This is a genomic window from Polaromonas sp. (assembly GCF_030680935.1).
Lineage (GTDB): Bacteria > Pseudomonadota > Gammaproteobacteria > Burkholderiales > Burkholderiaceae_C > Polaromonas.
In genome coordinates this window covers 1-56,736 of record NZ_JAUXUP010000025.1, presented here as the reverse complement: position 1 = coordinate 56,736, position 56,736 = coordinate 1, and the positions used below count along the sequence as shown (strand labels likewise).

53 protein-coding genes (1 of these 53 only partly in view) are annotated in these 56,736 nt (G+C 62.2%); 28 read left to right on the top strand and 25 right to left on the bottom strand.

What is annotated here, in order from left to right:
* Positions 1-215: the beginning of a glutathione S-transferase family protein gene (locus Q8L50_RS06880; protein ID WP_305347920.1), read on the bottom strand. Its footprint begins 421 nt before the window's first position; only the first 215 of its 636 coding nucleotides appear in the window; it begins with the start codon at positions 213-215; its stop codon lies beyond the left edge, outside the window.
* Between the two features lie 92 nt (positions 216-307).
* Between Q8L50_RS06880 and Q8L50_RS06875 the strand changes: the two genes are divergently transcribed.
* Complete coding sequence (locus Q8L50_RS06875) at positions 308-1,852, top strand: glycine betaine ABC transporter substrate-binding protein (protein WP_305347919.1); 1,545 nt, start codon at positions 308-310, stop codon at positions 1,850-1,852.
* Between the two features lie 105 nt (positions 1,853-1,957).
* Here Q8L50_RS06875 and Q8L50_RS06870 read toward each other — a convergent pair whose 3' ends face one another.
* From Q8L50_RS06870 to Q8L50_RS06810, 13 genes are all read right to left on the bottom strand, one after another.
* Positions 1,958-2,830, bottom strand: coding sequence for a nucleotidyl transferase AbiEii/AbiGii toxin family protein (locus Q8L50_RS06870; protein ID WP_305347918.1), 873 nt, complete (start codon positions 2,828-2,830; stop codon positions 1,958-1,960).
* Positions 2,827-3,432, bottom strand: coding sequence for an AbiEi antitoxin N-terminal domain-containing protein (locus Q8L50_RS06865; protein WP_305347932.1), 606 nt, complete (start codon positions 3,430-3,432; stop codon positions 2,827-2,829). The genes Q8L50_RS06870 and Q8L50_RS06865 overlap by 4 nt, the downstream gene beginning before the upstream one ends.
* 191 nt (positions 3,433-3,623) lie before the next feature.
* The gene (locus tag Q8L50_RS06860; protein WP_305347917.1) at positions 3,624-4,601 is read right to left on the bottom strand and encodes a tripartite tricarboxylate transporter substrate binding protein; all 978 of its coding nucleotides are present in this window, start codon (positions 4,599-4,601) and stop codon (positions 3,624-3,626) included.
* 37 nt (positions 4,602-4,638) lie between these two features.
* Positions 4,639-5,526, bottom strand: a complete 888-nt coding sequence (gene glxR / locus Q8L50_RS06855) for a 2-hydroxy-3-oxopropionate reductase (protein WP_305347916.1) — start codon at positions 5,524-5,526, stop codon at positions 4,639-4,641.
* Between the two features lie 38 nt (positions 5,527-5,564).
* On the bottom strand, positions 5,565-6,347 hold the full coding sequence (garL, locus tag Q8L50_RS06850; protein ID WP_305347915.1) for a 2-dehydro-3-deoxyglucarate aldolase: 783 nt from the start codon (positions 6,345-6,347) through the stop codon (positions 5,565-5,567).
* An 18-nt stretch (positions 6,348-6,365) separates the two neighbouring features.
* Positions 6,366-7,934, bottom strand: a complete 1,569-nt coding sequence (gene garD / locus Q8L50_RS06845) for a galactarate dehydratase (RefSeq protein ID WP_305347914.1) — start codon at positions 7,932-7,934, stop codon at positions 6,366-6,368.
* Positions 7,924-8,742 (bottom strand): amidohydrolase family protein, encoded by an 819-nt coding sequence (locus Q8L50_RS06840; RefSeq protein WP_305347913.1) that lies wholly within the window; start codon positions 8,740-8,742, stop codon positions 7,924-7,926. Before Q8L50_RS06840 ends, garD begins: the two co-directional genes overlap by 11 nt.
* Before the next feature lie 4 nt (positions 8,743-8,746).
* Positions 8,747-9,742: an NAD(P)-dependent oxidoreductase gene (locus tag Q8L50_RS06835; RefSeq protein WP_370869761.1), complete on the bottom strand. Its 996-nt coding sequence runs from the start codon at positions 9,740-9,742 to the stop codon at positions 8,747-8,749.
* Positions 9,743-9,777: 35 nt separating this feature from the next.
* Entirely contained in the window at positions 9,778-11,061 is a 1,284-nt protein-coding gene (locus Q8L50_RS06830) for a TRAP transporter large permease (protein ID WP_305347911.1), read from the bottom strand.
* Between the two features lies 1 nt (position 11,062).
* Positions 11,063-11,596, bottom strand: a complete 534-nt coding sequence (locus Q8L50_RS06825) for a TRAP transporter small permease (protein WP_305347910.1) — start codon at positions 11,594-11,596, stop codon at positions 11,063-11,065.
* Positions 11,597-11,623: 27 nt separating this feature from the next.
* Entirely contained in the window at positions 11,624-12,613 is a 990-nt protein-coding gene (locus Q8L50_RS06820; protein ID WP_305347909.1) for a TRAP transporter substrate-binding protein, read from the bottom strand.
* Between the two features lie 51 nt (positions 12,614-12,664).
* Positions 12,665-13,564, bottom strand: a complete 900-nt coding sequence (locus tag Q8L50_RS06815; RefSeq protein WP_305347908.1) for an SMP-30/gluconolactonase/LRE family protein — start codon at positions 13,562-13,564, stop codon at positions 12,665-12,667.
* A gap of 4 nt (positions 13,565-13,568) precedes the next feature.
* Positions 13,569-14,378, bottom strand: a complete 810-nt coding sequence (locus Q8L50_RS06810) for an NAD(P)-dependent oxidoreductase (RefSeq protein WP_305347907.1) — start codon at positions 14,376-14,378, stop codon at positions 13,569-13,571.
* 192 nt (positions 14,379-14,570) lie between these two features.
* On the opposite strand from Q8L50_RS06810, the gene Q8L50_RS06805 reads away from it, so the two are divergent.
* From Q8L50_RS06805 to Q8L50_RS06795, 3 genes are all read left to right on the top strand, one after another.
* Positions 14,571-15,353 carry a FadR/GntR family transcriptional regulator gene (locus Q8L50_RS06805; protein ID WP_305347906.1) on the top strand — a complete coding sequence of 261 codons (783 nt, stop codon included), beginning with the start codon at positions 14,571-14,573 and terminating at the stop codon, positions 15,351-15,353.
* A gap of 75 nt (positions 15,354-15,428) precedes the next feature.
* Positions 15,429-16,469: a Gfo/Idh/MocA family protein gene (locus Q8L50_RS06800; RefSeq protein WP_305347905.1), complete on the top strand. Its 1,041-nt coding sequence runs from the start codon at positions 15,429-15,431 to the stop codon at positions 16,467-16,469.
* Positions 16,470-16,498: 29 nt separating this feature from the next.
* Positions 16,499-17,116, top strand: a complete 618-nt coding sequence (locus Q8L50_RS06795; RefSeq protein WP_305347904.1) for a 2-hydroxychromene-2-carboxylate isomerase — start codon at positions 16,499-16,501, stop codon at positions 17,114-17,116.
* Positions 17,117-17,120: 4 nt separating this feature from the next.
* Here the strand turns inward: Q8L50_RS06795 and Q8L50_RS06790 are convergent, their stop codons facing one another.
* Positions 17,121-18,962 (bottom strand): AMP-binding protein, encoded by a 1,842-nt coding sequence (locus Q8L50_RS06790; RefSeq protein ID WP_305347903.1) that lies wholly within the window; start codon positions 18,960-18,962, stop codon positions 17,121-17,123.
* The gene (locus Q8L50_RS06785; RefSeq protein ID WP_305347902.1) at positions 18,959-19,837 is read right to left on the bottom strand and encodes an amidohydrolase family protein; all 879 of its coding nucleotides are present in this window, start codon (positions 19,835-19,837) and stop codon (positions 18,959-18,961) included. Before Q8L50_RS06785 ends, Q8L50_RS06790 begins: the two co-directional genes overlap by 4 nt.
* Before the next feature lie 125 nt (positions 19,838-19,962).
* Between Q8L50_RS06785 and Q8L50_RS06780 the strand changes: the two genes are divergently transcribed.
* The 18 genes from Q8L50_RS06780 to Q8L50_RS06695 all read left to right on the top strand — a co-directional run bounded on the left by Q8L50_RS06780 (position 19,963) and on the right by Q8L50_RS06695 (position 40,052).
* Positions 19,963-20,757, top strand: a complete 795-nt coding sequence (locus Q8L50_RS06780) for a crotonase/enoyl-CoA hydratase family protein (RefSeq protein WP_305347901.1) — start codon at positions 19,963-19,965, stop codon at positions 20,755-20,757.
* A gap of 22 nt (positions 20,758-20,779) precedes the next feature.
* Positions 20,780-22,654 (top strand): feruloyl-CoA synthase, encoded by a 1,875-nt coding sequence (locus Q8L50_RS06775; protein ID WP_305347900.1) that lies wholly within the window; start codon positions 20,780-20,782, stop codon positions 22,652-22,654.
* Positions 22,651-23,415 (top strand): SDR family NAD(P)-dependent oxidoreductase, encoded by a 765-nt coding sequence (locus tag Q8L50_RS06770; RefSeq protein ID WP_305347899.1) that lies wholly within the window; start codon positions 22,651-22,653, stop codon positions 23,413-23,415. The genes Q8L50_RS06775 and Q8L50_RS06770 overlap by 4 nt, the downstream gene beginning before the upstream one ends.
* 69 nt (positions 23,416-23,484) lie before the next feature.
* Positions 23,485-24,471, top strand: coding sequence for a Bug family tripartite tricarboxylate transporter substrate binding protein (locus tag Q8L50_RS06765; protein WP_305347898.1), 987 nt, complete (start codon positions 23,485-23,487; stop codon positions 24,469-24,471).
* A 40-nt stretch (positions 24,472-24,511) separates the two neighbouring features.
* Entirely contained in the window at positions 24,512-25,504 is a 993-nt protein-coding gene (locus Q8L50_RS06760; protein WP_305347897.1) for a Bug family tripartite tricarboxylate transporter substrate binding protein, read from the top strand.
* Between the two features lie 13 nt (positions 25,505-25,517).
* Positions 25,518-27,236 carry a tannase/feruloyl esterase family alpha/beta hydrolase gene (locus Q8L50_RS06755; protein ID WP_305347896.1) on the top strand — a complete coding sequence of 573 codons (1,719 nt, stop codon included), beginning with the start codon at positions 25,518-25,520 and terminating at the stop codon, positions 27,234-27,236.
* A 203-nt stretch (positions 27,237-27,439) separates the two neighbouring features.
* On the top strand, positions 27,440-27,880 hold the full coding sequence (locus tag Q8L50_RS06750) for a MarR family winged helix-turn-helix transcriptional regulator (protein ID WP_305347895.1): 441 nt from the start codon (positions 27,440-27,442) through the stop codon (positions 27,878-27,880).
* 183 nt (positions 27,881-28,063) lie between these two features.
* On the top strand, positions 28,064-28,387 hold the full coding sequence (locus Q8L50_RS06745; protein WP_305347894.1) for a helix-turn-helix domain-containing protein: 324 nt from the start codon (positions 28,064-28,066) through the stop codon (positions 28,385-28,387).
* A 263-nt stretch (positions 28,388-28,650) separates the two neighbouring features.
* On the top strand, positions 28,651-29,211 hold the full coding sequence (grpE, locus tag Q8L50_RS06740; RefSeq protein ID WP_305347893.1) for a nucleotide exchange factor GrpE: 561 nt from the start codon (positions 28,651-28,653) through the stop codon (positions 29,209-29,211).
* Positions 29,212-29,342: 131 nt separating this feature from the next.
* Positions 29,343-31,283, top strand: a complete 1,941-nt coding sequence (gene dnaK, locus Q8L50_RS06735; protein ID WP_305347892.1) for a molecular chaperone DnaK — start codon at positions 29,343-29,345, stop codon at positions 31,281-31,283.
* 112 nt (positions 31,284-31,395) lie between these two features.
* A complete protein-coding gene (gene dnaJ, locus Q8L50_RS06730) occupies positions 31,396-32,541 on the top strand; it encodes a molecular chaperone DnaJ (RefSeq protein WP_305347891.1) in 1,146 nt (381 codons plus the stop codon).
* 184 nt (positions 32,542-32,725) lie between these two features.
* Positions 32,726-33,946: an MFS transporter gene (locus Q8L50_RS06725; protein WP_305347890.1), complete on the top strand. Its 1,221-nt coding sequence runs from the start codon at positions 32,726-32,728 to the stop codon at positions 33,944-33,946.
* Positions 33,947-33,994: 48 nt separating this feature from the next.
* Entirely contained in the window at positions 33,995-35,101 is a 1,107-nt protein-coding gene (locus Q8L50_RS06720; protein WP_305347889.1) for an S-(hydroxymethyl)glutathione dehydrogenase/class III alcohol dehydrogenase, read from the top strand.
* Positions 35,102-35,117: 16 nt separating this feature from the next.
* Complete coding sequence (locus Q8L50_RS06715) at positions 35,118-36,032, top strand: alpha/beta fold hydrolase (protein WP_305347888.1); 915 nt, start codon at positions 35,118-35,120, stop codon at positions 36,030-36,032.
* A complete protein-coding gene (fghA, locus tag Q8L50_RS06710; RefSeq protein ID WP_305347887.1) occupies positions 36,029-36,898 on the top strand; it encodes an S-formylglutathione hydrolase in 870 nt (289 codons plus the stop codon). The genes Q8L50_RS06715 and fghA overlap by 4 nt, the downstream gene beginning before the upstream one ends.
* 235 nt (positions 36,899-37,133) lie before the next feature.
* Entirely contained in the window at positions 37,134-38,129 is a 996-nt protein-coding gene (locus Q8L50_RS06705; protein ID WP_305347886.1) for a TRAP transporter substrate-binding protein, read from the top strand.
* 112 nt (positions 38,130-38,241) lie between these two features.
* Positions 38,242-38,763, top strand: a complete 522-nt coding sequence (locus Q8L50_RS06700) for a TRAP transporter small permease (protein ID WP_305347885.1) — start codon at positions 38,242-38,244, stop codon at positions 38,761-38,763.
* A 5-nt stretch (positions 38,764-38,768) separates the two neighbouring features.
* Complete coding sequence (locus Q8L50_RS06695) at positions 38,769-40,052, top strand: TRAP transporter large permease (RefSeq protein WP_305347884.1); 1,284 nt, start codon at positions 38,769-38,771, stop codon at positions 40,050-40,052.
* 33 nt (positions 40,053-40,085) lie between these two features.
* Here Q8L50_RS06695 and Q8L50_RS06690 read toward each other — a convergent pair whose 3' ends face one another.
* Entirely contained in the window at positions 40,086-41,177 is a 1,092-nt protein-coding gene (locus tag Q8L50_RS06690; RefSeq protein ID WP_305347883.1) for a PA0069 family radical SAM protein, read from the bottom strand.
* Between the two features lie 134 nt (positions 41,178-41,311).
* Here Q8L50_RS06690 and Q8L50_RS06685 point away from each other — a divergent pair, with 134 nt between their 5' ends.
* Positions 41,312-42,343, top strand: a complete 1,032-nt coding sequence (locus Q8L50_RS06685; protein WP_305347882.1) for a hypothetical protein — start codon at positions 41,312-41,314, stop codon at positions 42,341-42,343.
* Positions 42,344-42,500: 157 nt separating this feature from the next.
* Here the strand turns inward: Q8L50_RS06685 and Q8L50_RS06680 are convergent, their stop codons facing one another.
* The 5 genes from Q8L50_RS06680 to Q8L50_RS06660 all read right to left on the bottom strand — a co-directional run bounded on the left by Q8L50_RS06680 (position 42,501) and on the right by Q8L50_RS06660 (position 48,220).
* Positions 42,501-43,547 carry an acyltransferase gene (locus tag Q8L50_RS06680; RefSeq protein ID WP_305347881.1) on the bottom strand — a complete coding sequence of 349 codons (1,047 nt, stop codon included), beginning with the start codon at positions 43,545-43,547 and terminating at the stop codon, positions 42,501-42,503.
* Positions 43,548-43,570: 23 nt separating this feature from the next.
* Positions 43,571-44,533, bottom strand: coding sequence for a nitronate monooxygenase family protein (locus Q8L50_RS06675; RefSeq protein WP_305347880.1), 963 nt, complete (start codon positions 44,531-44,533; stop codon positions 43,571-43,573).
* A gap of 111 nt (positions 44,534-44,644) precedes the next feature.
* The gene (locus Q8L50_RS06670; protein WP_305347879.1) at positions 44,645-46,435 is read right to left on the bottom strand and encodes an acyl-CoA dehydrogenase; all 1,791 of its coding nucleotides are present in this window, start codon (positions 46,433-46,435) and stop codon (positions 44,645-44,647) included.
* Positions 46,436-46,523: 88 nt separating this feature from the next.
* Positions 46,524-47,456, bottom strand: a complete 933-nt coding sequence (locus tag Q8L50_RS06665; RefSeq protein ID WP_305347878.1) for an electron transfer flavoprotein subunit alpha/FixB family protein — start codon at positions 47,454-47,456, stop codon at positions 46,524-46,526.
* A 14-nt stretch (positions 47,457-47,470) separates the two neighbouring features.
* The gene (locus Q8L50_RS06660) at positions 47,471-48,220 is read right to left on the bottom strand and encodes an electron transfer flavoprotein subunit beta/FixA family protein (RefSeq protein WP_305347877.1); all 750 of its coding nucleotides are present in this window, start codon (positions 48,218-48,220) and stop codon (positions 47,471-47,473) included.
* Between the two features lie 376 nt (positions 48,221-48,596).
* Between Q8L50_RS06660 and Q8L50_RS06655 the strand changes: the two genes are divergently transcribed.
* The 3 genes from Q8L50_RS06655 to Q8L50_RS06645 all read left to right on the top strand — a co-directional run bounded on the left by Q8L50_RS06655 (position 48,597) and on the right by Q8L50_RS06645 (position 51,466).
* Complete coding sequence (locus Q8L50_RS06655; RefSeq protein WP_305347876.1) at positions 48,597-49,607, top strand: TRAP transporter substrate-binding protein; 1,011 nt, start codon at positions 48,597-48,599, stop codon at positions 49,605-49,607.
* Positions 49,608-49,691: 84 nt separating this feature from the next.
* Positions 49,692-50,177 carry a TRAP transporter small permease gene (locus Q8L50_RS06650; RefSeq protein WP_305347875.1) on the top strand — a complete coding sequence of 162 codons (486 nt, stop codon included), beginning with the start codon at positions 49,692-49,694 and terminating at the stop codon, positions 50,175-50,177.
* Complete coding sequence (locus Q8L50_RS06645) at positions 50,174-51,466, top strand: TRAP transporter large permease (protein WP_305347874.1); 1,293 nt, start codon at positions 50,174-50,176, stop codon at positions 51,464-51,466. The genes Q8L50_RS06650 and Q8L50_RS06645 overlap by 4 nt, the downstream gene beginning before the upstream one ends.
* 50 nt (positions 51,467-51,516) lie before the next feature.
* Here the strand turns inward: Q8L50_RS06645 and Q8L50_RS06640 are convergent, their stop codons facing one another.
* From Q8L50_RS06640 to Q8L50_RS06630, 3 genes are read right to left on the bottom strand one after another with little or no spacing between them, the layout of a single operon-like run.
* Positions 51,517-52,833: a mechanosensitive ion channel family protein gene (locus Q8L50_RS06640; RefSeq protein ID WP_305347873.1), complete on the bottom strand. Its 1,317-nt coding sequence runs from the start codon at positions 52,831-52,833 to the stop codon at positions 51,517-51,519.
* Positions 52,818-53,609, bottom strand: a complete 792-nt coding sequence (locus Q8L50_RS06635) for an enoyl-CoA hydratase (protein WP_370869760.1) — start codon at positions 53,607-53,609, stop codon at positions 52,818-52,820. The genes Q8L50_RS06640 and Q8L50_RS06635 overlap by 16 nt, the downstream gene beginning before the upstream one ends.
* 16 nt (positions 53,610-53,625) lie before the next feature.
* Positions 53,626-54,579 (bottom strand): histone deacetylase family protein, encoded by a 954-nt coding sequence (locus Q8L50_RS06630; protein ID WP_305347872.1) that lies wholly within the window; start codon positions 54,577-54,579, stop codon positions 53,626-53,628.
* 29 nt (positions 54,580-54,608) lie between these two features.
* Between Q8L50_RS06630 and Q8L50_RS06625 the strand changes: the two genes are divergently transcribed.
* Together Q8L50_RS06625 and Q8L50_RS06620 are read left to right on the top strand one after the other, a co-directional pair.
* Complete coding sequence (locus Q8L50_RS06625; protein WP_305347871.1) at positions 54,609-55,529, top strand: MoxR family ATPase; 921 nt, start codon at positions 54,609-54,611, stop codon at positions 55,527-55,529.
* Positions 55,526-56,527 (top strand): DUF58 domain-containing protein, encoded by a 1,002-nt coding sequence (locus Q8L50_RS06620; RefSeq protein WP_305347870.1) that lies wholly within the window; start codon positions 55,526-55,528, stop codon positions 56,525-56,527. The genes Q8L50_RS06625 and Q8L50_RS06620 overlap by 4 nt, the downstream gene beginning before the upstream one ends.
* Positions 56,528-56,736 lie beyond the last annotated feature (209 nt).

Sequence of the window (56,736 nt, the reverse complement as noted above, 5' to 3'; positions counted from 1 at the left end):
GACTCGAAGACGCTGATGGGCTGGCCGCCCGGGCCGTCGGGGTCGATGATGGCGGGGATCTTGTTGTTGGGGCTGATCTTCAGGAAGTCGGGCGCGGTCTGCTCGCCCTTGGTGATGTCCACCACGTGCACTTCGTAGGGCAGGCCCATTTCTTCAAGCGCGACGCTGATCTTGCGGCCGTTGGGGGTGTCGAAGGCGTAGAGCTGGATGGTCATGGGGTGTAGGTTGGTTGGTTGGGTGCGTTTGGGTGGAATGCAGTCTGCCACAGGATGTTGGCAGCCGCAGCCGACGCGGCGATACTGGCGGCATGACGCCCCGCCGCCCTGCCCTCACCACCTGCATCGCCCTGCTGCTGGCCCTTGCCAGCAGCCTGGCCTTTGCCGCGCCGCCTGCCAACGACACGTTGCGCATAGGCTCCAAACGCTTCACCGAGTCTTACATCCTGGCGCAGGTGCTGGCGCAGACGGCTGCGCCGCACACACCCACGCCGCCCTCGGTGCTGCAGGGCCTGGGCAACACCGCCATTGTTTATGAGGCGCTGCGCTCGGGCAGCATTGACATCTACCCGGAGTACGTGGGCACCATCAGCCTGGAGATTCTGAAAAGCAAAACGCCGATGACACTGCAGGCGATGAATACCGCGCTGGCGCCGCTGGGCCTGGGTGTGGCGGTGCCGCTGGGGTTTAACGACGGCTACGCGCTAGCCATGCGTGAAGACAATGCGCAGCGCCTGGGCATCACATCACTGAGCGACCTGGCCAAACACCCTGCGCTCAAGCTGGGCCTGTCGAACGAATTCATAGGCCGGGCCGACGGCTGGAAGGGCCTGGCGCAGCAGTACGGCGCGCCGCAAACACCGGTCGCGCTGGACCACGGGCTGGCTTATGACGCGATTGCGCAGAAGCAGGTGGACGTGATCGACATCTACACCACCGACGCCAAGATTGGCCACCTGGGCCTGCGCGTGCTGACCGACGACAAGGCGTACTTTCCGCGGTATGACGCGGTGCTGCTGTACCGGCTGGATGTGCCGCAGCGCTTTCCCAAGGCCTGGGCGGCGCTGCAAAAGCTGGAGGGCAGCATCAATGAGACCGCGATGATTGCCATGAACGCGCGGGCCGAGCTGAAGGGTGTGGCGTTTGATGTGATTGCGCGCGACCATCTCACAGCCAAAGCGGGCGGCGCTTCTGCCGCAGCCAGCACCACACAAGACGCCGGCCAGCGCGGCTTCTGGGCCAAACTCTTCGGGCCCGATCTGGCGCGGTTGACGCGGCAGCACCTGGCGCTGACTTTGATATCGGTCGGCGCCGCAGCGCTGCTGGGTATTCCGCTGGCGGTGTGGGTGTTTCCGCACCCGCGCCTGCGCGCCGTGGTGCTGGGCGCCACCGGCCTGCTGCAAACCGTGCCGTCGCTGGCGCTGCTGGCCATGCTGATTTCTGTACTGGGCCTGATTGGTACCGTGCCGGCGTTGATTGCGCTGATGCTTTACGCGCTGCTGCCCATCATGCGCAACACCGTGACCGGCCTGGGTGAGGTCTCAGCCGGCCTGCGCCTGGCCGGGCAGGCGCTGGGCATGACGGCCGCCCAGCGCATGCGTGAGGTCGAGCTGCCGCTGGCCCTGCCCACCATCATTGCGGGTGTGCGCACCGCCACCTCAATTGCCATAGGCACGGCGACGATTGCCGCTTTTATTGGTGCCGGTGGTTATGGCGAGCGCATAGTGACCGGCCTGGCGCTGAACGATGGCGAGCTGCTGCTGGCCGGCGCCCTGCCCGCCACCTTGCTGGCGCTGCTCAGTGAGGCGCTGTTTGAAGGTGTGGAGCACTGGCTGCGGCGGCGCCGGGGTGTTTAGGCCGCTGCGCACCGCCAGCGCGCGGATTGCATGCCAAATCAGGCTGCAGCCCTTTGGCGACGGGCGTAAGCAGCTCCTGAATCAATAGCGGATTTGCATAAAAACTCAGGCGACCAGAGTCGCCTGTTGCAAGGCGGGCTGTAGCTTGACTCGCAAGGCAGTCACCAGCTCTTGCAGTGGCACGGGCTTCAACTGGTTCTTGTTCAGGAAGGCGCGCCAGAGTGCCTGGCGGGATGCATCGTTGGCAAACTCGTCGCTGAGCCCAATGGGCAGCGCCGCCGGAACGGGCATGGCGCGGCGCCTGAAGGTGGCAGCAATGGCTGTAGCCAGGATGGCCGAGTCCAGCGTCTCTCGCTCCAGCAGCACGGACAGGTCCAGGTAGTCCTTGAGCCGGCTGTTGGTCATGCCCAGCAAAGCGATGGCATGGAGTTTTTCGGCAATGACGGTGTAGACCGGGTAGGTTTGCAGCGTTGGGGCCGGAAAGTCGTCAAGCAGCACCGGATACCTTGCCGGCACCGGGCCGGGCGTGACTGCATCACCAAAGCCAATATCAACCTGCGCCTTCACCCTGGCTCCAGCCAGTTCACCAGAGATGAAAACACGAACTCCGGCGTAGCCGGCTTCTTTTCGAGTCGCTTGTGCAATGACGCTGGCCGGGTCAAAGCGGATACCGTCTTCGACGGCAACCGATGCAATGTCACTGAAAGTCTGCGTGATGGACGCCAGATCGCTGGCGCCAAAGCCCAGCAAGTCAACGTCGCGTGTGGGCCGGTGCGGCATGTCGTACCAGAGCGTGAACAACATGGCGCCTTTGAGCAGGAAGCGCTCGGCGTGGCTGGACTGGCTCAAGCGGTACAGCAGACGCTCCAGTGCGTAACGAACCAACATGCCATTGAAGTCTGACTGTTCAGCCTTTGCCCGGTTCAGCAGGCGCGCACGCACCGAAGCAGCCAGGTTTTGACTGGCGCTCTGGCTCACTCGATGGCCTCCAGGTAAGGCCGCATCACATTGGCCACGCGGCAAATCTTGGCGAAATGCCAGAGTGCGTCGGCAGATGCTTTTTGCTGTGCCCGTGCATCACGCAGGGCCTCAAGCGCCACGTCCAGGCCAATCTTGTTGCGGTGCTTGAAGCAGTCGGCCACGGTTTTCGCCACGCTGTACACCCGCAGCGGAACCCGATCACGCTCAAAGACTTCGATGCCCTCTGAATAGGCGTCGCCGGTGAACTGGACCATCTTCACAGGTGGGTAGTCGATCCTGGGGGCATGGCTACCGCGTGGCATGGCGATCCATACCTGGCGGGGCAGTTGGGTGGTCAGCCCATGAAACTGCAGGGCCGATAGCAGGCAAAACACCGCCTGTGGCACCTTTGCAGCAATCGTGGCAAGGGTTTCATGCTCCGACTTGTTGCTTCCCGGCAGCTGGTAAAGGCCTCGCCCCACCTTTTCAAGCTGGCCACTCGCCATGAGCCGGGTCAGCACCACACGCGCAACGCCGACGTCCCGGAGATCGCCCGGTCGCAGCATGCCCTTCTGGCGAGCCAGATCGAGGATGCGTTGGGTGTGGGTGTCGGCGCGCATGGTGTGCAGTATGTTCCATTTATTCGTCGATTGCAAACATTTGACGAATAAATGGAACATCGCCGTCTCAAATTGGCCGTATGAAATGCAAACTCACTCAATCTTCGGCCAATAGGCGGAGTTTAGAAGCCAAATTGGCCTGCGGCCCTTTAGCGACAGGCGTAAGCAGCTCCTGAATCAATAGCAGATTGTCAGTCCAGCTTGATGCCGGCGGCAGCCACCACAGAGGCCCAGCGCTTGCGCTCGTTGTTGAAAAAGGCGTCCTGCTCGGCCGGTGACATGGTGGACACTTCGGCGCCCTGCCCGCTCAGGCGGGCTCGGATGTCGGGGCTGCGGATGATTTTGATCAGCTCGGTGTTCAGGCGGTTCACGATGGGCTGCGGCGTGCCGGCGGCCACCAGCACACCTTGCCAGGTGCCGGACTCAAAACCGGTGATGCCTTGCTCTTGCAGGGTAGGCACATTGCCGATCAGCGGCATGCGTGTGGCTTTGGACACACCCAGAATCTTCAGCTGGCCGCTTTGCACAAACGGAAGCGTTGCCAGCATGCCGTTCATCAGCACCTGGGTCTGGCCGGCCACGGTGTCGTTGATGGCCTGCGAGCCGCCCTTGTAGGGGATGTACTGCCACTTGGCATTGCTGGCGCGCTCGACGGCCACACCGGCCAGGTGCGGCGCGCTGCCCATGGCGGTCACGGCAAAGTTGAGCGGCTTGGTTTGCGACAGCGCCACCAGCTCTTTGAGGTTGTTGGCGGGCACCGAGGGGTGCACCACCAGCAAGTGCGGCGAATAGGCCAGCATGGTGACGCCGCGCAAGTCTTTGCTCGGGTCAAAGGGCAGCTTGGTGTAGACCGAGGGGCTGATGGCCAGCGCGCCGGTGTCGCACAGCAGCAGGGTGTAGCCGTCGGGTGCGGACTTGGCGACCAGATCGGCGCCGAGGTTGCCGTTGGCACCGGCGCGGTTCTCCACAATCACGGGCTGCTTGAGCGCCTCTGACAGCGCCTGACTGATGGAGCGGCCAATGATGTCGGACGAGCCGCCCGGCGGGTAAGGCACGATCAGGCGGATCGGTTTAGACGGCCAGGCCGCGGGTTGCGCCTGAACGCCGGAAGCAGCGGCCAGGCCCAGGGCCACGGATGATGCGAGAACCTTGCGGCGGTTGATGGTCATGGTTTGTCTCCTGAATTTGTTTTGAAAATGGCTCTGCTTATGCTTTGGCGACTTCGTGACCAGCCATCAGCTCCAGTGCACGCACCAGGGCCGAGTGGTCCAGGTCCTGCATGCCGTTGGCGCTGCAGACCTGCATCAATTGCGCCGCGCTGGCGGTTTGCGGCAAGGCCACGCCCAGGCTGCGCGCGCCGGCCAGGGCCAGGCCCAGGTCTTTCTGGTGCAGGCCGATGCGGAAACCCGGGTTGAAAGTGCGCTTGATCATGCGTTCGCCGTGCACTTCCAGAATGCGCGAAGCGGCAAAACCGCCCATAAGTGCCTGGCGCACCTTGGCCGGGTCGGCGCCGGCCTTGCTGGCGAACAGCAGGGCTTCACCGACGGCGGCGATGTTGAGGGCAACGATGATCTGATTCGCCACCTTGCAGGTCTGGCCGTCGCCGTTGCCGCCGACCAGGGTGATGTTTTTGCCCATCAGCTCAAACAGCGGCTTGACGCGCTCAAACGCGGCATCGGGCCCGCCGATCATGATGGTCAGGCTGGCGGCCTTGGCGCCGACCTCACCGCCGGAGACCGGCGCGTCGAGGTAATCGCAGCCCAGGGCGTTGATCTTTTTGGCAAAGTCCTTGGTGTCCATGGGCGAGATCGAGCTCATGTCGACCACGGTTTTTCCCTTTGACAAACCGGCTGAAACACCTTTGTCGCCAAACAACACCTTGGCCACATCGGGGGTGTCGGGCAGCATCATGAAAATGATGTCGGCCTTTTCAGCCACCTCTTGCGCCGAGGCGCAGGCGACGGCCTTGCCGGTCAGCAGGTCGGCAGGCACCTTGCTGCGGGTGCTCAAGAAAACCTCGTGCCCCGCCTTGATGAGGTGCGCGGCCATGGGTGCACCCATGATGCCCAGACCGATAAAACCCAGCTTGCTCATGTCTTGTCTTTCGTGTTGCTAAAAAATCAGGTGCGGTATCAGTTGCGGTATTTGTCGTGCAAGGCCTGCGTGGCGGCGCGGAAAACGCCCAGGTCACTGCCGACACCGACAAAGGTGGCGCCCATCTCCATGTAGCGGCGCGCGTCGGCTTCTACCGGCGCCAGGATGCCTGTGGGTTTGCCATGCGCTTTGGCATCGGCAAACACGGCGGCAATGGCGGCCTGTACTTCGGGGTGGTTCGCATTGCCCAGATGCCCGAAACCGGCTGCCAGGTCGGACGGGCCGACAAAAATGCAGTCCACACCGTCGAGCGCCGCAATCTCGCGCGCGGCGGCCACACCAGCCCGGCTTTCAATTTGCAGCATCACGCAGATGTGGTCGTTGATGGACTTGAAGTAATCAGGCACCGTGCCATAACGGTTGCTGCGCTGCGACACCGACACGCCGCGTATGCCCAGGGGCGGGTAACGCGTGGCGGCCACGGCGCGTTTGGCTTCTGCCACGCTTTCCACAAAGGGCACGAGAAAGTTGTAAAAACCGGCGTCGAGCAGGCGCTTGATCTCGACCTCGTTGTTGGACGATGGCCGCACCACCGGCGCGCTGGCACTGTCTTTGAGCGCCATCAGCTGAGGGATGAAGGTGGTCACGTCGTTGGGCGAATGTTCACCGTCCAGCAAGATCCAGTCAAAACCGGCGACGCTCAGCACCTCGGTGGTGATGGCGTTGGACAGCGAGGACCAGCAGCCAATCAGCTTTTTGCCGGCCAGCAAATCGCGCTTGAAACTGTTGGGGAAGGATTGGTAAGGGGTGGCGTGGGTCATGGTTGGTCTTCTGAGGCGTCAGGTAATGGGGGCGGGGTTGAACAGCACCAGCGCGTTGTGTATCTTCCAGTGTTCAGCCCAGGTTTTTTTGCGGCCGCTGGCTACTTCGAGCATCAGGTGAAACATCTCCCAGCCCACGTCGGCGATGCTGGCTTCACCATCGGCAATGCGGCCGGCGTTGATGTCCATCAGGTCGTGCCAGCGTGTGGCCAGGTCGGTGCGTGTGGCCACCTTGATGACCGGCACCGCAGCCAGACCATAAGGCGTGCCGCGGCCGGTGGTGAACACGTGCAGATTCATGCCGGCTGCGAGTTGCAGCGTGCCGCAGATGAAGTCGCTGGCCGGCGTGGCCGCGTAGATCAGGCCTTTTTGCTGGAGCTTTTCACCAGGGGCCAACACACCGCTGATGGGCGCGCTGCCCGACTTGACGATGGACCCCATGGCTTTTTCAACAATGTTGGACAAACCGCCCTGCTTGTTGCCGGGCGTGGTGTTGGCGCTGCGGTCCACCAGGCCTTTTTTCAGGTAAGCGTCGTACCAGGCCATCTCGCGGATCATGGCCTCGGCCACCTCGGGCGTGCTCGCGCGTGATGTCAACTGGTCAATGCCGTCACGCACCTCGGTGGTTTCAGAAAACATCACGGTGGCGCCGGCACGTACCAGCAGGTCGGTACAAAAGCCAACGGCAGGGTTGGCGGTGACGCCCGAAAACGCGTCGCTGCCACCGCACTGCACACCGACCACCAGCGCGCTGGCGGGCACTGGCTCGCGGCGCCGGGCATTGAGCCGCTCCAGGTGCGGCAGCGCCGCCTCAAGAATGGAATCAATCATGGACATGAAGCCCACATGTTTGTCTGCCTGCAGGCAGACCACGTCGAGTGCGGCATCGGCGCTCTGGCGCTCATCCACAATCGCAAAACTGCCCGGTGGCAGCAGCCGCTCGGGCTGCAGCTTCTCGCAGCCCAGGCTGACCACCAAAACCTCACCGCCGAAGTTGGGGTTCAGGCTGATGTTGCGCAGGGTGCGGATGGGGATGATGGCGTCGGGCGCGTCAATGGCGACACCGCAGCCATAAGTGTGTTCGAGGCCCACCACATCGTCGACGTTGGGAAATTTCGGCAGCAGCTCGGCCTTGATGCGTTTGACGGCGAAGTCGACCACACCGGCCACACATTGCACCGTGGTGGTGATGGCCAGGATGTTGCGGGTGCCCACCGTGCCGTCGGCATTGCGGTAACCGTCGAAGGTATAGCCCTCCAGCGGCGCCATGGCAGGCGGCTTGACGGTGGCGATGGGCAAGCCGTCCAGCGAGCGGGCTGCGGGCATTTGCAGCAAGCGCTCATGCACCCAGCTGCCGGCGGGGATGTCTTTGGCGGCGTGGCCTATGACCACGTTGTAGCGCCGCACGGCCTTTCCCTGGGCAATGTCGGCAAGCGCCACCTTGTGGCCCTGGGGCACCTTGTCGCGCAGCGTCAGGCCATCGGGCAGCACAGTGCCTGCACCCAGGCCGCCGTCATTGGCCACGATGGCCACGTTGTCGGCCGCGTGCATGCGGATGCACAAAGGCGCCCTGGGTTCAGAAGCCATAAAGCGCCTGTGCGTTGTCAACAAGAATGCGCTGCCGCGTCGCGGCCGAGGGCGCCCACGCACTCAACAGGTCCAGCATGGCGGCGTCATCCGGCAACGGGTTGCGGTTGGGGTGCGGCCAGTTGCTGGCCCACAGGCAACGCTCGGGGTAGGCGCGTGCCAGCTCGGTGGCCAGCAGGCTCACGTCGTCAAAGGCCGGCGGTCCGCTGCGCGAGCTTTCATAGGGCGCCGACAGCTTGATCCAGCAGCGCCCGCTGTCCATCAGCGTGCGCAAGGCGCCAAACGTCTCGGCGTCCGTCACGGGCGGTGGCATGAATTTGCCGATGTGGTCGATCACCAGCGGAGTAGGCAGGCGCGCCAGTCGGTCCAGGTGCTGGGGCAGCTCGCAGCCGTTCAGTTGCAGGTTGATATGCCAGCCCAGCGGCTGGATGCGGGCTGCGACGGACTCCAGTGCCTCCCAGGGCAGAACGCCGCCGCCGGCCATCATGAAGCGCACACCGCGCGCGCCGCCGGAGTGCAGGGCCTGCAGCTCGTCGTCGGCGGCTGCAGCGTGCACCGTCACGACAGCGCGGGCCGCGCTGCCCAGCTCTGTGATGGCCGCCACCGCAGCCATGGTGCAGCGATTGTCAAAACCATACACCGTGGACTGCACCACGACCACCCGACCGATACCCAGCGACCGGTGCATGGCCATGAGGCTCTCCACCCTGGCCACCGGCGGCACATAGCTGGCCCCCGGGGCCAGCGGGAAGGCCGGGTCAAAAACATGCACATGGCAGTCGCACAGCGAGGAAGTCAGGGCGTCCATGGCTTCAGGCTTGCGCCCGCTCCTGCATGCGTGTGGCCTGCGCGGCATTGACAGCGCCCTGCGGAATGCGGCCCTGCAAAATGGCGACCGTCTGCGCCACGGCCTCCAGCGCCTGGTGCTCGATGGCCGCAGGTGTCAGGCCGCCGATATGGGGCGTGGCGATTACCTTGGCGTGGCGGGCCACTGCGGGTGAGGGCATCTGGTCGGGCGCGCGGCCCACATCCACCGCCGCGCCGGCCAGATGGCCGGCGTCCAGCGCGGCCAGCAGTGCCGCTTCATCGACCAGGTTGCCGCGCGACGCATTGATAAAAAAGGCGCCCTGCTTCATGGTGGCGAACGCTGTGGCGTTCATGAGGTTTTCAGTGGCCGCGTTGGCGGGCGCCAGGCACACCACATGGTCGGAGGTAACCAGCAGTTCGTCCAGGCTGACCTGTGAGATACCGGCAAGGTCTGCTTGCGCCAACGGATCGGCCACCACCACCCGCATGCCCAGGGCGAGCGCCAGCGGGCACAGGTACCGGCTGATCTGGCCGTAGCCGATCACGCCCAGCGTGGCACCGCGCAGCTCGCGCCCCATGCGTACGCTCGCCTCGTGCCCGCTTTGGTATTGCAAGGTAGATGCACTGATGCCACGGCTTAAATCAATCATCACGCCCAGCACCCATTCCGACACCGACGCCATGAAGCCCGCGCTGGCCTGCGTGACCAGCACCCCATGCATACTGGCAGCGGCCACGTCGATGGTGCGGATGTCCATGGCGCAACGCACCACAGCACGCAATTGAGGCAGCGCACCAAACACCGCCGCGCTGACCGGCGTCTGGCGGTAGGCCAGAACAACATCACAACCCTGCGCGGCCCGGACCAGCGCATCGCCGGCCAGGTCGTTGTCCAGCGGATTCAGGCGCACCTGCGCCACCTGCTGCAATTGCGCCAGCGCACGCTCACCCAGGTACATGGCCAGACGCGGCACCGGATGAGTCACCAGCACCGTGGGCAGTTCGCCTGAGGCTGTGCCGTGCATGCGCTTGAACTTCAGACGCCCACCGCGCGCGGCAGCCACATCGAAATGGCGGGCACATAGGTGACCAGCACCAGCACAAACAGCAGGATCACGAAGAACGGGCCCATGGCCCGCACGACCTGCTCGATGCGCAGCTTGGCCACCGCGCTGCCCACAAACAGCACCGCGCCCACGGGCGGTGTGATCAGGCCTATGCCCAGGTTGACCATCATGATCATGCCGAAGTGCACCGGGTCCACGCCAATGGCCTTGACCACTGGCAGCAGGATGGGCGTGAGGATCAGGATCAGCGGCGCCATGTCCATCAGCGTGCCCAGCGCCAGCAGCATGATGTTGATCATGGCGAGGATCACGTAGCGGTTGTCGCTCAGCGTGGTGAAGGCCGTGGTGATCTTCATGGGGATCTGCATCAAGGTCATGATGTAGCCAAAGCTGGCCGCAAAACCGATCAGGATCATCACGATACACACCGTCTTGACGGTGCGGTGCATGAGCTTGGGCAAGTCGCCCCACTTGTAGTCCCGGTAGATGAACATGGTGACAAAAAATGCCCAAACCACCGCGATGGACGCCGACTCTGTGGCCGTGAATACGCCCGACATGATGCCGCCCAGGATGATGAACATGGTCATCAAGCCCCACAGGGCATCACCGCAGATGCGCAGTGCCTCGCGCAAAGGGATGAGCCTGCCCTTGGGAAAGTTGCGCTTGCGCGCCACGTACAGACAGTACACCGCCAGGCTCAGGCCCAGCAACAGGCCGGGGAACACACCCGCCATGAACAGCGCCGCGACCGATACCGAGCCGCCCGCGGCCATGGAATAGATCACTGCGTTATGGCTGGGCGGAATCAGGATGGCCTGCACGGAACCGCTGACGGTGACAGCCGTGGAAAAGTCGCGCGGATAACCTTCTTTTTCCATGGTCGGAATCAGCACGGAACCGATGGAGGCGGTGTCCGCCACCGACGAGCCCGAAATGGCACCAAAAAAAGTGGACGCCAGGATGTTGACCAGCGACAGGCCGCCGCGCACAAAACCGACCAGCACACCGGCAAACGCCACCAGCCGGCGCGCCATGCCGCCTTCGGCCATGATGGCCCCGGCCAGCACAAAACACGGGATGGCCAGCAGCGAAAACTTGTTGACCCCGCTGGCGATCTGGATCATCACGCCGTCCAGCGGCAAGTCAATCCATAAGGCGCCCACGAGTGCCGCCAGGCCCAGCGCGTAGGCCACGGGCATGCCAATCAGCATGAGCAGCACAAAACTGCCCAGGAGTATCAATGCATCCATCTCAAACCGCCTCTGCTGACGGGCCGGCCGCCTCATGGTCAAAACAAACAACAGGCCGCTGGTGCTGGCTGCCCATAAAGGCTTTCTCCAGCACAAACACGAGCGTCAGCAAACTCCCCAGGGGCAGCGGCAGGTAGGTCAGGCCCACCGGCAGCCAGGGCATGTCGGCCAGCGACTGGTTCATGGTCTCACCGACCAGCTTGCCGCCCCAGACGATCACAAACAGGCAGATGGCCACCATCAGCAGGTCGACCAGCCGCGCGCAAACCAATTGCGCGGACTCCGGCAGGCGGTCGGTCAGCATGCCCACGGCAATGTGGGCGCCCGCACGGTAGGCCGCCGCGGCGCCAACGAAGGTGAAGGTCACCATCAGCAACACGGCGACAGGTTCGGGCCAGTGCGAACCCGTACCCAGCACGTAGCGCGCGAAAACGCCCCACGGGATGATCAGGCTCATCAGAAAGATGGACAGCCCGGCCACCCAGATGCAGGCCAGGTACACGCCGTCCAGGAGGCGAGAAATCGTGTTGTTCATGATGACGCGGCGCTAAGGCTTTTGGCTTTACTTGACGGCTTCGATGCGCTTGATCAGGTCCGCATACTGCGCACCGTGCTTGGCCCGCACCGGGGCGGTTGCGTCGTAGAAGGGCTTTTTGTCAACAGTGACAAAGGTGATGCCCGAGGCCTTGAGCTTGGCGCTGTATTCATCCACGCTCTTGTCCCACAGGGCCCGCTGCTCCATCTGCGCCTCGCGCGAGAACTTTGTTACCAGGGCCTGCTCGTCCTTGCTCATCTTGTCCCAGGTGACCTTGGACATCACGAAAATTTCCGGAATGATCAGGTGGGTGGTCTGGGTGTAGTACTTCACGCCGGTGGTGTAGTGGTTGGCGGTAAACAGCGTGGGCGGGTTGTTCTCGGCCCCGTCCACCACGCCGGTCTGCAGCGCGCTGAAGGTGTCGTTGTGGCCCATGGTGATGCCGTTGCCGCCCATGGCGTTCATGGTGTCCACGAACAGCGGGTTGCCCATCACGCGGATTTTCAGGCCCTTCAGGTCCGCGGGGGACTTGATCTCTTTCTTGGTGTAGAGGCTGCGCGAGCCGCTGTCCATCCAGCCCAGTGCCACCAGGCGGGCCGGGCTGGCGGTGATCTTGTCCAGCAGTTCGCGGCCAATCGGGCCGTCGATCACGGCACGCATGTGGGCCTCGTCACGGAAGACGAAGGGCATGTTGAAGACGTTGACGTCGGGCACCACCGGGCCCATGGGGCCCAGGGAGATGCGGGCAATCTGCAGCGCACCTATCTGTGCCTGCTCGATCATTTCTTTCTCGCTGCCCAGCACGCCGGCGGGGTACATCTGCAACTTGTATTTGCCGTTGGTCGCGACTTCAAGCTTCTTGCCAAGATTTTCGATGGCCACCACATTGGGGTAGCCTGGCGGATGCACGTCGGCCGCCTTCAGTACGGTCTGAGCGTGCAGTGGCAAGGCCACGGAAAACACCGCTGCCGCGATGGCGGCAGTGGCACTGACGATAAAAGTTCTGCGAAAGTTCACGGTTGTCTCCTCTAGGGGTGGTTTGAGCTCAGGGAAATGGCAGGGGGAAAATCACACGGGAAAGGCAAATTCAGGTTCGGGCAAGCCGCGCACGCCGGGTTGCAGGGAAAAGAGGCCGCCGGCCAGGGGCTGATCGGACAGATCGACGCCGTCAGGGCGAATCGATGTCACGAACAGGGTGTCCAGCCCGCTGCCACCGAAAGCGCACATGGCGGGTTTCTTGACGGGGACGGCCAATGAACGGTCCAGTTGCCCGTCGGGTGTGAAGCGATGCACCAGCCCGGCGTCGTTGGCGCATATCCAGTAGCAGCCGTCTTCATCCACAGCCGCGCCGTCGGGCCGGCCCGGCAGCGGGTTCATGTCCACAAACACCCGGCGATTTGAAGGTGTGCCGGTGGCCGTGTCGTAATCAAAAGCCCAGATCATCTGCACCGACGGGTGGGAGTCCGAGATATACACGGTGCGGCCATCCGGGCTGAAGCCCAGGCCATTGGGGGTGATGAAGCCGTCCAGAATTTTCTTCAGGTCGCCCTCCTGGTCCAGGCCGTACAAGGCCCCGGCAGGCGACGCCAGCCCCATGTTCATCACCATGGTGCCCGCCCGAAAGCGCCCTTGCCGGTCGCAACGTCCGTCGTTGAAACGCATGCCGGGCTGGGCATGCTCCACAGGCGCCAGCAACTGGCTGTGCAGTTGACCGTCGGGCTGTGTCTGCAACTCAAACAGGCCGCTTTCCATGCCGGCCACCCAGCGGCCGGAACGGGCGCCCGGTGCGATGCAACCCAGCATTTCGGGCGCCTCCCAGTGCGTGAACCCGCCTGTGCCGGCCTGCCAGCGGCAGAGCTTGCGCGCCGGAATATCAACCCAGTACAGCGCCTGCTCGCCCCCATGCCAGACGGGGCTTTCGCCGGTCGCGTTGCGGCAATCCAGCAGGAGTTCTGCATGCGGTTTCATCGGATCAGTCAGCAAAAGGGCCGGCTTTGACAAACGCGCCGCCCTGAAACTGGACGGCGGGGTCGGTCAGATCAGGCGCCGAGGTCCGTGCGTACACCGCCTCGCGAAAGATGTCTGAGCTGTCCTGCGGCGCAAACCCGATATGCCGGGCGCCGCTGTTGTCCCACCAGGTGACAGCGTTGTCGGACATGCCGAACACGATGCTGTGCCCCAGCACGGGCGTGCTCAGGCAGGCGGTGATCAGGCGGTGCAGGTCGTCAAAACTGAGCCAGGTCGCGAGCATGCGCCGGTCTTTGGGCTCGGGAAACGAAGACCCAATACGCACACAGGCTGTTTCAATGCCATAGCGGTCAAAATAAAAGCGCGACAGGTCTTCGCCAAAGGCCTTGCTCACGCCATACAGTCCGTCAGGGCGCGGTGGCGCATCGACCGTGATGGTTTCACTCTGGCGATAAAAACCGGTGACATGGTTGGAGCTGGCGAACACCACCCGTTTGACGCCGTGCTTACGCGCCGCTTCATACAGGTTGTAAAGGCCCAGGATGTTGGCTTGCAGGATGGGGCCAAACGGGCCCTCAACCGACACCCCACCGAGGTGAACAATGGCCTGCACGCCCCGGACCATCACATCAACGGCTGCGGCATCGGCCAGATCAGCCAACACCACCTCTTCGCCGGCGCCCGCTGCCCCAAAGTCGACACGGTCAGACAGGCGCAACACTTTGCAGTTGGCTTTGAGGCGCTGCCTCAAAGCTTGACCCAGCCCGCCGGCTGCGCCGGTCAAAAGCAGTTTCTCGTGCAGCTGAATGCCCATGGCTTGTCTCTGGTAGAAAATGGCCCTGACAACATGTGCCGAAGGCGGGTCTTTGACTTCACGCTTGCTAGAGTGCACTTAAGCAGCTAACATTAAGTTGTACGTTGTCTGATGACTTAATTTTAATGCGCCCGCCAAAGCTGTCAAGAGTTTTGTACCCTCCCAAGGCAAACCCCTAGACCCCTACCCACGATGACATCTCATATAACGCCCGGTCCTCTTGACGATGTACCGCGTGCCCGTCGGCCGCGCGGGCTGGTCACCGAAATTGTTGAAGGCCTGGCCTCCAGCATCCGCGAAGGGCAGCTTCTGCCTGGCGACAAGCTGCCGACCGAAGCGGAAATCATGGTCCGTTTTGATGTCAGTCGAACCGTCGTCCGCGAGGCCCTCTCCAGGCTGCAGGCCTCTGGACTGGTCGAGACACGGCACGGCATTGGCACCTTTGTCATCACCAATCGGGACGCCGGCAACTTCAAGATCGCGGCCGCGGACTTTGCCACCGTGGCCGATGTCATTTCCGTTCTGGAGCTGCGCATCAGCCTGGAGACAGAAGCCGCCGGCCTTGCGGCCCAGAGGAGAACCAATGAGAATCTGGAGGCCATGGCCACAGCGTTACACGCTTTTCAGGACTCCATCCATGCCGACTCCGATGCGGTGCCGCCCGACTTTCAGTTCCACATGGAAGTCGCCCGCGCCACCGGCAACCGGCACTTTGCCGACCTGATGACCTATCTCGGCACCATGATCATTCCGCGTACCCGTGTGAATACGCCACAAAGCGCCCCGGAGGGCCGGCTACGTTACCTGCAGCGCGTCAACGGCGAGCACGAAAACATTTACAACGCCATCCGCAGCCAGGACCCGGAAGCGGCCAGGGCGGCCATGCGCACCCATCTTTCCAACAGTCGCGAGCGCCTGCGCAAAGGGCAAGCCGCCGAGACAACAGGCACCGGCCAGGGCGCCCATGAGGCCTGACCCGGCTCTACCTGTTCGGGGACTTTCGCGACAGGAGCAATCTCCCAAGTTGTACGATGACCGATCAATCAAAAGATGAGTAAGGCTGCGGCCGACAGGATGCGCATTGCTGTGGTGGGGGCCGGGCAAGCGTCGGCACCCCATTTACAAAGCCTGCGGGACCTGGGCGACCAGCTGGAACTGGCGCTGGTGGTGGCACGTCACCCGGCCAAGCTGGCGGCCTTGAGCCTGCCAGCAGGCACGCCCACCAGCACCCGCCTTGAAGACATTCTTGAAGACACGACGATCCAGGCTGTGCTGGTGCTGACACCGCCCAACACCCATCTGGAAATCGTGCAGCGGCTGGCGCAGGCTGGCAAACATGTGCTGGTCGAAAAGCCGCTGGACATCAGCCTTGAGAAAGCCGGGCAGATGGTGAAGCTCTGCGAGCAAGGCGGCGTGAAGCTTGCCGTGATGCTGCAGCACCGCATGCGCGAAGCTTCACTGGCACTGGCCCGGTTGATCAAGGATGGCGCCCTCGGCCAACTGCACAGCGCATCGGCCAGCATCCGCTGGTGGCGCCCGCAGAGCTATTACGACGAGCCCGGCAGGGGCACCATGGCGCGCGACGGCGGCGGCGTGCTGATGACGCAGGCCATCCATACGCTGGATTTGCTGCTTTGCCTGACCGGCATGCCGGACAAGGTTGTGGCGATGGCAAGCACCAGCGCCGCGCACCGGATGGAATGTGAAGACACCGTGGCGGCTGTGCTGCATTATCCGAACGGAGCCATCGGCAACATCGATGCAACGACCGCGGCCTACCCCGGTTTTCCGGAACGCATCGCGCTGAACTTTTCGCTGGGTAGCGCCACGCTGGAAGCTGGCGAGCTGCGCGCCGAATGGATGGACGGGCGGAAAATCCAGGCCGGGCTCAAGCAGCCGACGGGCTCGGGCGCCAACATCATGGCTTTCGACCACGCCTTTCACCGTGCGGTGCTGCTGGATTTTGTGGCCGCCATCCGCAGTGATACAGAGCCGGCCATCACCGGCCGTTCCGCCTTGCAGGTGCAGCGGCTGATTGAAGCCATGATGGAATCGTCACGCGGTGGAGCCGCTGTTTCCATCCGTTCCTGAGCGGCGGACGCATAGGCTACGCTAGCGTCATGACCGCTCCACCCGCGCCCCTGCACTTCTACTTTGACTTTATCTCGCCCTTCGGCTACTTCGCCTCGCTGCGGATTGAAGAGATCGCGGCGCGGCACGGCCGCCGGGTTGACTGGCACGCAATGCTTCTGGGTGTCTCGGTGCTCAAGGTGATGGGCCTCAAGCCCCTGCTCGATACGCCGCTCAAGGGCGACTACATCCGGCGCGATGCGCTGCGCTACATGCGGCGCCATGGTGTGCAGATGCAGCGCAAGCTGGACGACCCGGTCATGGACCCGCGCGCGGCGGGCCGCGCCTTTCACTGGGTCAAGCAGCAACACCCGGAACTGGCAGCGCGCCTGGCCCACTCCATTTACCACGCCTACTGGGCCGAAGGCCGCGACCTTTCGAGTGCCGAAGCCCTGGCATCCATCGCCTTGCCCGACGGACTGGACAGTCAGCGCCTGCAGGAAGGCATCAACAGCCCCGAGGCTTCGCCATGGCTACGCAGCGCGGTAGACGCCTCGCTGAAGGCCGGCATTTTTGGCTCGCCCACGGTGGTCATTGACGGTGAGCCCTTCTGGGGCGTGCAGACGCTGGAGCTTGCAGAAGAGTGGCTGGCCTGCGGCGGCTGGTAGGCGCTCAGGCCGCAGCAGCAAAAAACTCGATCGGCACGGCAATGGCCGCCAGGCGCTCGCGCAGGCCTTGAACCGCGGCAGCGTCCAGCGGCGTGGCCATGCGCACCACGGCGCTCAGGCTGCCGCCGCGCTCTTGTCCCCGCACGGTGACACCGGGCACATCGGCCAGCATCTCGGCAAGCTTGTTTTCGAGGGCGCGCAGGCGCAGCGCCGGCTTGTAGATTTTGCCGATGGCGGTCAGCGGCATTTCAGCAATGATGGTCACACGCTTCGGTGTGGCGGGCCGCTCATAAACCTGCGGGGCCACCTCGGCGAGCAGCGTGGCCGGATCGCAGACGGCGCCGGGTTTGAGCGTGACGAATGCCACTGGCAGCTCGCCCGCATAGGCGTCAGGCTCACCGACCACCGCACACAAGGCAACCGCCGGATGCGCCAGGAAAGCGTCTTCCACCAGGCCCGGATCAATGTTGTGCGAGCCGCGAATGATCACATCCTTGGCACGGCCGGTGATGTGGATATAACCCTGCGCGTCCAGATGCCCGAGATCGCCCGAGATCAGCCAGGGGCCGTCGAACATGCCGGTGTTGCGCGCGGCATCGGTGTAACCCGGGCTCACATGCGGGCCGCGCAGAACCAGCACGCCGGTTTCGCCGGTTGCGCAGCTTTTATCGAGCTGCGCCGCCCCACCCTGCCAGGGCACGGCGCGAACTTCGGTGTAGGGCAGGCGCAGGCCTGTCGAACCCGGAACGCGCGGGGCAGTGGCCGGCTCTATCGACACCAGCCCGGCGCACTCGGTCATGCCCAGGATGTTGCGTACCGCAATACCCGGCTTGCGCTCAAACTGCGCCGCCAGCTCTGCGGGCAAGGGCGAGCCGCCGGTGTAGGCCACCTGGATCGAAGAAATGTCCGCGTCCACCGGCAGATTCACCAGCGTGGCCAGAATGGTCGGCACACAGGCCAGAGCGGTCACGCGTTCACGCTGGCAGAACTTCCAGTAGTTGCGGGTGAACGCCGGGTTGCGCATACCGCTGAGCGTGGGCAGCACCTGGGTGGCGCCTATGGCCAGCAGGGACAGGCCGTAAACAAACGCCCCGGCCACATGGAACAGCGGAAAACCGTTGAGCTCTACCGTGTGTTCATCAAAGCCATAAAAATAGTGGGCGAACCAGCCGGTGTGGGCCTCGTTGCCATGGGTGTGTTGCGCCAGCTTGGGCGCGCCCGTGGTGCCACCAGTGTGAAAACAGGCGGCGATACGCCCGGGCGTGAGCTTGGGGTCAAAAGCCAGCACATCGCTTTGGCGGACCAGAGCATCCTGAAACACCGGCACGCCGGGGGCGACCTCTTTGCCCACACGGATTTGCAGCACCGGCAAGGGGCGCAAAGCCAGCGCTTTTTCAACCGTGGGCCACAAAGACAATTCGCTGTTGGGCCCGAGCGCCACCAGCACCTTGGCGCCCGACGCAGCCAGCAGGGCCGCGATGTGCTCGGGTTGCAGCAGGTAGTTGATCGGACAGGCCTTGCAGGCGAGCTGCGCACCCCAGAGCGCAAACTGCGTCTCGGGAATGTTGGGCGCGAGGATGGCCACGGCATCGTCAGGGCCCACACCCATGGCACGAAACAGGTTGGCGGCGCGGTGCATCTGCGCCAGCAACTGGCGGTAACGCACGGGCTGCGCCGGCTGCTGCAAATCGCCGCTGGGCAGGTAGCGAAAAGCATCACGGTCGGCAAAACGCTGCGCCGCATGTGCGATCAGGCCGTAGGTCGTTAGCGCCGGGATCGCCTGGTCGTAAGGCGTGGCTTCCAGCGCCTGGATGTCGGCCAGGTCACGAAAAGCGCGCACGCTCATGGCGTTGCAGGTTGCCCGAGCCCTAGCAGGCGCATCGCATTGCCTTTCAGGATGCCTGGCATCACCTCGGGCTTGAAGCCTGCGTCTTCAAAATCCTTCATCCAGCGATCCGGCGTGATCAAGGGGTAATCGCTTCCGAAGAGGATGCGGTCTTTCAGCAGCGTATTGGCGTACTGCACCAGTTGCTTGGGGAAATACTTCGGACTCCAGCCCGACAGGTCAATCCAGACATTGGGTTTGTGGGTTGCCACGCTGAGCGCCTCGTCCTGCCACGGGAAGCTGGGGTGCGCCATGACGATCTGCATGTCGGGGAAGTCGATGGCCACATCGTCCAGGTGCATGGGGTTGGAATACTCCAGCCGCAGGCCACCGCCGCAACGCATGCCACTGCCTATGCCGCTGTGCCCGGTGTGAAAAATGGTTGGCAGCTTGTAGGCATTGATCACTTCGTAAATCGGCCAGGCCATCTTGTCGTAAGGGTGAAAGCCCTGCACCGTGGGATGGAACTTGAAGCCCTTGACGCCGTAGTCCTTGATCAGCCGCTCCGCTTCACGCGCGCCCATTTTTCCCTTGTGCGGATCGATGCTCGCAAAGGCCATCATCATGTCGCTGTTCTTTTGCGCGGCCTCAGCGATTTCCTCGTTGGGAATGCGGCGCCTGCCCATTTGCGTCTCGGCATCTACCGTGAACATGATCAGGCCGATCTTGCGTTCGCGGTAGTAGGCAATGGTTTGTTCAATGGTCGGCCTGCGGCCATTCTTGAAGTACTTGTCGGCGGCGCGGTCGTACTCCTCGCCGTAGTTGTCAAACGGGTTCCAGCAGCTCACTTCGGCGTGGGTGTGGATATCAATGGCGATGAGGTTTTCGTAGTCCATGTTTGTCTCCTGGTGCGACCGGATTTTTTCGATCGCATGCGGGTTAACACTGATAAATCAGTTTGAAATTCGATTGAATTGGTTATCATTTATAACAATAATTCACTCACTTTGCAAACCTGATCATGACCCTGAAAACCCCTTCCAAAGACATCCAGCTCGAATTTGCCGGCAAACACCAGGAGATTGCTGTGGTGCGCCTTAGCCGTCCTGCCAAGCGCAACGCCGTGAACGACGCGCTGGTCCTGTCGCTGCGCGACATTTTCCAGAACATGCCGGCCAGCGTACGCGCAGCCGTCATTCACGGCGAAGGTGCCCATTTTTGTGCCGGGCTCGATCTGGGCGAATTGCAGGAACGCGATGCCGGTCAGGGCATGCTCCATTCACGCATGTGGCATGCCGCGCTGGAGCAGGTGCAATACGGCCCGGTGCCGGTGATTGCCGCGCTGCACGGCGCGGTGGTCGGCGGCGGTCTTGAGCTGGCCAGCGCATGCCATATCCGCGTGGCCGACAAGTCTGCGTTTTATGCACTGCCTGAGGGTTCACGCGGCATTTTTGTCGGCGGCGGCGGCTCGGTGCGTATCCCCAAACTGATCGGCGTGGCCCGCATGACCGACATGATGCTGACCGGTCGCGTGTACAACGCTGAAGATGGGGAACGTGCCGGTTTTGCCCAATACCTGGTGCCTGAAGGCCAGGCGTTTGAAAAGGCCCTGGCACTGGCCGAACGTGTGGCCGCAAACGCGCCGCTGACCAACTACGCGCTGATGCACGCGTTGCCGCGTATCGCCGAGCAACCTGCCGATCAGGGCTTTTTCACCGAGGCGCTGATGGCGGCCATTGCGCAAAGCGCGCCAGAAGCCAAAACGCGGGTCAGGGCCTTTCTTGAAGGCAAGGCCAACAAAGTCAGCAAAGACTGATGTCACACAGCCAAGAAAAAACATGAGCGAGACAAACCCCAGCCCCCGCTACCGGCCCCTGACCTTTGGCGTCACGCGTGTCGCCGTGCGGGACGGCCACGGCGGCACACAGTACATCCGGGCCGACCAGCCCCTGGGTGACTATGCAGCCCGAATCACAGACCGTTTTCTGTACTGGGCCACCACCGTGCCGGAGCGCAGTTTGATGGCCAGGCGGCAGCGCAACGCCGACGGCGGCACCGGTGACTGGCAACACCTGAGTTACGGCAACGCGCTGGCGGGCGCAAGAGCCCTCGGCCAGGCGCTGCTGGACCGGGGCTTGAACGCCGAGCGCCCGGTAGTGATCCTCAGCGAAAACGGCCTGGAGCATGCGCAGCTTGCGCTGGCTTGCCTGTATGCAGGCGTTCCGTATTGCCCTGCATCACCGGCCTACTGCCTGGTCAGCCAGGACTACGACAAGCTGCGGCACATTTTGCAAACGCTGACACCGGGCCTGGTGTTTGCCAGTGACGCAAACCGCTACGGCAAGGCGATTGAAGCCACGGTCGGCTCCGATGTGGAAGTGGTGTTGCACGAGGGTACGCTGCCGGGTCGGCCTTCAAGCTCCCTGGCCTCCCTGCTCACCACCCTTCCGACGCCGGCAATCGATGCCGCGATGCAAGCCACTGGCCCGGACACGATTGCCAAGTTCCTTTTCACGTCCGGCTCGACCAAAATGCCCAAGGCGGTGATCAACACACACCGCATGTGGTGCGCCAATCAGCAGCAGATGCGCCAGTCGATGCCGGTGCTGACTGAAGGCCCCCCGGTGCTGGTGGACTGGCTGCCGTGGAACCACACCTTCGGCGGCAACCACAACGTCGGGCTGACCCTGTACAACGGCGGCACCCTGTACATCGACGATGGCAAGCCCACCCCCGCACTGATGGCTGAAACTTTGCGCAACCTGCGCGAAATCGCACCCACGCTTTATTTCAACGTGCCCACTGGTTTTGAGGCCATCGCCAGTGCCATGAAAACCGACGATGCCTTGCGCAAGAACCTGCTGTCACGCGTCAAGATGTTCTTTTACGCCGGCGCTGCGCTGGCCCAGCCGGTATGGGACGCGCTGCACGAAAGCCAGGAGCGGGAGATCGGCGAGCGCATTGTCATGGGCACAGGACTGGGTATGACCGAGTCTTCCCCTTTTGCAGTGTTTGTCACCAATCCGAACGTCAAGGCCGGTTACCTGGGTGTGCCTACCCCGGGCCTGGAGCTCAAGCTGGTGCCGGTCGATGGCAAGACAGAGATCCGATACAAGGGGCCCAACATTGCACCGGGCTACTGGCGCAACCCGGACGCAAGCAATGAGAGTTTTGACGAGGAAGGTTTTTTCTCAACCGGCGATGCGGTGCTGTGGATTGACCCGGCCGACCAGCACCAGGGGCTGCGTTTTGATGGGCGCATTGCAGAAGACTTCAAGCTGGCCACAGGTACCTTTGTCAGTGTCGGCCCGCTGCGCGCAAAAATCATCGCGGCCGGTGCGCCCTATGTGCAGGACGCCGTCATCACCGGCCTGAACCTCAAGGAGGTCGGCGCGCTGATCTTCCCAACCCAGATGGTGCGCAAACTCGGCGCCCTGCCCGACAACACGCCCATGCAGCAGGTGCTGGAAAGCGCAGCGGTGCAGGCCCATTTTCAAAAGGTGGTCAACACACTTGCCGAAGACGCCACTGGCAGTGCCAGCCGCGTGGCGCGGCTGCACCTGATGGCCGAGCCTCCGTCGATTGACAAGGGCGAAGTGACCGACAAGGGCTCCATCAATCAACGCGCCGTGCTGAAACACCGCGAGGCGCTTGCCGATGCGATGCATCAGGGCACGCTGACTTTCACCATCCAGCCGCAGGAGAAAAAATGAACATCACGGGACAGACTGCGCTGGTCACCGGTGGCGCCTCCGGCCTGGGTGAGGCCGTCGCACGCGAGCTGGCCCGCCTGGGCGCCAAAGTGGCTGTGCTGGACGTCAACATGGCGCTGGCCGAAAAGGTGGCCGCCGACATCGGTGGTGTGGCCTGCCAGTGCGACATCACCATCACCGACAGCGTGATCGCCGCGCTGGCAAAGGCCACGGCCGCCCACGGCCCGGCCCGTATCCTGATGAATATTGCCGGCATAGGCTCGGCCAAACGTGTGGTCGGCAAAGACGGCAATGCCGCGCCGCTCGAAGATTTTGCCAGGGTCATCCAGGTCAACCTGATTGGCAGTTACAACATCAGCCGGCTGTTTGCCGCTGAGTGTGTGAAGCTCACGCCTTTGGCCGACGGCGAGCGCGGCGTGATGATGTTCACGGCTTCGGTGGCCGCGTTTGACGGTCAGGTCGGCCAGCAGGCCTACAGCGCATCCAAAGGCGGACTGGTTGGCATGACCCTGCCGATGGCGCGCGATCTGGCACAACACGGTATCCGCGTCTGCACCATCGCGCCCGGCCTGTTCTCCACGCCCCTGATGAAGCAGTTGCCCGAGCAGGTGCAGCAATCATTGGCCGCATCGATTCCCTTTCCCCCGCGCCTTGGTAAACCGGAAGAGTTTGCCCAGCTCGCATGCCATATCGTGACCAACACCCACCTCAACGGTGAAGTCATCCGCCTCGACGGCGCACTTCGCATGGCACCGCGCTGAAGCGCAGTAGCAGCAGCCTCCAGATTTTCACGCCGATTGCTGAGTTCACCCACCATCAGGAGACACAACATGACCACACGCCGCCAATTCACCCACACCCTCGGTGCCGCCGCCCTTGCAGGCCTGGGCCTGCCGCTGTCAGCGCAGGCACAAAGCAGCCCGGAGCTGGCCAAGATCATCTGCGGCTTTCCGCCGGGCGGCACCAGCGACGCGATGTCGCGCCGACTGGCCGACAAGCTGCGCGGCAACTACGCCACCAACGTGGTGGTCGAAAACAAGCCGGGCGCTGGTGGCCAGATCGGTGTCACCGCGCTCAGGGACAGCCCGGCCGACGGCAGCGCCCTGCTGCTGACGCCTTCTTCGATGCTGTCGATCTACCCCTTTGTTTACCCCAAGCTGCCCTACAAACCGGCTGAAGATGTGGCGCCGGTCTCGCTGGCTTGCTATTTCAACCACGCTTTCGGCGTCGGCCCGGCCGTGCCCGAAAGTGTCAGGACCCTGAAGGATTTCATGGCCTGGGCCAAGGCGAATCCGACCAAGGCGAACTACGGCTCACCGGGGGCCGGTTCCATGCCACACCTGATCGTCGCGCTGATGAACAAGCTGCTGGGCACCGACCTGCGCCACATCCCCTACCGCGGTTCGGCGCCTGGCATTCAGGACCTGCTGGGCGGCCAGATTTCGGCCATGTCCTCGCCGATCGGCGACTACCTGCCCTACCTCAAAAGCGGAAAGCTTCGTTTGCTGGCGATATCGGGTATCAACCGCAGCCCCTTTGTGCCGGATGTGCCCACCTATCGCCAGCAGGGCATTCCGATCACCGTGCGCGAGTGGTATGGCGTTTTTCTGCCCGGCAAGGCCAGCGCGCAAACCGTGCGCCGCGCAGCTGCCTACATGCAGACCGCCCTGTCCCAGCAGGATCTCATCTCCAGCATGGCGCAGGTCGGCATGGAAGTCGGCTCGTCCTCGCCGCAAGTGCTAGGTGACCTGCTCAAGGCCGACGGCGAAGAGTGGCGCCGCCTGATCAAACAAATCGGCTTCACCGCAGAGTCCTGATCCCAATCACTTCACCCGCCAACGTCAACGGAGACACACCATGACCACACGCCGCCATTTTGTCCAGTCTGCCAGTGCGCTTGCTGCACTGGGCACACTTTCACCCCTGATCGCCCGAGCCCAGGGCGTTGATCAGGTCAAAATCATCAACGGCTTCCCGGCCGGGGGAACCGCTGACGCCACCAGCCGGCGCATCGGTGAGCAACTGCGCGGCAGCAGCTACACCCCCAACGCTGCGGTGGTGGAAAACAAGCCAGGCGCTGGCGGTCGCATTGCCTGCGAGACCGTCAAAAACGCCGCCCCGGACGGCCGCACCTTGCTGCTCACACCTTTTTCCTGCACCTCGGTGTACCCGCACATTTACAGCAAACTCAGCTACGACCCGTTCACCGACCTGATGCCGGTGTCCATCGCTGCGGTCATGCACCACGGGCTCGCGGTCGGACCCATGGTTCCCGCCACGGTCAAAAATGTCAGGGACTATGTGGCGTGGTGCAAGGCCAACCCGGACAAGGCCAGTTACGGCTCGCCGGCGGCTGGCTCCCTGCCCCATTTTCTGGGCGCCCTGCTGAGCAGCTACACCGGTGTGCCGCTGACCCATGTGCCTTACCGCGGGTCGGTGCCTGGCGTGACTGACATGCTGGGCAGCCAGCTGGCGTCAATGTTCACCCCCAGTGGGGACTTTCTGGCCAACCACAAGGCCGGCAAAATCCGGATCATCGCCACTTCAGGCCCAACCCGTTCGCCATTCTCACCTGAAGTACCTACGTTTGCCGAGCAGGGCTTCTCCGAGCTGACGACCGAGGAATGGTTTGGTTTTTATGCACCGGCCAAAACGCCGTCCAGCATCATCAACAGCGCCAATGCGGCGATCAACGCGACGCTGAAAAACCCCACGGTCATCAGCAGCCTGGGAACCTTCGGGCTGGCACCTGCCGGGTCCACGGTGCGCGAGATGGACAAGAGCCAGCGCGACGCCTATTTTCGCTGGGGGCCCCTGGTCAAGCACATCGGTTTTACCGGCATGTCCTGATCAGGAGACCTTCATGAACAAATTCATCCGTGCGGCGGCGTGCAGCGTGGCGGCGACTCTTCTCGTCGCATGCACAACTTCAGAGCCAAAATTGGCCCTGGTCCCCGTCGATTGCGCGCAACTAGCTACCAAATTCATAGCAGATGGCACGCGCATCACGGCGACCGAATCGGTGCCCGCCGGCCTCACGGTGAGCGGCATGGCCCAGCCCTACCCCATGCCGGCGCACTGCAAGGTCAGCGGCCGCATGCACGAACGCACCGGCGCGGACGGCAAGCCTTACGCCATCGGTTTCGAGATGCGTTTGCCCGCCAGCTGGTCCGGGCGCTTTTTGCTGCAGGCCAATGGCGGTGCCGACGGCGTGGTGCAGCCGGCCTTTGGCAATGTCGTGTCCGGCGGCGCCACCACCAATGCGCTGATGCAGGGCTTTGCCGTACTGTCCAGCGACGCCGGGCACACGGCTGAGCCTGCGGCCAGCGCCGGCCTGGTCGGCGGCAACCTGTTCGGCCTGGACCCGCAGGCCAGGCTGGACTATGGCTACCAGGCCAACGGCGCTTTGGCGCCCATGGCAAAAAAATTGATCGCCACGCACTACGGCCAGGGCCCCAATACCTCGTACATGATGGGCTGCTCGAACGGCGGGCGTCACGCCATGGTGGCGGCGGCGCGTTATGCCGACCAGTTTGACGGCGTGATCGCCGGCAACCCGGGTTTTAACCTGCCCAAGGCCGCAGTGCAGCACGCCTGGGACATCCAGGCCTTCAGCGCTGTCAACCCCGACATCAAGGCAGCGTTCCCGCCCGCCGACATGAAACTCGTCGCCGACAGGGTGCTGGACAAATGTGATGCACTGGACGGTCTGGCCGACGGTATGGTGGACAACCTGCCGGCCTGCCAGAAGGCTTTCGACATCAAGACATTGCAGTGCACGAATGACAAGACCGCGCAGTGCCTGAGCCAGCCCCAGGTCACGGCCCTGCAAAAAGTCTTTGCCGGTCCGGTCAACAGCAAGGGCCAGCAGCTCTACAGCGACTGGCCCTGGGACGCTGGCATCGGCGCTGCGCAAGCCGGCTTTGGCAGCTGGCGCTCCTGGAAGCTGCACGGCCCGATTGCCGGCCTGCCCATCATCGGGGCCCTGGGTGCGGGCTCGGTGGCCTACACCTTCTCAACGCCGCCCAAGCCAGTCGCCGGCATTCCTGGGGCGCTGATCAAATCCTTGCTCGACTACAACTTTGACACCGATGCCGCGATGATTTTTGCAAGCAGCGGGATATTCCAGGAATCGGCCATGCAGTTCATGACGCCGCCCAACGCCACCCGGCTCTCGGCCTTCAAGTCCAAAGGCGGCAAGATGATCGTCTACCACGGCACCAGTGACCCGGTGTTTTCATTCAACGACACCCGCAACTGGTACGAAGCCCTGGACAAAAACCACGCTGGAAACGCCGCCAGTTTTGCGCGCCTGTTCCCCGTGCCTGGCATGAACCATTGTCAGGGTGGCCCCGCCACCGAGCAGTTCGACATGCTGAGTGCCTTGGTCCACTGGGTGGAAAAAGGCGAGGCGCCGACCCAGGTCATCGCCACCTCTCGCCCGGGCATCAACCCCGACGTGCCGGTGGCGTGGACCAGCATGGGCAAACCGCGCAGCCGCCCCTTGTGCCCGTATCCGAAGCAGGCGCGATACAACGGCTCTGGCGATATCAACGAAGCGGCCAGCTTCACCTGCCAGTAGGGCGGCGAACCGCAAACCCCGGGTCGCTACGCCCAGCGACCCGGGGCAGCCATCCCATGCCCACCCCGAACACAGGTCCGGCGACAAGCCCGTCGCAGCCCTGCTTCGCCTGCGCGACACGCTGATACAGTTGCCAGACCTACACCAACTCCTGCAAGCTGCCCGTGAGCGCCCGAGACCTTCCAAAATCTGCACCGCCCCCTGTGACCGCCGCCGTCGAGCGGGTAGACACGAGCTACCTGGAGAGCCTGCTGGGTTACAACGCGCGGCGCGCGGCGCTGTCGGTGATTGAGGTTTTCATGGTGCGCATGGCCCCGTACGGTTTGCGACCGGTCGATTTTTCGGTGCTGTCGCTGATCACGCACAACCCCGGCATCACCTCGCGCCAGTTGTGCACTGCCCTGGGCATCCAGCCCCCCAACCTGGTGGCCATGATCAACAGCCTGGAAAAGCGCAAGCTGGTGCTGCGCCAGCCGCATCCGCGCGACGGCCGGGCCATGGGCCTGCACCTGACGGCCGGCGGCAAAAAACTCATGCGCGACGCAGAGTCCACAGCGGCTTCGCTGGAGGCCGAAGTGGCCTCCAGGCTGTCCGCCAGCGAGTCCAAAACCCTGATCCGGTTGCTGCAGAAGGTTTATCTCTGACTCCTGGCAGTTCGGGCGCTAGCCTATCCGCCGCTAATTTTCAAGCCCTTTTGGCCGTCAAGCTACAACCAGCGGGCGCTGTCAGCTATAAAAGCAGTAGCAGCGCAGAATTTGCGCTATATTTCGGCTAAGTGATTGCCTACCGATTAACTGTGACAAAAACGTGACCAGGAGATGTCCCCCATGAGTGCCAAAGAAAATGCCGCCATCGGCCAGCTGTTTGAACTGCTTGAATCACGCTACGCGCTGCGCGTGTTGTGGGCTTTGAAAGACGGTCATCCGCAAACCTTCCGGCTGCTTCAGGACAGCATTGGCAGCATCACCCCCAACACACTGAACACCCGCATCAAGGAGTTACGCGCCGCCGGGCTCATGGGCCACGGCAGTGACGGCTACATCGTCACTGCGCTCGGTACCGACCTGCTCAAACGCATGAACGACGTGCAGGCCTTTGCAGGCAAATGGGCGGCCAGCCAGGTCAAGGCCGGCATCGTCAAGAAGAAATAAGCCTGCGCCGCCCCCTGAGACAGGCCCAGCGCCTGTCTTTTTGTTTGTGTGGACCGGTTTTGCGCCACATTCACGTATGAACTCGGGCTCCAAGCCCTTTCCCCTGCAGCGGAACCGGCTATTCATTTGATAGCATCTCGCAGCTGCGCGATGTTCGCCCGCTGGCTTTTCGCGTCAGGGACTCTTTTGTAATCCCTTGCCTTGAAAAGGGCTTTGCAGCCCCCAAATCCTTGCCTTGTCTTTCTGAACAACCGCTATCGACCATGTCCGACACCATTCCATCTGATCCGAATCAAGAACTGACAGGCGCTCCCAGCCCTGAAGAGCTGGAAGCCGCCCAGGCCGCCAACGAGGCCGATGCCCTGTCTGCAGCCCAGGCCGAACTGGCCACTCTGCAAGCCAAAAACACCGAGCTGGCAGACAGCTATTTGCGCGCCAAAGCTGAGGCTGAAAACGCCCGCAGGCGCGCGGATGAAGAAATTTCCAAGGCACGCAAATTTGCCGTCGAAAATTTCGCCGAAAGCCTGCTGCCTGTGACTGACAGCCTGGAAAGCGGCCTGGCGATCAAGGACGCCACCCCCGAGCAGATGCGCGAAGGCGCCGAAGCCACCCTCAAGCAGCTCAAAAGTGCACTTGAGCGCAACCGCGTGCTCGAGATCAACCCCGCTACTGGCACCCGGTTTGATCCGCATCAGCACCAGGCCATCAGCATGGTGCCGGCCGAGCAGGAGGCCAATACAGTGGTCGGCGTGCTGCAAAAAGGCTATCTGATTGCCGACCGTGTGCTACGCCCCGCGCTGGTCACCGTCGCTGCAGCGAAATAGCGCAAAAAAACGCGCTCGGGTACTTGAAGTCCGAAAAGTTATCCACAAGTCATCAACATAGTCATTCACAAGCGGGTTGATTCATCAGCCCACTTCACAAATTTTTTTCGCATCAATAAGCAGGAGTCATCATGGGAAGAATCATCGGCATCGATCTGGGAACCACCAACAGCTGCGTGTCTGTCATGGAAGGCAACACACCGCGGGTGATTGAAAACTCTGAAGGCGCTCGAACCACACCGTCCATCGTCGCCTACCAGGAAGACGGTGAAGTGCTGGTCGGCACCTCGGCCAAGCGCCAGGCAGTGACCAACCCGAAAAACACGCTGTACGCCGTCAAACGCCTGATCGGGCGCAAGTTCAGCGAAAAAGAAGTGCAGAAAGACATCGCGCTCATGCCTTACGCCATCGTGGCTGCCGACAACGGCGACGCCTGGGTGGAAGTGCGCGGCAAAAAACTGTCGGCCCAGCAAGTCAGCGCCGACATTTTGCGCAAGATGAAAAAGACCGCCGAAGATTACCTCGGCGAGCCAGTGACTGAAGCCGTCATCACGGTACCCGCCTACTTCAACGACGCCCAGCGCCAGGCCACCAAAGACGCTGGCCGCATTGCCGGCCTGGACGTCAAGCGCATCATCAACGAGCCGACGGCTGCGGCCCTGGCCTTTGGCCTGGACAAGCAGGAAAAGGGCGACCGCAAGATTGCGGTGTATGACCTGGGCGGCGGCACCTTCGACATCTCCATCATCGAGATTGCCGATGTCGACGGCGAAAAACAATTCGAGGTGCTCTCCACCAACGGCGACACCTTTCTGGGCGGCGAAGACTTTGACCAGCGGGTCATTGACTACATCGTGGCCGAGTTCAAGAAAGAAAGCGGCATCGACCTGTCCAAGGATGTGGTGGCCCTGCAGCGCCTGAAAGACTCTGCCGAAAAGGCCAAGATCGAGCTGTCCAACAGCGCGCAGACCGAAGTCAACATTCCCTACATCGCACACGATCCGGCGTCCGGCCCCAAACATTTGCTGGTCAAGCTCACACGCGCCAAGCTCGAAAGCCTGGTGGACGAGTTGATCGAACGCACGATTGCGCCTTGCCGCACGGCCATGAAGGACGCTGGCCTGAGTGTGTCCGACATCCACGACGTGATTCTGGTCGGTGGTCAGACCCGCATGCCCAAGGTGCAGGAAAAGGTCAAGGAGTTCTTCGGCAAGGAGCCGCGCAAGGACGTGAACCCCGACGAGGCCGTGGCCGTGGGCGCCGCGATCCAGGGCCAGGTGCTGTCCGGCGACCGTACCGACGTGCTGCTGCTTGACGTCACCCCGCTGTCCCTGGGTATCGAAACCATGGGCGGCGTGATGACCAAGATGATCAAGAAGAACACGACCATTCCGACCAAGTTTGCACAGACCTTCTCGACCGCCGAAGACAACCAGCCGGCTGTGACCATCAAGGTGTACCAGGGTGAGCGCGAGCTGGCTGCCGGCAACAAGGCGCTGGGCGAGTTCAACCTGGAAGGCATTCCACCGTCGGCGCGCGGCACGCCGCAAATTGAAGTGTCGTTTGACATCGACGCCAACGGCATTTTGCATGTGGGCGCCAAGGACAAGGGCACCGGCAAGGAAAACAAGATCACCATCAAGGCCAACTCCGGCCTGTCGGAAGCAGAAATTCAGCAGATGGTCAAAGATGCCGAGCTGCACGCTGCCGACGACAAGGTGCGGGTCGAGTTTGTGCAGGCCAAGAACAACGCCGAAGCCATGGTGCACAGCGTGAGGAAATCCCTGACCGAATACGGCGACAAGCTGGAGCCGGGCGAGAAAGAAAAAATCGAAGCCGCGATCAAGGACATGGAAGAAGCGCTCAAGGGCGAAAGCAAGGATGCCATCGACGCCAAAAACGCGGCGCTGATGGATGCCAGCCAGAAGCTCGGAGAAAAAATGTATGCCGACATGCAAGCCACCCAGGCCGCGCAAGCGGGCGGCGGCGCCGGTGCCGAGGAAGCAGCAGCCAAACCGGCAGCCGACGACAATGTGGTGGACGCTGAAGTCAAGGAAGTCAAAAAGGGTTGAGCCTTCCTTGACACATCGCCTCAGGGCAATGAAGCGGGATCGGGAGGTTTCTTCCGCATTCCGCTTTGCTGCGTCCGGGGCGCAGGAATTTTCCCACTGAACACGCAATTCCATGGCCATTAAAAAAGACTACTACGACACACTCGGTGTTCCGAAAAACGCCAGTGATGAAGACATCAAGAAAGCCTATCGCAAGCTTGCCATGAAGCATCACCCGGATCGCAACCAGGGCGATGGCGGCAAGGCGGCCGAAGAAAAATTCAAGGAAGCCAAGGAAGCCTACGAGATGCTTTCCGACGCGCAGAAGCGCGCTGCCTACGACCAGTACGGTCACGCGGGCGTGGACCCCAATCGCGGCGGCGGCCCGGGCGCAGAAGGTTTTGGCGGCTTTGCAGAAGCTTTTGGTGATATTTTTGGCGATGTGTTTGGCGCCCAGCAGGCGCGCGGCGGCCAGCGCGGTGGCCGCCAGGTGTACCGCGGCGGTGACCTCAGTTATGCGATGGAAGTCACGCTGGAAGAAGCAGCCACCGGCAAGGACGCACAGATCCGCATCCCGAGCTGGGACGATTGCAACACCTGCAAAGGCAGCGGCGCAAAACCCGGCACCAAGGTGGTCACCTGCACCACCTGTCATGGCCACGGCGTCGTGCAGATGCGCCAGGGCTTCTTCAGCGTGCAGCAGACCTGCCCGCAGTGCAAGGGCACCGGCAAGCTGATCCCCGAGCCCTGCATGAGCTGCCACGGTGTTGGCAAACTCAAAAACAACAAAACCCTGGAAGTAAAAATTCCAGCGGGTATCGATGATGGAATGCGCATCCGCTCGACCGGCAACGGCGAGCCAGGTACCAACGGCGGCCCGCCAGGCGATCTCTACATCGAGATACGCTTGAAGAAACATGACATCTTCGAGCGCGATGGCGACGACCTGCACTGCGTCGTGCCGATTGGCATGGCAACGGCCGCGCTGGGCGGCGAGATCGAGGTGCCGACGCTGGCAGGCAAGGCGGCTATCGACATTCCGGACGGCACGCAGACCGGCAAGCAATTCCGGCTGCGCGGCAAAGGCATCAAGGGCGTACGCTCCAGCTACCCGGGTGACCTGTACTGCCACATCACGGTAGAGACACCGGTCAAGCTGACCGAGCACCAGCGCAAGCTGTTCAAGGAGCTCGACGAGGCGCTGAAAAAAGGCGGCGCCAAACACTCGCCGACCGAAGAGAGCTGGACCGACAAGCTGAAGAATTTCTTCAGCCCCTGAAGCGAAGCGACCTGCTATCTATTTTGTAGCTGCTTGCGCTCGCCGTATAAGGGCTGGAGACCTATTTGATGCAAGGTTATTGCGAAGACGACCTTCGCGCTCGCCATCCTTGAGTGTCACCAGCCAGCAGATGCCCGAGGCCGTGCTCCGATAAAGTCGGGGGCCGCCTTTCCCCGATTTTTTGATGTCCACTTCCCTTTCCCCCAAACGCGAGTTGTGGCTGCTTGTCACACTGGCCGGCATCCAGTTCACCCACATCGTGGACTTCATGGTCATGATGCCGCTGGGGCCGCAATTCACCCAGCTCTTCAACATCAGTGACGCCAGCTTCGGCCTGCTGGTGTCGGCCTACACCTTCGCCGCCGGTGCGTCGGGGCTGCTGGCATCCCTGTACGTGGATCGTTTTGGCCGCAAGAACCTGCTGCTGGTGCTGTATCTGCTTTTTGCGCTGGCAACACTGGCCTGCGGCCTGGCACCCAACTATGACAGCCTGATGCTGGCCCGTATTGCGGCCGGGACGTTTGGCGGTGTGATGTCGGCGCTGTCGCAAACCATCATTGCAGATGTGATTCCCTTTGAGCGGCGCGGCCGGGCCATGGGGATCGTGATGTCGTCGTTTTCGCTGGCGTCGGTGGCGGGGGTTCCGCTGAGTCTTTTTCTGGCGGCCCATTTTGGCTGGCACGCACCGTTTTTTGCCATCGCCGGCGTGTCTGCCGTGCTGGCACTGGGCGCATGGGTGACCCTGCCGCCGCTGACGGGCCATCTGCAGCAAAAACGCAGGTCCCCGCTGGGCGGCATAGTGCAGGTGCTGCGGGACAACAACCATCTGAAAGCCTTTTTATTCAGCGCATTGCTGATGTTTTCGGGCTTTACCGTGATTCCCTACATCACGATTTTCATCACAGTCAACGGGGGGTTCACGGTCCAGCAGGTGCCCTACCTGTATCTGTGCGGCGGCGCGGCCACCCTGGTCACCGCGCGTTACATAGGCCGGTTGAGCGACTCGGTGGGCAAGGTCAGGGTGTTCAGCTACATGGCCATGGCTGCGGCCGTTCCCATGCTGGTCCTGAGCCAGTCCGCCGGTTTTGGCGTCTGGGGCATCCTGCTGGTTACCACGGCTCTTTTTATCGGCATGAATGGGCGCATGGTGCCAGGCATGGCGCTGGTGGCCAGCGCGGCAAATCCGCAGTTGCGCGGCACCTTCATGGCCCTCAACTCCTCGGTGCAGTCCGCAGCCATGGGCGCTGCGGCTTTTGTCGGCGGGTTGATCATCAGCCGTGACGCGCAAGGTCTGGTGCAAAACTATGGGGGCAACGCGCTGTTGGGTGTGCTTGCCACTGCGCTCAGCCTGATGCTGGTCCGCAAACTGCATTTGCACGGCGCTCCGACGATCAATCCGCGCTAAAGTAGCTTGCGTGAACAATCGGTTCACGAATCATCACCACGCACCCACATGAAAACCAAAGCCGCCGTCGCCTGGAAATCTGGCGAACCCCTGAGCATCGAAACCGTCGACTTACAGGGCCCCAGGTTCGGCGAGGTACTGGTCGAGATCAAGGCCACCGGTATTTGCCACACCGACTACTACACCTTGTCTGGCGCCGACCCGGAAGGCATCTTCCCGGCTATCCTGGGCCATGAGGGCGCGGGCATCGTGGTCGATGTGGGCCCCGGCGTGACCACGCTCAAAAAAGGCGACCACGTCATTCCGCTGTACACACCGGAGTGCCGCCAGTGCAAGTTCTGCCTGTCGCGCAAGACCAATTTGTGCCAGCTGATACGCGGCACGCAAGGCAAAGGCCTGATGCCCGATGCCACCAGCCGCTTCAGCCTGGACGGCAAGCCGATCTTCCACTACATGGGCACCTCCACCTTCAGCAACTACACGGTGGCGCCCGAGATCTCGCTGGCCAAAATCCGCAAGGATGCGCCCTTCGACAAGGTCTGCTACATCGGCTGCGGCGTGACCACCGGCATTGGCGCGGTGCTGTTCACCGCCAAGGTCGAAGCCGGGGCCAACGTGGTCGTCTTCGGTCTGGGCGGCATCGGCCTGAATGTGATCCAGGGCGCGAAGATGGTCGGCGCCGACAAGATCATCGGCGTGGACATCAACCCGGCGCGCCAGGAGATGGCGCGAAAATTCGGCATGACCCATTTCATCAACCCGAAAGAAACCGACAACGTGGTCGATGCCATCGTGCAACTGACCGACGGCGGCGCCGACTACAGCTTCGAATGCATCGGCAACACGCAGGTCATGCGCCAGGCGCTGGAGTGCACACACAAGGGTTGGGGCCGCAGCATCATCATCGGCGTAGCCGAAGCCGGCGCAGAGATCAGCACCCGGCCGTTCCAGCTTGTCACCGGCCGCAAGTGGGAAGGTTCGGCCTTTGGTGGCGCGCGCGGCCGCACCGACGTGCCGAAAATAGTCGACTGGTACATGGAAGGCAAGATCAACATCGACGACCTGATCACCCACACCATGCCGCTGGAAGACATCAACAAAGGTTTCGATCTGATGAAACGCGGCGAGTCGATTCGCGGCGTGGTGCTGTACTGACAGGACGCCACCGACCATGACCAGCCTTCACCCCCTGCGCCAGGTCAAGGCCGGCGTACTTGACGTGGCCGTCTACGAGGTGGGGCCGGTGGACGGCCCGCCAGTGTTCCTCATGCACGGTTTTCCGTACGACATCCATGCCTACGCTGAGGTGGCGCCTTTGCTGGCCGCCCGGGGATGCCGCGTGTATGTGCCCTTCCTGCGCGGGTATGGCGCGACACGTTTCCTCAGTGACGCCACGCCGCGATCGGGCGAGCAGGCGGCCTTGGGCGCTGACCTGCTGGCCCTGATGGACGCATTGGCGGTTCCGCGCGGGGTGCTGGCCGGCTACGACTGGGGCGGTCGTGCAGCCTGTGTGGTGGCCGCTCTCTGGCCCGAACGATGCGCCGGGCTGGTTTCACTGAACAGTTACAACATCCAGAACATAGCGACGGCCATGGTGCCGGACTCACCGGAGAATGAACGCAGTCTTTGGTACCAGTACTACTTTCACAGTGAGCGCGGTCGCGCCGGACTGGCGGCCGACCGGCGCCGCGTATGCGGTCTGCTCTGGAAGTTATGGTCGCCCACCTGGAATTTCGATGCTGCCACTTTCGAGCGCAGCGCTGCCGCATTGGACCACCCGGACTTTGTTGAGCTTGTGATCCACTCCTACCGTCATCGGTTTGGCCTGGTCGCAGGCGACCCGGCACTGGCAGACATCGAGCGGCGGCTGTCGGCGCAGCCGCCGATCAGCGTCCCCAGCATCACCTTCGACGGCGCCGATGACGGCGTTCGTCCGCCGGCCCCGGCCGAGCAACACGCGCGCAAGTTCACAGGCCCCCGTTCGCATCGGGTTGTCCCCGGCGTGGGCCATAACCTGCCGCAGGAAGTACCCAAAGTGTTTGCCGATGCGGTGCTTGAACTGGTACAGCATGGCTTTGCCACATGATCGGGACACCTCAACTCCTCAGCCAACATGCCTGCTTCGGCGGCGTGCAGCTTTTTTACCAGCATGACTCAGCCATCGTGGGTCTGCCAATGAAGTTTTCGGTCTTTCTGCCGCCTCAGACCGTCATCGACAACGCAGGTGGTCAAGTGCCCGCGCTGATCTACCTGGCCGGGCTGACCTGCAATGAGGAAACCTTCATGACCAAGGCAGGCGCGCAGCGGCTGGCCGCCTCGCTGGGCCTGGCGCTGATCGCCCCCGACACCAGCCCGCGTGGCGCCAACGTGGCCGGCGAGGCCGATAGCTGGGACTTTGGCCTTGGCGCCGGTTTTTATCTCGATGCCACGCAGATGCCGTGGTCGCAGCACTACCGCATGGAAAGCTACATCATCGACGAGTTGCTGCCGCTGCTGGATGCCATAGTGCCGCTCAAGCCGGGGCGCATCGGGATTTTTGGCCATTCGATGGGCGGCCACGGCGCCCTTACCCTGGCCCTCAGACACCCCGGCCTGTTCAAGTCAGTCTCTGCACTTGCGCCCATATGTGCACCCAGCCAGTGCCCATGGGGGCGCAAGGCGTTTACCGGCTATCTTGGGCCTGACACCACAAGGTGGGCACGCCATGATGCCAGCGTATTGATGGCCAGCCTGAGCGCTGCGCCCTACCCCGGCGGCATCCTGATCGACCAGGGGCTGGCCGATAAATTTCTCGAGCTGCAGTTGCACCCCCATCTGTTTGAGGCAGCCTGTCAAAAGGCGGGCCAGGCGTTACAGCTGCGCGGTCATGCAGGGTATGACCATGGCTACTACTTCATCGCCACCTTCATGGCCGACCACCTGAACCACCACGCGCGGCAGTTGTCGGAGTAACACGATCGCGGTGTGACCTGGCACCGTCGTCAGCTCACAAGTGCAAGCCACAGCCAGGCCCCGTCCGGTCGTCGGCGCATCCCATCCCTGAAAAGCAAGGTACCCCATCCAGCGCTTGCGGGGAAACTGCGCCTCGCTGAAATTTCCATGGAATAGAATAAAAATGCGATAAGTTGAACAAATAGAATAAATATTCTATGATTGCGTGCGCTTCAAAAACCATCAGGAGACAAACATGTTATTTCGACGCCATTTCCTACTGCCGGGTGCAACGGCACTGCTGGCCCTCGCCCTGGGCCTGCCATCCGGCGCACTGGCACAAACCAAAACCGTCTGGAAAGCTTCAGACGTTCACCCGCTGGGCTACCCCACGGTTGAGGCCATCGTGCGGATGGGCAAGAAGCTGGAAGCCGCCACCAGCGGCCGCATTTCGATCCAGATGTACCCTTCCATGCAACTCGGCGGTGAGAAGGAGATGATCGAGCAGGCGCAGGTAGGCGCGCTGCAGATCGCGCGGATATCCGTTGGCGCCATGGGGCCGGTGGTGGACGAGCTGAACGTCTTCAACCTGCCCTTCATCTTTCGCGACGAGAACCACATGCGCAAGGTCATTGATGGCCCGATTGGCGATGAACTGCTGGAAAAAATCAACAGCAACCCGGCCTCACGCATCGTGGCGCTGGGCTGGATGGATGCCGGCGTACGCAACGTTTATGGCAAAAAACCGGTGACGGTGCCCGCTGACCTGAAGGGCCAGAAAATCCGCATGATGGGGAATCCCATTTTTGTGGAGACCATGAACGCGATGGGCGGCAACGGTATTGCCATGGGTTTCAACGAGCTCTACAGCGCACTGGAAACCGGTGTGGTGGATGGCGCCGAGAACAACCCGCCCACGCTGCTGGCCCAAAACCACTACCTGGTCAGCAAGGTGTACAGCGAAACCGGCCACCTCATCATTCCGGAGATATTCATCTTCTCCAAACGCACATGGGACGGGCTGTCCGCTGACGACAAGGCACTGCTGAAAAAACTGTCACGCGAGACCCAGTTCGAAGAGCGCAAGCTGTGGGACGAAAAAACGGCCACCGCCGAAGGTGAGCTCAAAGCCAAGGGCGTGCAGTTCGTGAAAGCAGACAAGACCGCGTTCTACAAGGCAACCCAGCCCATCCGCGACAAATACGGTGCCAAGTACGCAGCCCTGCTCAAACGCATCGAAGACACCAAATAGCGCGTACCTGGCGCGCCTGCTCTCAAACTGAATTCCGGCAACGCATCATCTGCGTGCGTTGCGGAATTTTCATTTTCACCTGTCCGCACGGGCAGCGTTTCCCGGATCAATCATGACTTTTAAAGCACGGTACACGCGGGCCATGGATTGGCTTTATCTGGCCTGCATGGTGGTGTCTGCCAGCGCGCTGGTGCTGATCACGCTGGCCGTCCCCTACGGCGTTTTCATGCGTTACGTGATGAACGCGGCGGCCAGCTGGCCCGAACCCTTTTCGGTGTTGATGATGGTCATGTTCACCTTTGTGGGCGGCGCGGCAGCCTTTCGGGCCAATGTTCATATCTCTGTGGAGATGTTGACCAGTGCCGTGCCGGCTGCCGTGCGCCAGGGCCTGCTGGTGGCCGCCAGACTGTGTATGGTCGCCACGGCTTTGTTCATGATCGTCTGCGGCATCGAGCTGGTGCGGGTGACCATGGGGCAAACCATAGGTGAGTTTCCCTCGCTGTCTGTCGGTGTCACCTACATGCCCATTCCACTCGGCGGATTTTTCACCCTGCTGTTCATCATCGAAAAACTCTGGATCGGGGAACCACCGGCCACGTCGATGATGTTTCGCGATCAGCCCCTGGCGGAGTAGCCGCCATGATCGAGGTCCTGCTGTTGTTGGGTACTTTTGTGGTGCTGTGCATGGTTGGCATGCCGGTGGCCTACACGCTGGGGCTGGCGGCCATTGTGGGCGCTCTGTGGATCGACGTGCCGCTGGAAGCGGTGATGATCCAGATATCCAACGGGGTCAACAGCTTTTCGCTGCTGGCGATTCCGTTTTTTGTTCTTGCCGGTGCCATCATGGCCGAAGGTGGCATGGCGGTGCGGCTGGTCAATCTGGCGCGCATTTTTGTCGGTGCCATCCGGGGTGGCCTGGCCCTGGTCAACGTGATTTCCTCGACGTTTTTCAGCGGCGTGTCGGGATCATCTGTGGCCGATACCGCATCGATCGGTTCTGTCCTGATACCGCAAATGGTCAAGCAGGGCTACCCCAGGGTGTTCGCGACCAATGTCACCATCTGCGGGTCCGTCCAGGCGGTGCTGATTCCGCCGTCCCACAATGCCGTGCTGTACTCACTGGCGGCTGGCGGGAGCATTTCCATCGCGCAGCTGTTTCTAGCCGGTTTTTTTCCGGGGCTGTTGTTTGGCGCCTGCGTTATCGGTCTGTGCCTGTTTCTTTCTTACCGCCGCGGCTATCCCCGGGGGGAGCCGGTCACACTCAGACAGGCCGGAAAAATCGTCATCGAGGCGTTATGGGGCCTGGTGACGGTGGTGATCATTCTGGGCGGCATTCTGTCGGGGGTCTTCACACCCACGGAATCGGCAGCGGTGGCCTGCATCTACGCATTTCTGGTCACCATGTTCATTTACCGCGACTACCAGTGGAAAGAGCTGCCCCGCTTGCTGCACCGCGTGACCAAGATGGTGGCCATGGTCATGATGCTGATTGCGTTTTCGGCGGTTTTTGGTTACATGATGGCCTTGATGCAGGTGCCGGCCAAGGCGACCGCTTTTTTTGTCAGCGTGGCCAGCAACAAATACCAGTTGCTGTTCATGCTGAACATTCTGCTGATCCTGCTGGGCACCTTTATGGACATGGCGCCGATGATTCTCATCTGCACACCCATCCTGTTGCCGGTGGTTCAGAAATTTGGCATAGACCCGGTGCACTTCGGCATGATTTTGCTGGTCAACTCGGGCATCGGGCTGATCACGCCGCCCGTGGGCCCCACGCTTTTTGTGGGATGTGCGATTGGACGCTGCAGCATTGAAGAAGTGTCCAGGGAACTGTGGCCTTTTTACGGAGCCATGTGTCTTGCCTTGCTGCTGGTGACCTACGTTCCGGCACTCTCGTTATGGCTGCCGGGCATGATCAGGTAGCAGCCTCGCAGGGGGCCAGGCTTGCGGGTGGGGCTACAGGAATAGGCTGCGTTGTGCCGCGACCGCATGCGGGTTGAACTGGCTCAGATCCAGTTCCACCCGCTGGCGATTGAAGCCGAGGCGGTGACAGGTCTTTTCAAAGCGCTGCTTGATCAGGTCGGCCCAAAGCCCGCTGCCTTTCATGCGCGCGGCGAAGTCGCTGTTGTAGTCCTGGCCGCCGTGCATCTCGTGAATGCGCGCCATGATGCGCTCCGCGCGCTGTGGGTAATGCAATGAGAGCCACTGTTTGAACAGCGGCGCCACCTCCCAGGGCAGACGGATCACGGTGTAAAACGCTGAACGCGCCCCGGCTTGCCAAGCCGCCTCCAGCACCTTTTCCATGTCGTCGTTCACAAACGGAATCTGCGGCGCCACGCTGACACCCACAGGCACCCCCGCGTCAGCCAGCGCCCGGATGGTGCGCAGCCGCCGGTGCGGCGCCGCTGCACGCGGCTCCAGCGCGCGCGCGAGTTCAGGGTCCAGCGTGGTGATGGTCACGTACACCGCAGCCAGCCGGTCGGCCGCCATGGGGGCGATCAGGTCCAGGTCGCGCTCCACGCCGCTGGACTTGGTCACCAGCGAAAACGGATGCCGCACCTGCTGCAGCACCTCGATCACGGAACGTGTCAGGCGCAACTCACGTTCAGCGGGCTGGTAGCAGTCTGTGCCCGATCCGATGTTGAGCAGTTTGGGGATGTAGCTGCGTTTGCCCAAGTCGGCGCGCAGCACGTCAGCGATGTTGCGCTTGGCAATGATCTTTGTCTCGAAATCCAGTCCGGGCGAGAGGTTGAGGTAGCTGTGCGTGGGGCGTGCATAACAGTAGATGCAGCCATGTTCGCAGCCGCGGTAGGGGTTCAGGCTGTAGTCAAAAAAGATGTCTGGCGAATCGTTGCGCACGATGGCACTTCGGGCATCTTCAAAGCTGACTTCGGTCTCCAGGCGGGGACGGCCGGCTGCCGCGTCGGCCTGCAGCGTGCCCCAGCCGTCGTCCCAATCCGCGCGTACGTCTTTCTCAAAGCGATGCGCCAGGCGTGTGGCGGTACCACGGCCTTTGATGGCGAGGACGGGAATGATGGCTTCGGCCATGGATTAAAACGCTGGGTTGGACGAGTTTGATTAACTGTATATATAAACAGTATATCCACTACGACCTGTTTTATTCATGGCGCGCTGCTTGTGCTCGAATTGACCGGTCGGGATCCGGAACGTATGCTCGGCTGGTGACAATCCCAACAACTCCGGATGGCAGCAAGCAGGATTTGATCAGCGCCAGCTTCAGCGCATGCGGCTTGAACTGGAAGCAGGCGAGCCTGGCCATTGCGGGTTTGCTGCTGCTAGGCCTGCTTCTGGCGGCTTATGTCGATGGCTACTTCAGGTCTGGCGCCGATTGGAGCTTTTGGCGCCACTCGTATTTCGCGGTGAACGTCATTTACATGCTGGCGGTCGTGCCGGTCAGCAGTCGACTCTCGGACCGGGCGATCAAAGGGATGCAGCCCTTGCTGGACTCCCGCGGATTGACACAGTGCGAGCCGGCTGTTGATCGACGACGTGAATTCGTCGCTCTGCTGACAGGTTTCGTCACCGCCTTTCCCGGTCTCATGCTGTGGCTCGGTCAGGAGCCAACGGCCGATTGGGGGCTGTGGACCAACTGGTACTTCCTCGTGACGGGTTTCTGCGCGAACATCCTGTTCGTCTGGGTCGTGTACAGGGGAGCGGTCCGCGCCCGCACCATTGCCTCGTTGTGCCGGCAAGACCTGAACCTGGATCTTTTCGAGGCCAGTGCGCTGACCCCGTTCGCGCGCTGGAGTCAGGTCAGTTCTCTCGCCTTTGTGGGTGGGATCTGCGTGACATTGCCTTTCCAGACGCTGCAGACGCTGCAGAATCCGGCGGTCGTCGTCTCGTATGCGAGCGTTCTGGTCGCCGCGGTCCTGGTCTTCTTCCTCCCGCTGCGCAGCATTCATGGCGCGCTGCTGCAGTCCCAGGCACGCAAACTGGCCGTTATCCGCGCCAACCTGCAGAAGGCCCGAGCGGATCTGGAACAGAACGCCATCCAGGGCGGTACGGCCGACATCAACCAACTGCATTCCCGGTTTGCCGCCTGGAGCCTTTACGAGGAGCAGGTCAAAACCGCATCGACCTGGCCGTTCAACCACAAGATGGTCAGGCAGGTGCTGGGTTCCACCCTGGTTCCCCTCGGTCTCTATTGGCTCAAGCTGGCAGGGGGCATGGTGGGGCGTCAATTTTTGCAGTGAGCGGGAAGACAACAACTGCCGGCGTGCCCCAGAGTCCATTCCATACATGGTCTGCGCACCAAGTACCGTCAGCTATGAAAAATGTAGCTATCCAAGCAAGCTGCACAAGGGCTGTAGGCCTTTTGGACCTGCAAGTCCGGCCACGGGCCCGATAGACTCATTGCGGCGCCAACGGTGGTTTGCGCAGGCCGCGCCAGGGTGCGCGCGGCGACTCCACCCATCGGTACAGCGCATCACCGGCCAGCAGCGACAGCCCAAACGCCGCCAGCATGCCCAGCGCATTGGCGGCCAGTTGTGCGGGCCAGAAATGGCTCACCACCGCATTGACCATCAGGCAGACCGGGAAGTGGATCAGGAAGACCGAGTACGAGATCTGTCCAAGCCGCAACACCCAGCTTTGCTGCAGCCACCGCGTCGGCCGCGCGCTGCGCTGCAGCCAGACCAGCACCAGCGCCACCACCACCGCGACCAGCAGACGACCCCGGAAGTCCAGCAGCAAGGCGACTGCGCCCAGCCCCGCGATGGCCAGCAGCCAGCGCACGGGCCGCTCGCTTCTGCTCGCCCACCACGCCATCATGCCCAGGGCGTAAGCGCCGAAAAAGTAAAGGCCGGTCGAATCGAGTCCGCCGTGCCGGTTGAACAGGAGCAACGATGACGCTGCCAACCCCAGCACCAGCCAGCGATGGCGCTCGCCCCGCACCAGCGAGAGAACCAGCACGGTCATGGCGAACAACTGAAGGTCGATGGCCACATACCAGATGCCCGCAGAAAGAGCTTCCTGGCCGACCAGGTCCTGCAGTAAAAACAGATGCGCCAGCAGTTGCCAGAGCGTGGGCGCCCCGGGCACTGAATCATGTTGCAACCAGGGTCGCACCATCGTCGCCACCGCCACGGTGATCAGCACCGCCACCACCAGCGGCAGGGCCAGCCGGCGGTAGCGCTTGAGAATCAGGCGAAGCGGTTGCTGGAAGCCGGCCCTCCCCTGAGGCGCGAGCGAACACGCGGCCAGAAAACCGCCCAGCACCAGAAACACCTGCACCGCCATGCGGGCGTAGCTGTAGAACCAGTCCATCAGCGCTGGCGCCGCGCCATGCACCACATCGGACATCGGCCCGTAAAAAGCAAGATGGTGCCAGACGATCAGGGTGCAACCCAGGCCCTTGAGGGCATCAATGCCGGGAAGGCGCCCATCGGCAGCGGTCATGGGTCCGGGGTGAGAATCAGACGCTAGCCGCAGACCCTTGCGCGCGCCTGCTCGTACTCGCGCCTTAGCTGGGCCACATAGTCGGCCGTACTTTGCACCTTGCTGACCGCGCCAATACCCTGGCCACAGCCCCAGATGTCTTTCCAGGCCTTGGACTTGCTGCCTTCTCCACTGGCAAAATTCATGGTCTTTAAGTCGCCGTCGGGCAGGTTGTCCGGGTCCATGCCGGCGGCAACAATGGACGGTTTGAGGTAGTTGCCGTGAACACCGGTGAACAGGCTGGAGTAAACAATGTCGTCGCTATTGCTGTCGACGATGGACTGCTTGTAGGCGTCTGCAGCGCGAGCCTCATCGGTCGCGATAAAGGCCGAGCCGATGTAGGCAAAGTCGGCACCCATGGCCTGCGCAGCCAGCACAGCGCCGCCGGTAGCGATGGAACCCGACAGCGCCAGCGGTCCGTCAAACCACTGCCGGATTTCCTGGATCAGCGCAAACGGACTTTTCACGCCGGCATGGCCACCCGCACCTGCCGCTACCGCGACCAGGCCGTCGGCACCTTTTTCAATCGCCTTGCGTGCGAACTTGTTGTTGATGATGTCGTGCAGCACCACGCCGCCGTAGCTGTGCGCCGCGGCGTTGATGTCTTCCCGCGCGCCGAGCGAGGTGATGTAGATGGGCACCTTGTACTTGACGCACATTTCCATGTCGTGGTCCAGCCGGTCGTTGGACTTGTGCACGATCTGGTTGATGGCAAACGGCGCGGCGGGCTTGTCGGGGTTGGCCTTGTTGTAGGCAGCCAGGGTCTCGGTGATCTCGGCCAGCCAGTCTTCCAACTGAGCCGCCGGCCGCGCGTTGAGCGAAGGCATGGCGCCGACCACACCGGCGATGCACTGGGCAATCACCAGCTTGGGGTTGCTGATGATGAACAATGGCGAGCCGATGATGGGCAGCGGCAAGTTATTCAGCGGTGCGGGAAGTCTGGACATGTTGTCTCCGGTGGTATTCAGGAATATTTTGAGCGAAAAGTGGCAGCAGCCCTTGTCGATCGGGCGACAGAAGCTATCGATTTAATAGCAAATTGGCAATCTGGCACCAGATCAGAAAGCATCAAGGGCCAGCGCCGTCACGCTGTCCGCGCCATCGACAATGCTGTCACGCATGCCGGGGGCCTTGCTGAGCAGGTGGTCGGCGTAAAACACGGCGGTGGTGATCTTGGCCTTCATGAAGGCCACATCGTTGCCAGCGGCCAGCTCCTCCTCAGCCACCAGCAATGAGCGGGCGAGCTGCCAGCCAGCGACGAGATTACCGGCCAGCATCAGGTAGGGCACGCTGCCGGCGAACACGGCGTTCGGCGACGCTTTGGTGTTACCGGCGACAAATTCCACCACATCGACAAAAGCTTCGCGGGCCGCTTTTAGCCGTTTCGCCACAACCTTCGCTGCAGCGCCGCCCTGCTTGAGCAGCGCGGCTTCGGTCTTTTCGATCTGGCCAGCAATGCCCTTGGCAGTCTGGCCGCCGTCCCGGGCTGTCTTGCGCCCGACCAGGTCATTGGCCTGGATGGCGGTCGTGCCTTCGTAAATCGTCAGGATTTTGGCGTCGCGGTAATACTGCGCTGCGCCGGTTTCCTCGATGAAGCCCATGCCGCCGTGCACCTGCACACCCAGCGAAGTGACTTCCAGGCTCATCTCGGTGCTATAGCCCTTGACCAGCGGCACCATGTATTCATAAAAGGCCTGGTTCTGCTTGCGCACGTCCGCATCGGGATGGTGGTGCGAGGCGTCGTAGGCAGCGGCAGCTACGGACGCCATCGCGCGGCACCCTTCGGTGTAGGCGCGCATGGTCATCAGCATGCGCTTGACGTCGGGGTGGTGAATGATGGGCGCACTTGCATTGATCGAACCATCGACCGGGCGGCTCTGTACGCGGTCTTTGGCAAACGTGACGGCCTTCTGGTAGGCGCGCTCGGCAATCGCGATGCCCTGCATGCCCACGGCATATCGTGCCGAGTTCATCATGATGAACAGGTATTCGAGGCCGCGGTTTTCCTGGCCCACGATGTAGCCGACGGCGCCGCCGTGGTCGCCGTACTGGAGCACTGCCGTCGGGCTGGCCTTGATGCCCATCTTGTGCTCGATGCTCACGCAGTGCACGTCGTTGCGGGCGCCCAGCGCGCCGTCCTTGCCGACCATGAACTTGGGCACCACAAACAGGCTGATGCCCTTGACGCCCTCGGGCGCACCAGTCACACGCGCCAGCACCAGGTGCACGATGTTCTCGGCCATGTCGTGTTCACCGTAGGTGATGAAAATCTTGGTGCCAAAAACCTTGTAGCTGCCGTCAGCTTGTGGCTCGGCGCGGGAGCGCACCATCGCCAGATCCGAGCCGGCTTGCGGCTCGGTCAGGTTCATGGTGCCGGTCCACTGGCCGCTCACCAGCTTTTCGAGGTACACCGCCTTGAGTTCGTCCGAACCGGCCGTCAACAGGGCTTCAATCGCGCCGTCGGACAGCAGTGGGCACAACGCAAAACTCATGTTGGCCGAGTTGAGCATTTCGCCGCAGGCCGCGCCGATCGTCTTGGGCAGGCCTTGGCCACCGAAGTCCAGCGGATGCTGCAAACCCTGCCAGCCGCCCTCGGCATACTGCTTGTAGGCCTCCTTGAAGCCGGGCGTCGTGGTGACCACCCCGTCTTTCCAGCTCGACGGGTTTTTATCACCCTCCCAGTTCAGCGGAGACAAGACCCCTTCATTGAACTTGGCGCACTCTTCAAGCACCGCCTGCGCGGTCTCAAACCCGGCCTCTTCAAAACCGGGTATCTGCGCCACCGCATCGATATCAGCCAGGTGTTTGATGTCAAACAGCATGTCCTTGAGGGGGGCTTTGTAGCTCATGTCTTGTCTCCAGTGTGCAGGTGTCGGGCAAGCGCCCGGTCGGCGCAAAAAAGGGCACCGCTCACGATGCCCTTTGCTGTTTCAGAACTTAAAGTGCCGAGACCAGTTCCGGCACAGCGGTGAACAGGTCGGCTTCCAGCCCGTAGTCAGCCACGCTGAAGATCGGTGCTTCCGGGTCCTTGTTGATCGCCACGATGACCTTGCTGTCCTTCATGCCGGCCAGATGCTGGATCGCGCCGCTGATGCCGGCGGCGATGTAAAGCTGAGGCGCAACGATCTTGCCGGTCTGGCCGACCTGCCAGTCGTTGGGCGCATAACCGGCATCGACCGCAGCGCGCGAGGCGCCGAGTGCCGCACCGAGCTTGTCGGCCAGCGGGGTCATGACTTCATTGAACTTCTCGGCACTGCCCAGCGCACGGCCGCCGCTGACGATGATTTTTGCCGCAGTCAGCTCGGGGCGGTCGCTCTTGGCGATTTCGCTGCCGACAAATACCGACTTGCCGCTGTCGGCCTCGCCGCTGACCACGTCCACCGCGGCAGAACCGCCGGTGGCTGCGGCCGCGTCAAAACCGGTGGTACGCACGGTGATCACCTTGGTGGCATCCAGGCTCTGCACGATGGCAATCGCGTTGCCGGCATAAATAGGTCGCTCGAAGGTATCGGCCGCATCCACCTTGGTGATGTCGGAGATCTGGCCGACGTCGAGCAGCGCCGCCACACGCGGCGCGATGTTCTTACCCGATGCTGTGGCCGGGAACAGGATGTGCGAATAGCTGCTGGCCAGCGCGATCACCTGGGCGGCCATGTTTTCCGCCAGACCGTGTTCGAAGTGCGCGCCATCCACATGGATGACTTTGGCAACACCGGCGATCTGCGCGGCGGCCTGGGCGGCGGGCCCGGCGTTCAGGCCGGCCACCAGCACGTGCACATCACCGCCACACTGGGCAGCTGCGGTGACGGTGTTCAGGGTGGCGGGACGGATGCTGGCGTTGTCGTGTTCTGCGATGACGAGGGCGGTCATGTCGATTCCTTCACTTAGATTACTTTTGCTTCATTCTTCAACTTGTCCACCAGCGTGGCGACATCGGGCACCTTGATGCCGGCGCTGCGCTTGGGCGGCTCGTTGACCTTGAGCGTCTTCAGGCGCGGTTTGACATCGACACCGAGGTCTTCCGGCTTGAAGTTGTCCAGCTGCTTTTTCTTGGCCTTCATGATGTTGGGCAGCGTGACGTAACGCGGCTCGTTCAGGCGCAGGTCGGTGGTGATGATGGCCGGCAGGCTCAGGCTCAGCGTTTCCATGCCGCCGTCAACCTCACGCATGACCACGGCCTTGCCGTCGGCCACATCGACCTTGGACGCAAAGGTCGCCTGCGGCCAGCCCAGCAGAGCCGCCAGCATCTGCCCGGTCTGATTGCAGTCGTCGTCAATGGCCTGCTTGCCCAGAATCACCAGTTGCGGCTGTTCTTTCTCGACCAGCGCCTTGAGCAGCTTGGCAACGGCCAGCGGCTGCAACTCTTCGGTGGTCTCAACCAGGATGGCGCGGTCGGCGCCTATGGCCATGGCTGTGCGCAGGGTTTCCTGGCATTGCGCCACACCGCAGCTCACGGCGATGACCTCGGTGACCACGCCTTTTTCCTTGAGGCGGGTGGCCTCCTCGACGGCGATCTCATCAAACGGGTTCATGCTCATTTTGACGTTGGCAATATCGACACCCGTGCCATCGGATTTGACGCGGACTTTGACGTTGTAGTCGACAACGCGTTTGACGGGGACCAAGACCTTCATTGGGAGGGCTCCAGAGTTGATTGAATTGACGTGTACGTAAAGCTTTTGATTCTATGCTGCACCTGCTGGACTTCCCTATAAACAGGCGTTTGGGGGTACTGAGATAGCGGGGATGCAGAAAAAGAACGGTCGTTCTATTTTTATTATAGAGGCCTTGCTATTTCAAATTAGAGACGCACGCCCAAAGTCCTGTTGCCCCGGCGACATGGCAACGTCACAATTAACAGACCGTTTGGTCGGTTAATTGGGGTAAGTAGGGACAGACTGGCGCCAGTCAGTGGCTTAAAGTGGACTTTCCGAATGAAGCAGGGCTTTCAGGCCACTGTCTCAGCCCTTCAACACCTTACCGGTCAGCCCTTGACCGCACGGAGCCTTCATGAAAATCAAATCGATTGCCGCCGCCCTGCTCACCGTTTGCAGTGGCCTTGCTTCCGCCCAGACCGTGCTGACGGTTTCCAGCTGGTTGCCTCCAACCCATACCCTGAGCATGGCCCAGAAAGAATGGTGCGACTTGCTGGAGAAAAACACCGCCGGCAAGATGAAGTGCAACATCCTGCCGCGCGGCGTCACCGCAGCGCCCGGCACCATGGACGCTGTCAAGAACGGCCTGGCCGATGTGTCCTACACGGTACACGGCTACACGCCGGGCCGCTTTGTCTACACGCAGATGTCCGAGTTCCCGTTTCTGGGCAACACCTCGGAGCCAATCTCGGTGGCCTTCAACAAGGTCGCCATGAAATACCCGCAGTTTCAGGCCGAGCATCAGGGCGTGAAAGTGCTCTCGTTCTTCACCCACGGCCCTGGCATTGTGTTCAACACCAAACGGCCAGTGACCAACGTGGCCGAGCTGGGGGGCCTGAAATGGCGCGTCGGCGGCGGCATGGTCAACGAGATCGCAAAAACGCTGGGCATGAACGTGACCCTCAAGCCGGCACCCGATTCGTACGAGTTGTTGTCCGGCGGCGTCATGGATGGCACGCTGTTCCCGGCCGAGTCCACCGAGTCGTTCAAGATCGACAAGATCATCAAATACGCCACCACCTTTCCCGGCGGCCTGTACAACACCAGTTTTGTCTTCATGATGAATCAGGCCAAATACGACAAACTCTCGGCCGACGAGAAGAAGGCCGTTGACGCCATCTCCGGCGAAGTGGCCGCGCGTATTTACGGCCGCGGCTGGGACCGCGTGGACCGCCGCGCCATGGGCCTGATGCAGGCGAACGATGTGCAGGTCGTCAAGGCCGATGCGGCGTTTGTCGCCGACGTCAAGGGCAAGACTGCTCCGCTTGAACAGAAATGGATCAAGGACGCCGAAGCCAAGGGCCTCAAAGACGCAGCCAAGGTGCTGGCTGAGTTCCGCGCTGAAATCGCCCGCCAGGAAAAGTAAGCGGCTGACGCCCGACCGCCAGCCCCGGCGCGGCCTCATGGACAATGAGGGCCGCGCTTTTTTTCATGGATTGAGGCACATAGATTGAACAAGCTCATCGAAAGGGTCTGCGGCCTGCTGGCCGCCACCGCCCTGTTCGCCATCATGGCGCTGACTTTTTTTGACGTTGGCGGGCGCAAGCTGCTTTCCAATTCCATCACCGGCTCCCTGGAGCTCACGGAACTGCTGATGGTGATGGTGATTTTTGCGGCCTTGCCACTGGTCTCGCTGCGCGGTGAGCATGTGGTGTTCGATTCGCTGGATCACTACCTGCCCGAAGCCGTCCGCAAGGTACAACGCGCCTTGATGCAGCTGATCTGCGGGGTTGTCTTGCTGGCCCTGGGCTGGCTGATGTGGCAAACCGGTGGTCAGTACCTGGACACCGGAGAGACCACCGCCCAGCTAAAAATCCTCAAGGCCCCGTTTATCTACGGAATGGCCTTGATGTGCGCCGTGGCCGGCGCGATTCACCTGGGCATGGGGTTGCGCCCTGCCCCCGATTCCGACACGGGTGAAGGAGCCACGCTGTGACCGAAGCCCTGCTTGGTTTTGGCGCCATTTTTGTGCTGGCCTTGCTGCGCCTGCCACTGGCTTTTGCCATGGGTCTGGTGGGCATTGTCGGCATGGGCCTGACACGCGGCTGGATGCCCGCCATGGCCAGCACGGCGCAGGTGGTGCACGAAACCGGTTTTGCCTACACCTTGTCGGTGATCCCGCTGTTCATCCTGATGGGCAATTTTGTGGCACGGGCGGGGCTGGCGCACGAGCTGTTTCACGCAGCTTACTCGTTCATCGGCCACCTGCGCGGCGGCCTGGCACACGCCACCATCGCTGCCTGCGCCGGTTTTGGTGCGATTTGCGGCTCGTCGATAGCGACTGCCGCCACCATGAGCAAGGTGGCTTATCCGTCGATGAAAAAACTGGGTTACAGCGACTCCCTGTCCACCGGAGTGATCGCGGCAGGCGGTACGTTGGGGATCATGATTCCGCCCTCAACCATCCTGGTGATCTACGGCATCGTGACCGAAACCAACATCGGCAAGCTGTTTGCGGCTGGCGTGCTTCCCGGCATTCTGATTGCGCTGCTGCTGATGGTCGCCGTGCTCTTCATGACCTTCATGGACCCCGAACACGCGCCCGCCGGAGAAAAATCGACCTGGCCCGAACGCTGGAAAGCTGTGCGCGGCATCTGGGGCGTGTTGCTGCTGATGGTGCTGGTACTGGGGGGTATTTATGGCGGCGTGTTCACCGCCACCGAGGGCGCAGGCATAGGCGCCGCCGGCGCCTTCCTGTTTGCCCTGGCGCGGCGCCGGCTGACCTGGAAGATCACGCTGGGTGTGCTGGTGGAGTCGGCGCGCACAACCGCCATGCTGTTCACCCTGTTGATCGCAGCGACCATTTTCGCCAATTTCATGAACTTCACCTCCATGCCCAATGACCTCAAGGAGTGGATCACCCACCTGGGTCTGTCGCCGGTGATGATCGTGGCTGCGATGATGGTGATCTACGTGCTGCTGGGCACCGTGATGGAAGAGCTCACCATGGTGTTGCTGACCATTCCGCTGTTTTTCCCGATTGTGGTGTCACTGGGCTTCGATCCGGTCTGGTTCGGTGTGCTGATCGTGATGGTGATCCAGATCGGCCTGATCTCACCACCCGTGGGCATGAACCTGTTTGTGCTCAACACCCTGCTGCCCAAGGTCGGTCTGGGCAGCATTTTCCGCGGTGTCTGGCCCTTTGTGGTCATGCAGGTGGCAGCGCTGGGCATTCTGCTGGCCTTCCCCGGGATCAGCCTCTGGCTGCCTTCTTTCATGAAGTAAGGGAAAGTCCCCGGAAGTGCCGCCCCGGGAGGGGCGCGGCACGGCAGACCTCAGGGGTCCTTGACGTCTTGCGACGGCAGGGACCGCGTGTGAATCACCCGCTGCGGATAAGGAATTTCGACGCCGTTGCTGCGCAAGGACTGCAATATGGCGAGGTTGATGCGCGAGCGCAGGTTCTGCTGCCCGTTCTCGGGGTCCGTCATCCAGTAGTTCAACGTGAACTCCAGCCCGTCGGCCCCGAAATTGGTGAGATTGACACCCGGGCCGGGCTCACGCACCACCCGGTCCTGCGACAGGGCCGCCTCGGTCAGCAAACGCATTACCAGATCGACGTCGCTGTCATACCCCACCGACACCACGGTGGACTGCAGCACGCGTGAATCGGCCAGGGAGAGGTTTTCAATGCGGTTGCTGATGAACATCTCGTTGGGCACGATGGACTCCCGGCCGCCCAACGACCGCACCACCGTATAACGAGCGTTGATGTTGGTGATGCGGCCCTCGAAGTCGTCCACCCGGACGTTGTCGCCGATGCGCACACTGCGCTCGGCCAGCATCACAAAGCCGCTGACGTAGTTGGCCGCCAGTTTTTGCAGGCCGAAACCTATGCCGACGCCGATCGCTCCGCCCAGCACCGACAGGGCCGTCAGGTCGATGCCCACCGCCGACAGCGCCATCAGAAGGCCTACAAACATCAGCACCGCACGGGTGGCGTTGCTGACCGCCTTGCGCAGCGACAGCTCGTTGCCGGTGGCCGAGCGCAGCAAGCGCGTTTCAATCGCCGCGGAAATCCACAGCGCGATCAGGAGTACCACCCCGGCCGTCACGGCCCCCTCCAGCAGGGTGCGTACCGACAGGGTCGAATTGCCGACCTTCCACTTGATGTCGTCCAGTTCCTCCATGATCAGGGGCAGCAGCCCACTGACCCAAAGCACCATGGCAATCCAGGCCAGCCAGGAAATGGTCCGTTCCAGTGCCCGTACCAGAGGCGCGTCCTTGAAGGCCACCTGCAGCACCTTGACCCCCAGGCGAATCACCGCCAGCGACAGCAGTACAGGAACCGCCACTTTGAACACGGCCACTGGGATCAGCCGCGCCAGCAAAATCTGGGCCCCATACGCAAAAGACAGCAGCAGCAGCGGAAACAGTACGCCGTCGATCACGCGACGGCCAAACAGGACGGAGTTTCCGTCAGCCACGAGGTGCGAGCGGCTGGCCACCCGCACCAGCAGCCAGGCCAGCAGCACGCACGCGACCAGCGCTGCCAGCTCGGTCAGGGCACTGGGCTGGGCCAGCGCCGCAAACCATCCGTCCAGCGTATCGATTGGGGCTGACTTCGAAGCCCGGGAGGTCACAGGGCCGGCCATTGGGGCGTCCTTTTGTCGATGAAGGCCTGCACGCCCTCCTGCGCCACCGGGTGAACCATGTTGCAGGCCATGGTCTGCCCCGCCAGCTGGTATGCGGCGGCAATACCGGTTTCACGTTGTTGGTAGAAGAGGGCCTTGCCCATGGCAATCGCCTCGCGCGGTTTGGAAAGAATCGCCAGCAGCAAGCGCTCAATTTCCGCATCCATATCCTGCGGCGCAACCACCCGGTTGACCAAGCCTCGCGCCCTGGCTTCCTCGGCGCCGATGAAGCCCCCGGTCAGCAGCATTTCCATGGCCTGCTTGGCCGGTATGTTGCGTACCAGCGGCACACTGGGCGTGGCGCAGAACAAACCTACATCAATGCCGTTGACGCCAAAACTGGCATCGGTGCCGGCCACCGCCAGGTCACACTGCGCCACCAACTGGCAGCCGGCAGCCGTGGCCACCCCCTGCACCCGGGCCAGCACCGGCACCGGCAGGGCCTGGATACTCAACATCATGCGGGTACATTGCGCAAACAGCTTCTGGTAATAGGCCAGCTCGGGCTGCGCACGCATTTCCTTGAGGTTGTGGCCGGCGCAAAAGGCCTTGCCTTGCGCCGCCAGCACGACCGCGCGTGCAGCCGGGTCACTGGCCACCGCGTCCAGCGCCGCCTGCAGGGCGGCCAACATGTCTTCGCTCAGGGTGTTGAAGCTTGCAGGACGATTGAGCGTGAGCGTGTACACGCCACGCGCGTCGCGGCTGTGCAGCAAGGGGGCTGAAAAATCATTTATCAAGACACTCCTCCTCTGCCTACAAATCTGCCAGCACGCGGATATGGGCTTCCACACTGCGCGCCAGCGCGCCCAGGTTGTAGCCACCCTCGAGCGACGACACAATACGGCCCCGGGCGTGTCGTTTGGCCACCTCCTTGATGCGCTGGGTGATCCATGCGTAGTCCTGCTCGGTCAGACCCAACTGGCCCAGGTCATCCTCGCGGTGCGCATCAAATCCGGCACTGATAAAAATCATCTCGGGCCGGAATGTCTCAAGGCGCGGCATCCACATCATGTCGATCAGCTCGCGGATGTCCATGCCCTTGGTATAGGCCGGCACCGGCAGATTCACCATGTTGCTGGCCTGCACTTCGTCGCCGGTATAGGGGTAATAAGGGTGCTGGAAAAAACTGACCATCAGGATGCGGTCATCGCCGCGAATGATGTCTTCCGTGCCGTTGCCATGGTGCACATCAAAGTCCACAATCGCCACTCGCTTGAGCCCATGCCTCTCGAGCGCATATTTGGCAGCCACTGCAATATTGTTGAAGAAGCAAAACCCCATGGACTTGTCACGGCAGGCGTGGTGGCCGGGTGGCCGCACCGAACAAAAGGCGTTTTCGGCCTCTCCGGCCATCACCGCATCGGTGGCGGCCAGCGTGGCCCCGGCTGCGCGCAAGGCCGCGGTCCAGGTCGACACGTTCATGGACGTGTCCGGGTCAATCTGGGCATGTGTGGGGCCACCGGCCAGGATTTCGTCGGCCAACTGGTCGCTCAGGCCGCGCAGCGCGGCAATCATCATGCGGCCATGCGCCAACTCCAGATCGGCCAGCGAGGCCAGCGGCGCATCGCGCCGGTCCAGCGCGTCCCCGACGCCGGTGATCAGCAGCCGGTCTTCAATCGCGTCCAGACGCTCCGGGCACTCCGGGTGGCCGGCGCCCATTTCATGTTTCCAGCAATCCTTGTGGGTGAAATACGCGGTGGCGTTCATAGAAGAAATTTTGCGGTAAGGTTGAAGGCATGAACGCGAAACAGAAAATCCAGGCACTTTTAAATCAGCTTAACACGGTCATAGTGGGCAAATCGACCCAGGTCCAGGACTGCGTGGCCTGCCTGCTGGCAGGCGGCCACCTGCTGATCGAAGATGTGCCCGGTGTCGGAAAAACCACGCTGGCCCACGCGCTGTCGCGCTCTTTCGGCCTGCAGTTTTCGCGCGTGCAATTTACCGCCGACCTGATGCCCAGCGATTTGTCAGGGGTTTCCATTTACCAGCGCCAGAAGGAGAGTTTTGTTTTTCACCCGGGGCCTATTTTTGCCCAGGTGTTGCTGGCCGACGAGATCAACCGCGCCAGCCCGCGCACCCAAAGCGCGCTGCTGGAGGCGATGGAGGAAAAGCAGGTCACGGTTGAAGGCGAGACGCGGCCGCTGCCTGTTCCGTTTTTTGTGATCGCCACCCAGAATCCACATGACCAGCTGGGCACTTACGCCCTGCCGGAGTCCCAGCTGGATCGTTTTCACATGCGGATTTCGCTCGGCTACCCGGACCGGGCGGCCGAGCGACAATTGCTGGCGGGCAGCGACCGCCGCGAAATGGTGGACAAGCTGCAAACCGTGCTGACGCCGCACGACCTGCTGGAACTGCAGCAGCAGGTGCAGCAGGTGTACGCCTCCGACGCCCTGCTCAATTACCTGCAGGACCTGGTGGCGGCTACCCGTTCGGGCCGCTGGTTTCTGCAAGGTCTGAGCCCGCGCGCCGGCATTGCGCTGGTGCGCGCCGCGCGTGCCCAGGCTTTCCTGAGCGGGCGTGACTACGTGGCGCCGGACGACATCGTGGCGGTGTTGCCACAAACCGTAGCCCACCGGCTGATCCCCGTGAGCGATGCCGGCCGTGGCTCGGTAGAGCAGGTGCGGGCCATGGTGGAGGCCGTGCCCTTGCCATGAACCTAGCTGCCCTGAATCCGTTTCACTTCATTCGGGGGCGCTTCCAGCAATGGTGGCAAAGCCGCCTGCCACTGACCGACAACGTGGTGTTGACCCAGCGCAATGTGTACATACTGCCCACACGGCCGGGGTGGATGCTGGCGCTGACCTTGATGGTGCTGCTGGTGGCATCGATCAACTACCAGCTCAATCTGGGCTACCTGCTGACCTTTTTGCTGGCCGGCAGCGCCCTCACCGGCATGCATGTGTGCCACGGTACGCTGCGTGGACTCGCCATGAATTTGATAGCGCCTCCCGCACATTTTGCAGGAGCTGCAGCCATTTTTGATGTGAAGTTAACGAACACCCGGCGCGCGGCTCGGTATGGAATTGGCTTGAGTGTGCTTCCTGGACCCGACGGGCAACACCCCCCGCACTGGGTCTGGGCCGATGTGCCGGCCCAAGCCAGCCAAAGCGTACAGGTCTCTTTCAAGCCAGCGCGGCGTGGCCTCCACCACCTGCCCACACTCACCGCCGAAACACGGTTCCCGCTGGGCACTTTTCGCGTCTGGACCAACTGGCGCCCGGCTGCGCAAATGCTGGTGTACCCGGCACCGGAACTGCGGGCGCCACCGCTGCCACCCGGTGAGCCACGCTCTGGCGGTGCCGACGCCAAGGCACGCTGGCAAAGCGCCGGTGAGTTCGACGGCGTGCGTGGCTACCGGCGCGGAGACCCGCTCAAGCTCGTGATGTGGAAAAAAGCCGCCAAAGCCGACGAGCAAGGCAACGGCCTGGTGGTGCGCGACACACAACAATCCCAGCGCCACGAGTTATGGCTGGATTTTGCGCAGGCCGGATCAGTGGGTACCGAAGCACGCCTGTCCCGCCTGTGCGCCTGGGTGTTGCAGGCCGACAAGCTGGACCTGAGTTACGGGCTGCGTTTGCCGGGACTGGAGATCAGTCCTTCCAGCGGGGAGGCGCATAAACGGCGGTGTCTGGAGGCGCTGGCTTTATGTTGAGGTTTTCTGCTGTTCTGGTTGGGCTGGTTGAGGCCGCCCTCCATCCGGCGTTTGTGGATCGCCAGCAAGCCGGGGGTTGCCCGGCGGCAACTCACTTTCTTTTGCGTCGCTGTATGGACAGGAGACATGGGAAACAGGTGTGCGAGGACATAGGAAACACTTCTTGCTTGCGATCAACGCAAGGAGAGGCCCATGCCCTGGCAACCGAA

Coding starts and splice junctions, on each gene's coding strand:
- Q8L50_RS06625 (WP_305347871.1), top strand. CDS start 54,609: ATGAACGCGAAACAGAAAATCCAGGCACTTTTAAATCAGCTTAACACG.
- Q8L50_RS06825 (WP_305347910.1), bottom strand. CDS start 11,596: ATGAACAACACGATTTCTCGCCTCCTGGACGGCGTGTACCTGGCCTGC.
- Q8L50_RS06780 (WP_305347901.1), top strand. CDS start 19,963: ATGACCCTGAAAACCCCTTCCAAAGACATCCAGCTCGAATTTGCCGGC.
- Q8L50_RS06795 (WP_305347904.1), top strand. CDS start 16,499: ATGACCGCTCCACCCGCGCCCCTGCACTTCTACTTTGACTTTATCTCG.
- fghA (WP_305347887.1), top strand. CDS start 36,029: ATGATCGGGACACCTCAACTCCTCAGCCAACATGCCTGCTTCGGCGGC.
- garD (WP_305347914.1), bottom strand. CDS start 7,934: ATGGCTTCTGAACCCAGGGCGCCTTTGTGCATCCGCATGCACGCGGCC.
- Q8L50_RS06765 (WP_305347898.1), top strand. CDS start 23,485: ATGACCACACGCCGCCAATTCACCCACACCCTCGGTGCCGCCGCCCTT.
- Q8L50_RS06875 (WP_305347919.1), top strand. CDS start 308: ATGACGCCCCGCCGCCCTGCCCTCACCACCTGCATCGCCCTGCTGCTG.
- Q8L50_RS06665 (WP_305347878.1), bottom strand. CDS start 47,456: ATGACCGCCCTCGTCATCGCAGAACACGACAACGCCAGCATCCGTCCC.
- grpE (WP_305347893.1), top strand. CDS start 28,651: ATGTCCGACACCATTCCATCTGATCCGAATCAAGAACTGACAGGCGCT.
- Q8L50_RS06760 (WP_305347897.1), top strand. CDS start 24,512: ATGACCACACGCCGCCATTTTGTCCAGTCTGCCAGTGCGCTTGCTGCA.
- Q8L50_RS06805 (WP_305347906.1), top strand. CDS start 14,571: ATGACATCTCATATAACGCCCGGTCCTCTTGACGATGTACCGCGTGCC.
- Q8L50_RS06670 (WP_305347879.1), bottom strand. CDS start 46,435: ATGAGCTACAAAGCCCCCCTCAAGGACATGCTGTTTGACATCAAACAC.
- Q8L50_RS06865 (WP_305347932.1), bottom strand. CDS start 3,432: ATGCGCGCCGACACCCACACCCAACGCATCCTCGATCTGGCTCGCCAG.
- Q8L50_RS06785 (WP_305347902.1), bottom strand. CDS start 19,837: ATGGACTACGAAAACCTCATCGCCATTGATATCCACACCCACGCCGAA.
- Q8L50_RS06720 (WP_305347889.1), top strand. CDS start 33,995: ATGAAAACCAAAGCCGCCGTCGCCTGGAAATCTGGCGAACCCCTGAGC.
- Q8L50_RS06680 (WP_305347881.1), bottom strand. CDS start 43,547: ATGACCGCTGCCGATGGGCGCCTTCCCGGCATTGATGCCCTCAAGGGC.
- Q8L50_RS06810 (WP_305347907.1), bottom strand. CDS start 14,378: ATGGGCATTCAGCTGCACGAGAAACTGCTTTTGACCGGCGCAGCCGGC.
- Q8L50_RS06800 (WP_305347905.1), top strand. CDS start 15,429: ATGAGTAAGGCTGCGGCCGACAGGATGCGCATTGCTGTGGTGGGGGCC.
- dnaJ (WP_305347891.1), top strand. CDS start 31,396: ATGGCCATTAAAAAAGACTACTACGACACACTCGGTGTTCCGAAAAAC.
- Q8L50_RS06700 (WP_305347885.1), top strand. CDS start 38,242: ATGACTTTTAAAGCACGGTACACGCGGGCCATGGATTGGCTTTATCTG.
- Q8L50_RS06630 (WP_305347872.1), bottom strand. CDS start 54,579: ATGAACGCCACCGCGTATTTCACCCACAAGGATTGCTGGAAACATGAA.
- Q8L50_RS06640 (WP_305347873.1), bottom strand. CDS start 52,833: ATGGCCGGCCCTGTGACCTCCCGGGCTTCGAAGTCAGCCCCAATCGAT.
- Q8L50_RS06695 (WP_305347884.1), top strand. CDS start 38,769: ATGATCGAGGTCCTGCTGTTGTTGGGTACTTTTGTGGTGCTGTGCATG.
- Q8L50_RS06755 (WP_305347896.1), top strand. CDS start 25,518: ATGAACAAATTCATCCGTGCGGCGGCGTGCAGCGTGGCGGCGACTCTT.
- Q8L50_RS06675 (WP_305347880.1), bottom strand. CDS start 44,533: ATGTCCAGACTTCCCGCACCGCTGAATAACTTGCCGCTGCCCATCATC.
- Q8L50_RS06660 (WP_305347877.1), bottom strand. CDS start 48,220: ATGAAGGTCTTGGTCCCCGTCAAACGCGTTGTCGACTACAACGTCAAA.
- dnaK (WP_305347892.1), top strand. CDS start 29,343: ATGGGAAGAATCATCGGCATCGATCTGGGAACCACCAACAGCTGCGTG.
- Q8L50_RS06725 (WP_305347890.1), top strand. CDS start 32,726: ATGTCCACTTCCCTTTCCCCCAAACGCGAGTTGTGGCTGCTTGTCACA.
- Q8L50_RS06715 (WP_305347888.1), top strand. CDS start 35,118: ATGACCAGCCTTCACCCCCTGCGCCAGGTCAAGGCCGGCGTACTTGAC.
- Q8L50_RS06690 (WP_305347883.1), bottom strand. CDS start 41,177: ATGGCCGAAGCCATCATTCCCGTCCTCGCCATCAAAGGCCGTGGTACC.
- Q8L50_RS06830 (WP_305347911.1), bottom strand. CDS start 11,061: ATGGATGCATTGATACTCCTGGGCAGTTTTGTGCTGCTCATGCTGATT.
- Q8L50_RS06745 (WP_305347894.1), top strand. CDS start 28,064: ATGAGTGCCAAAGAAAATGCCGCCATCGGCCAGCTGTTTGAACTGCTT.
- Q8L50_RS06775 (WP_305347900.1), top strand. CDS start 20,780: ATGAGCGAGACAAACCCCAGCCCCCGCTACCGGCCCCTGACCTTTGGC.
- Q8L50_RS06705 (WP_305347886.1), top strand. CDS start 37,134: ATGTTATTTCGACGCCATTTCCTACTGCCGGGTGCAACGGCACTGCTG.
- Q8L50_RS06770 (WP_305347899.1), top strand. CDS start 22,651: ATGAACATCACGGGACAGACTGCGCTGGTCACCGGTGGCGCCTCCGGC.
- Q8L50_RS06840 (WP_305347913.1), bottom strand. CDS start 8,742: ATGGACGCCCTGACTTCCTCGCTGTGCGACTGCCATGTGCATGTTTTT.
- garL (WP_305347915.1), bottom strand. CDS start 6,347: ATGACCCACGCCACCCCTTACCAATCCTTCCCCAACAGTTTCAAGCGC.
- Q8L50_RS06860 (WP_305347917.1), bottom strand. CDS start 4,601: ATGACCATCAACCGCCGCAAGGTTCTCGCATCATCCGTGGCCCTGGGC.
- Q8L50_RS06790 (WP_305347903.1), bottom strand. CDS start 18,962: ATGAGCGTGCGCGCTTTTCGTGACCTGGCCGACATCCAGGCGCTGGAA.
- glxR (WP_305347916.1), bottom strand. CDS start 5,526: ATGAGCAAGCTGGGTTTTATCGGTCTGGGCATCATGGGTGCACCCATG.
- Q8L50_RS06620 (WP_305347870.1), top strand. CDS start 55,526: ATGAACCTAGCTGCCCTGAATCCGTTTCACTTCATTCGGGGGCGCTTC.
- Q8L50_RS06815 (WP_305347908.1), bottom strand. CDS start 13,564: ATGAAACCGCATGCAGAACTCCTGCTGGATTGCCGCAACGCGACCGGC.
- Q8L50_RS06655 (WP_305347876.1), top strand. CDS start 48,597: ATGAAAATCAAATCGATTGCCGCCGCCCTGCTCACCGTTTGCAGTGGC.